This is a genomic window from Corynebacterium sp. Marseille-P4611, assembly GCF_916618765.1.
Classification (GTDB): Bacteria; Actinomycetota; Actinomycetes; order Mycobacteriales; family Mycobacteriaceae; genus Corynebacterium; species Corynebacterium marquesiae.
On the sequence record NZ_CAKAKD010000001.1, the window covers coordinates 2349049 to 2406719 of the forward strand.

The window sequence follows — 57671 nt, forward strand, 5'->3', positions numbered from 1 at the left end:
ACTGCCCGCGACTTCGTCACCGCAGCCACTGCACTACCGACACCACCGGCCGCGATGAAGTATTCCGAGGCCTTCATCAGCGTGCCTGGCTTTCCCTCGTGCAGAGCCTCGCGCGGTTCTGGCTCCATGCCTTCCTCAAGCACCTTGGTCGCTGCCAGATCGCTGGCCGCCGCGGCCATACCCAACACACGGGCCGGTCCCGCGTGCTCGACCGGAGTGGTCACCATAGCCAGGCCTGACGACGCCGCACCCGCCGAGGAAACGAAAACATACGGCAGGTGCTTTTTCATGTCATTCCACACCGGGTTCGAGGTATTGGACAGCAATACCGCGGTATAGCCCGCTAGCGGGCCGCCAAGCACGCCCGTGACCGCGCCCGCCGGCCCGGCCGACTTCTTAAGCACCGTACGCACAAACTTCGGCAGCGGCAGCTTGTGGCCAGTCGCCGCATCTACTTCCGCGGCGGCAGGCAGCGCAGCCGCGCTGGCAAAGCCCGACAAAATCCACGAGCCCATGGACATTGGCGAGGTCACCTTGAAGACGCGGAACATGTTCAATGCGCGTTCCGGGCGGCCCAAATCCAGAATCAAAAAGACCGATCCCACGGCCGCCGCGCCAAAGGCAGAAAGGCGCGTGGTACGACGCAGCGGCGCATTGCCCACGGCCTGTGCGCCAGCGGCCAAGAGCCCCGAGCCACCGCTCACGCCGCCCAAGAAGAGGTAGGCGCCGATAGGCCATTCCCACGGCGGGGCCTTGACCACTGGTCGGCCATAGTAAGACGAGAACTCGAAGTCCTGCGCCATGCGCTCCTCTTTGGAGCCGTCCTGCGCACCCGCGCCTGGACGCTTCCGCTTCTTCTTCGGCTTCGTACCGTCGAACTTCCGGTAGCGATTGCGGCGCTCCGGCTGCGGTGGACGGTATTCATCAAAGTTGTTCATTTGCGTCCCCCAATCAGGAAGGAACCGGCCACGGCCAACGCCATGCCGCCGATAGCCTTGGCTGCGGTCTTATACATCTGCGGCAAATCGGCCGTCGGCACGCGCGGATCCGGCGGCAAACCGTAGACCTCAGGTGAATCCAAAAGCAGGAAGATGGAGCCGGTTCCGCCCACACCATCGTCCTGGTTGGCACCGTAAAGGCGGGCCTCAGTAAGGCCTTGCTCGTGCAATACGCGCACGCGTTCCTTGGCTGCGGCCACCATCTCCTCGTACGGGCCGAACTGAATGGAATCAGTAGGACAGGTCTTAGAACATGCTGGCTGTTCGCCCTGCTTCAGGCGGTCGTAGCACATAGTGCACTTCTGGGCCACGCCCAAGTTCTTGATCGGCATCGCCTCGCCCGGCGTATGGTCCGGGCCCTGCGGGGCAAGCTGCTTAAGCTTTTTCAACACGTTCACGCCGGCATGGGAATTATCCACGTAGTCCACCGTGGCCGTCTTGTCATACTTCAGCGCCACACCGCCGTCATCGCGGCGCTCGATGACGCCAAACGGGCAGCCGGCCACGCAAGTGCCGCAGCCATTGCACACATCATCCTGGACCACCACAGTGCCAAACTCGGTGCGGAACAGCGCGCCCGTAGGACACACGTCCAAGCAACCCGCATGCGTGCAGTGCTTACACACATCCGAGGACATGAGCCACCGGAACGTATCCGTATCCGGCGGGGTGGTATCAACCTCTGGGTCCTGCGCCCCTACCGAAGGCATGCCCAAGGAAATGAGATTCTTTCCCTCCTCGCGGGCCTGCTCGATGCGGTCATTGTTTTGCTCCACAAAGGCCACGTGCCGCCAGGTATTTGCACCCAGTGCGCCGGTGTTGTCATAGGAATCACCCGTGACGTCATAGCCTTCTACCGGGTTGCGGTTCCACTCCTTACACGCCACCTCGCAGGCCTTACACCCGATACACACGGAAGTGTCGGTGAAAAAGGCCATGCGGCGGTACTTGTCATAGCCGTGCCGGCTCGCGTTTTCGGTCAGAAGATTTGTCATTTACTTACCTTCTTCGCTTTCCTCGCCCTTCTCGCCGTGCTCATCCGCGTTCGCGGGCTGCTGCGGCTCTGGGTTATAGGTGAAGGAATCATCCACGGTGAGCAGATCATTACCGGAATCCAGGTTCAGGTGCGCGCGCTTCTGATACTCCTTGAGCATCTCTACACGGGCTTCACCGCGCGGGCGACGCCCCGGCTGGATATCGCAAGCGCCGATCTTGGAATTCTGGATGAATACGTTCGGCTCCAACGTAAGGCCCAGCAGATCATTGGCGCCATCGCCTGCAACGGCCGTGGAATCGGACTCGCCGTAGTGATACGGCAAACCGATCTGGTGGAACTCCTCACCATTGATCTTCATCATTTGCATACGGTCAGTGACCAAGACCTGTGCCTCAATGACGCCACGCGGCGAGATGATCGTGGCCCACTTGCCGTTTTCCAAGCCACGCTTTTCTGCCAAGGCCTTATCGACCTCGCAGAAAAGGCCCGGCTGCAACTCCGCCAGGTACGGCAGGCGGCGCGACATCGCACCCGAGGTATACATCTCGGTGAGGCGATAGGTGGAAAAGACAAACGGGAACACCTCCGAACCCGGCTCACCAGGTTCTGGGCGCGACAGGTTGTCTGGGCGCTTAATGGTCAGGCGCGTCGGCGATTGCTGTTGCTTGTACAGCACGTTGTGCACCGGGGACTCGTGCGGCTCATAGTGGGTGGGCAATGGGCCGTCGGAAAGCCCGGTCGGCGCAAAGAGCCAACCGCGACCATCCGCCTGCATGATGAAGGCATCGGTGCCGTCGAGGGCATCCGGGCCCACGGCGTCGATCGGAGCCTTGTAGTTCGGGGACTTGGTAGCCGGGAAGTCCGGCACGTCATCGCCAACCCATTTACCTTGGTCAGCGTCCCACCACACATACTTCTTGCGCTCCGACCACGGAGTGCCGTCCGGCTTCGCCGAAGCACGGTTGTATAGCAGGCGGCGGTTGGCCGGCCATACCCAACCCCACTCGGGAGCTACCTCGTTTTGCTCCGACCCCGGAACCTTGCGCGCGGAATGATTAATGCCGTCCTTAAACACGCCGGTGTAGATCCAGCAACCACCGGAGGTACTGCCATCGTTCTTCATCTCCACGAAGGCAGGCAAAAGCTCGCCCTTTTTCGGGCCCTCTAGGTAGTAGCCGTTGATCTCCTTGAGGACGTCCTCAGAATTCGGCTCACCTTCCTCGGTTTCCACATAGTCCCACGTGACCTTTTGCAAAGGCAGATCTCGTGGATCGGTGGAATCGCGCAGGCGCTCCTTGATCTTTTTGCCCAGTTGGTAGAAGAACCACAGGTCACTTTTCGCATCGCCTGGCGGCGGTGCTGCCTGGAAACGCCATTGCAGCATGCGCTGCGTCTGGGTAAAGGTTCCCGCCTTTTCCACGTGGGTGGCCGCCGGCATCAAGAAGACCTCAGTGCCGATGTCTTCGGTCTTAAGCTCGCCGTTTTTAATCTCCGGCGAATCCTTCCAGAAGGAGGCGGTCTCAATCTCCTGGAAATCGCGTACGACCAGCCACTTCAGCGCCGCCAAGCCGCGGCGCTGCATACCGCCGTTGGACTGCGCCACGGCCGGGTTCTGGCCAAAGACAAAGTAGCCTTCCACCTGCTCATCCAGCATGGCCATGAGCGTTTCATAGGTCGAATGCGCACCAGAAATGCGCGGCATGAGGTCATAGCCCCATCCGTTGTCCTTGGTGGCTGCATCGCCCCAGTAGGACTTCATCAGCGAGACCGCATAGTTCTCACCGATCTGCCAAAAGCCCTTCTGCGACTCATTACGGATTCCATCAACGAACTCTGGCCAGCTTTGCTTGTCGACGCTCGGCATCGGCAAATATCCCGGCAAGGAGTGGAACAGAGTCGGGATATCGGTAGAACTCTGAATTGAGGCGTGGCCGCGCAGCGCCATAATGCCCGAACCTGGGCGACCCACATTGCCGGTGAGCAGCTGCAAGATGGCCGCGGTACGAATAAACTGCGCACCCAGAGTGTGCTGGGTAAAGCCCAACGCATAAGCAAAGCAGGTGGTGCGATCCGGCGTGGAATTCCGCGCGATCGACTCCGCTAGGTAATAGAAGTCCTCCTGCGCAATACCGCAGGTCTCCTCCACTACCTCAGGCGTATAGCGCGCGTAGTGCCGCTTGAGAATCTGGAAGACCGAATTCGGATGCTCTAGCGTCTCATCGCGTTCCACATTCCACGACGCACCCTCCGGCTTCTGCACGTATTGCCACGAATCCGTGACGTACTTACCGGTCTCTGGATCATAACCAGAGAACAGACCGTCCAGATCTTCGGTGTCCTGGTAGTCCTCCGAAATGATCATCGGCGCATTGGTATACGCCACCACGTAGTCATGGAAATACAGGTCATTGTCCAGCAGGTAGTTAATGACTGCGCCCAAAAGCACCACATCCGTACCGCCGCGAATGCCAATGTGGCGATTCGCAAAGGCAGACGTGCGCGTATAACGCGGATCCACGTGAATGATGCGGGCACCACGCTTCTTGGCTTCCACCACCCACTGGAACCCCACGGGATGGCACTCGGCCATATTAGAACCCTCAATGACGATGCAGTCCGCATTCGCCATATCCTGCAGCGGTTGGGTTGCGCCGCCGCGGCCAAACGAAGTTCCTAGACTAGGAACAGTGGCGGAGTGTCATATACGCGCCTGGTTCTCGAGCTGAATCGCACCAGCGGCGGTAAAAAGCTTCTTGATGAGGTAATTTTCCTCATTATCTAAGGTCGCACCGCCCAAACCGGCAATGCCCATCGTGCGGTTGAGCGTGCGACCTTCATCGTCCACATCCTGCCAACCGTTCCGGCGGGCTTCCAAGAAACGATCCGCAATCATCTCCATCGCGGTATCTTCATCAAGATCCTGCCACTCCGTCGAGTACGGCGCACGATACTTAATCTTGGTAAGGCGCGTAGCGGAGTTAATCAACTGCTCCGACGCAGATCCCTTCGGGCACAGGCGTCCACGAGAAATGGGCGAATCCGGATCGCCCTCCACCTGAATGACGCGGTCATCTTTGACATATACGCGCTGCGAGCAACCAACCGCGCAGTACGGGCACACCGACTGCACTACGCGGTCCGCTTCCACGGTGCGCCCATGCTTATCTTTACTCTTTTGAGACTGCGTATTGACGTCCCTTCCGAAGGGATCGCCACTGCGCAGCTGGCGCACAACCGGCCAGTTGAGAGGGCTAAAGCGAGACATGTCCTTTAATCTATATTTCACCGATTAAAAAAGCCACAAAGGCTACCCTAACTAGCTTGCACCGCCCAGAGTGCCCGCTTAATCCCCCCAACGATGTCCGCCAGCTCCATCATGGGCTTATCCGTTTTCTCCTGCTCTGTAATGAACGGGACGTGGACAAATCCTGCGCGCACCTTCGCCCCTGCGAAGTGATGCAAGAGACCATAGAGCAGCTGGTTACACACGAAAGTCCCGGCCGTATTCGACAACCGCGTCGGAATATCCTCCATTGCCGCAACCATTTCCTTTACCGGCAGCGTAGAGAAATATGCCGCCGGGCCGCCTTCCACAACCGGTACATCCACCGGCTGATAACCCGCATTATCAGGAATATCGGCATCCATAACGTTAATCGCGACCCGCTCTGGGGTGATATGGGCCCGCCCACCGGCCTGGCCCAAACATACAATTGCATCGACCGCCGAGCCCTCCGCCGCCTCAATCGCCCGACGCAGCGATTCCCCGAACTTCGTCGGGATCACCAGCTTGATGAGCTCCGCGTCTCCAATGCGATCCGGTAGTTGCTGAAGAGCTCGTTCCGTGGGGTTTATGCTCTCTCCGCCGAAGGCGTCGAATGCGGTTACGAGGATTTTCATGCTGCCAGTATTCCAGATCCCCGGGCCCTCCCCCCCCTTCGCGCTCACCGGCAGCACCTGAATGGCGCTTCCCCTAGTCTTGGTGAGCGGCAAGGATGTACGCCAGATTCTCCCCATTACGTTGTTAGCAGTTCCACCTCAGGGCGCCGAAGATTCATGGTCTGTCCACCCGATTGGGCGGGTTATGTTTATTTCCGTTCCCTCCGTCTGAAAAGACAGTGGAACTAGTCGCTGGCTTCGGTATGGCTTATTCCCGCCCCTGTCTGAAAATGATCCGGGGGGTGATGCCGCCGAAGACAGTGACATACTCGAACTGCTAATAGGAACCTGACCCAGCCCAGGTGGTATGAGGTCTCACAGTAATGTGGATGCCAGCGCAAGTATGTCCGACAACCCCAGCGATGAAGCTTAAATAGTCCAACTTCTAATTCATCGCTAGGAGGCACACACCCATGGCCTATGACTTCGTCATTGGCGTGGACGTCGGCAAATACTTCCACCACGCCTGCGTCCTCGACCCTCAAGGCAGGCAAGTCCTGTCCAAACGCATCAACCAGCATGAAAGCTCATTACGCAAGCTCTTCGGCCAATTCATCGCCGACAACGCTTCGGTCCTTGTCATTGTCGATCAGCCCAACAACATCGGCCGTTTAACCGTCACAGTCGCCCAAGACATGGGGGCAGACGTTCGCTATCTACCCGGGCTTGCGATGCGGCAGCTCTCTCGCATCCACGTCGGCAACTCCAAGACTGATGTGCGCGACGCCTACGTCATCGCCCATGCCGGTCTTAACCTTCCGGACGCCCTGCGCAGCGTCGACCGCGTTGAGGAAGTCTTTATCCAGTTGAAAGTTCTCAACGGTATCGACGAAGACCTCGCTCGGGCCTACACACGCCTGATTAACCAGATGCGATCCGCGCTCGTAGGAACCTATCCTGCCTTCGAACATGTCCTGCGCGGACAGATGATTCACCGAAAGTGGATTCTCCACCTACTTGCGAAATACGGTGGCCCCACCAAGATTCGACGCATCGGCAGAACACGCCTGGCAGCCTTTGCACGCAGCCACAAAGCGCGCAATCCTGAACCTGTCATCGATGCCATGCTTGCTGCCATCCACGCACAGACCGTGTCCATTGCTGGCGCAGAATACGCCGAACTAGGCGTAGCAATGTCCGCCAAAGATGCATTGGCCAAATTAGAGAATCGCAAGGAAATCGAAGCGCAGGTACTTAAGCTCATTCAGGATATTCCTCAAACCGAGATTCTTTTATCCATGCCCGGCATCGGCCCGCGTAGTGCGGCGCAGATCCTCATGACTGCTGGCGATATGTCCGACTTCCCCGATGCAGCGCACCTAGCGTCCTATGCAGGCCTATCACCGCGGACGAATCAGTCGGGAACGTCCATTATGTCGAGTTCGCCCAACCGGGCTGGCAACAAAAAATTAAAGAACGCCCTATGGCAATCGTCTTTTGCATCGATCAGATTCCACGAGCGTTCCCGGCAATTCTATGAACGAAAACGCAAAGAAGGCAAAAGACACAACGCCGCAGTCGTCGCACTCGCACGCCGACGCCTAAACGTTCTCTTCGCCATGATGCGAAGCGGCGAGCTCTACCGAGACATCTCTACAGTCCGGGAGGCCGCAGCAGCCTAGAACCAACAGAACCGCACCTCAAGCCGATTGAGCAGCAAGCCCAATCGGCTCCTCAAGATGCCCGAAAACAACATCCACAACGTGAAGCAGAAACCCTTCACACCCCCAACAAGCCCACCCGCGGAGTTGACAACCTATATAGGAACACCTCCCCTCACGCTCACCGGGAATGGTGGTCCAAGCACTCGGGAGCCTGCCCGTGAGCGCGAAGGACGAGGGCACCTAACCGATTTGTTGCTTGGTAGTGCAGTCGATCTTCGCGTATGAACGTCCATTCTTATCTACTGACGTCATGGCATAGTTCCCGCCATAAGCTCGGCACCCAGTGTAGTTATCGACGACCGGCTTCGGCTGAGGTGCGGGCTGCTGCTCGGGGGCTTTATAGTCAGCCACCTCGTCATGCGTTGGCTGCTCCGCTACCTCTACTTCCGGCGCGTCGTGCTCCTGCTGGCGAATCTCTTTTTGCCGCTGCTCTGCACGGCGGCGTTCTTCTTCCTGGCGCTCCTTCTCACGCTTCTCTTCCTCCCGCTCTTTCTCCTCCAATTTCTCGAGCTCTTCGCGGGTTTGTTTCTCCTTCCCCTCAAGGTCGCGTTCCTTCTTCGCGGCAATCTCCTTGGGAGCATCCGGATACGCTGCTTTCTGGAAGGTGCTTCGATCATCCTTGTGGCGAGTCAGAACCGCTAATCCGGCCTTCGCAGCTCCTGACTTGTCCAGTACATCCTCGTACCCTGCAATATCAGCTTCCCCGAAAGCTGCAAATGCTGCCGCCGCAGCTTCAGCGCCGCTAAGCGCCTCGGCCATGCCCTTATCGCTGGAAACCTTGCACTCATCCGAGACACCAAAGATCCCTTCGCCGGCCTCTTTAGGGCCGCGTTCGGAATTGTGCACTTCGTCGTAAAACTTGTCATTTCCGCCAAATACAACCGCCGTGGCCAGCCCTTCGGCCGCGATATCCGCGTTAATGAAGTCATCGTCAATAAAGACACCGGCAAGAGTGCGGCCATACTTGTCAGTCCGCTCGGAGTCATATTCCAACCGAACCTCCGTCCCCTTTGGCAGCCGTCCTTCCAAGTACTGCTTCGCTTCCTCCGCGAGGCACTCACTCGGTTCGCCGTTATGGCCGATTTCCGGCGTATCAATATTAAGTAGCCGAACGCGGGTATTTTCGCCGTCTATGTCGACGTCAATGGTGTCACCATCGATCACTCGATTGATCACCACAGTATCTTCGTCACCGCCGCCTAAAGCAACGGAAGCCACTGCGCCAACTGCGAAAATGCCAACGAGAGGTTTAACCCAGCCCATGAATGTTCCTCCTGAGAAAGATAAAGAGAGTAGCTACTTAAAGTTAGCAATGGGACACGCGTGGCAGCTCAAGCTCCCCTCCCTTCGCGCTCACCAGCACCATAAAGCCAGCGCAAATCCACCTTTCCGTGAGCGCGAAAGGTGAGGTTGCGGCCACGGCAAAGCACTCGCACTTTGTACCTACAGACGTAGAAGGAATAAGCTGAGCGATGTTGAAGTTGAACAGGACAGTATCTGGAAAATAGTCCGATCTGTCCATTTTTATTTTCAAAGGAATCTTTATGTCCCAACAAGAATCTTCGCACTCCAAGCTTCCCGGCTGGGCCACGGGATTCGGTGCTCAGGTCATCGCGGGCCTCATCATCGGCCTTATCCTGGGCTTCATTGCCTCCGGCATGGATACCGACCCAGATAACCCGGGCTGGTTAACCACCCTGCTCACGGGCGTCGGCAGCGCCTACGTCCAGCTGCTCAAGGTGATGATCCCGCCACTGATCTTCGCCGCTGTTGTTACCTCCGTCGCTAATCTGCGCAAGGTTGCCAACGCCGCGTCCCTGGCAATTTCCACGCTTGTATGGTTTGCCATCACCGCATTCTTCTCCGTCTTGACGGGCATCATCGTCGCCGTCGTGATGAAGCCGGGCATCGGCACGAGCATCGATGCTGCCACCGCGCAGGATCCTTCCCACGTCGGCTCGTGGACCGCGTTCTTTGAGCAGCTTCTGCCCCAGAACTTCATGGGCCTTACCGCCTCGCTTTCCGACGGCGAAGTATCCCTCAGCTTTGGTGCTCTCCAGCTCCTCGTTATCTCGCTGGCCATTGGTATCGCCGCCGTCAAGACCGGCAAGTCTGCTGAGCCTTTCCTGCGCTTTACCGAGTCCTTTCTGAAGGTCATTCAGGTCATCCTGTGGTGGATTATCCGCCTTGCCCCGATTGGCACCGCGGCCCTCATCGGTAAGGCCGTAGCTACCTACGGCTGGGATGCACTGGGCTCGCTGGGCAAGTTCGTCTTGGCCATGTACGTCGGCATGGGCCTGGTATTTGCCGTGGTCTACCCGGCAGTACTGAAATACAACAAGATCCCGGTCATCGGCTTCTTCAAGCGCGTGTGGCCCGTGACCTCCCTGGGCTTTGTCACCCGTTCTTCGATGGGCGTCATGCCAGCTACCGAGCGATTCAGTGAAAAGGCTATGGGCGTTCCATCCGAGTACGCTTCCTTTGCTATTCCGCTGGGCGCAACTACCAAGATGGATGGCTGCGCTTCCGTATACCCAGCCATCGCTGCCATCTTCGTCTCCCAGTTCTATGGCATCGACCTTGACTTCACCCAGTACCTGCTCATCATCTTCGTGTCCGTTATCGGTTCCGCCGCTACCGCAGGCACCACCGGCGCAACGGTAATGCTCACCCTGACGCTTTCTACGCTCGGCCTGCCACTGGCCGGTGTTGGTCTCCTGCTTGCCATCGAGCCAATCATTGACATGGGCCGTACCGCACTCAACGTCACCGGACAGGTGCTGTGCGCCACCATCGTGGCTAAGCGCGCCGGCATCCAGGACAAGGCAACCTGGGATGCTGCCGAGAACGGCGTCAAGCACATTATGGATTCTGACTCGGCCGAGACCATCGGAGTCAAGGCTTAAACCAGTCTCCTAAAAGGCAAAAGAAACGCCCGCAAGGTAATCCTTGCGGGCGTTTAGCTATGCGCTTTTACTTCTTGAGGCCGTCAACACCATCGGTGTCGATCTGCTCCTTGCGCAGCTCCTCAGTGTGAGTCTCGGTGTCGCGAACGGTGTCCTTCTTCAGGTTGATCTTCTCAACCGGAACGGTTTCCTTGTTCACGTTTACGCGCTCCTCGTGCAGGGTGACGGAAGCTTCCTCGGAGTCACCGGAGATAGCGCCGTTGTAGTTCTTGGCATCCTCAGCGTTGATCGGAGTGCGCTCGACGCGAACCTCTTCGCGCTCGACCGGAACCTCGACGCTCTCGGTGTCAGTCACAACGTACTTGCGCAGGCGAGCCTCACCGGTAGCCACGCGCTCCTTGTTGACGTTGAGCTGCTCCTCGGAACGGATGAGCTCGCCATCGTTGTTGGTGCGTGCAGCTGCAGCGTCATCAGCTACGCCAGCCTTGCGCTCGGTAGCAGCAGCGTCGGTGGTGTGGGTGTCTGCCTTCTTCTCGTCAGCATGTGCACCAGCAACGCCTGCACCAGCAGCGCCAGCACCAGCAGCGCCAGCACCTGCGGTCAGGTTGTGATCCTTGTCAGCGCCAGCCTGAACGTCGCGCTTGGAGTCAAGGTTGGAATCCTTGTAGTCGGTAACGTCGCGTGCGTTATCCAGACCGTAGTGCTTGAAGATATCGGACTGTGCCTCAGGGGTCAGCGGCTTATCAGAGTCGAAGTCCGGAGCATCCTTGATACGGTCCTTGGAGAAGCCCAGCTTCAGGTCATCGCCGGAGAAGTCGTGTCCACGCAGCGGAACCAGGCTGGAGTTCATGCCGAACAGGCCGTGGTTAACCTCAACGAAGGTAGGCTGGCCGGACTGGTCATCAACGAAAACCTCGTTAACGTCGCCCAGCTTCTCGCCGTTCTTGTCGTATGCGGTTGCGTTAAAGAGGTCCTTAATGTTCTTACCCATTGTCAGTAAATCCTTTCTGCTATTGGTATAGCTATCTTCAACCAAACAAAAGGACATTTTCTAACCCCGCCACGTGGAGTGTGGGGGTGAAAATCTCCAATTGATTGCTGTAACAACCACCATACGGAGAAATCAAAATTTTTCGACCGCTAGCGGAGATTTTTCTCGAGTTTGTTCACCAAAGCCAAGCTTCATGCAGCTCAGAACGGTTGGTAACAGTTCTATAACATTGGAAAATCTGCACCATAAGCACCCGAACTGCGAAAACCGGATGCCGATTCTCTCGCCCGCAGCGCCCTAGACGCACCCCTTCACGATCTCCAAATCGTCCACTGTTCACCACACCCCCAAAATGCGGTGACAGCTACCCCACAGGATTCTCTAAAGAGGGGGTACTTTTTCTCCGAGTATCCACAGGCGGTATACAGGCCCGTACACCCGAACGGGCCTACACACATATTGGTCTAGTGCGCTTTCGCCACAGTGGTCAGCAGAAAACTAAGAAGACTAAGTCTTAGCGGAATAGGTACGGGCGTCGATTTTCCAAGCCAGCCGGTTCCACGTGAATGAACGCACTGCAGCCTGGGTAAAGCTCGTCGAGGGCAACCTCCACTGCGTCTGCAACCTCGTGAGAGTGCATGACACTCCACTCCCCTGGCACCTCCATGGTCAGGTACACCAACCGCTGGCGGCCAGAGGCCACGGTGCGACGATCCGTGAAGTTTACCGAGTGTTCCTGCTCCAGCCGAGCTAGGAGCTGCCTAATGTTCTGACGCTCGTCGTCGGGAAGCGCCTCAGAAAGCAGGCTGCTCACCGAATCGCGCAGGAGGCTATAGCCCGTCCATAAGATATTGATGCCCACTGCAAGCGCCACTACAGGATCCAGCCACCACCAGCCAGTAAGGAATACGGCGGCGATGCCGACAAGGACGCCGACGGAAGTCCAGACGTCGGTAAGCAAATGGTGCCCATCCGCCTCCAAGGTGGCGGAACGGTAGCGCTTACCTGCATGTATGAGCGCGATGCCCACCGCGCCGTTGAGCACGGACGAAAGGGTTGACAACGCCAAGCCCCAGCCCGGCTCTTCAATCGGCTGCGGAACAAAGAAGCGTTGGATCGCCGTGTACACGATCATGCCGGCCGCAATAAAAATCATTGCGCCCTCTACCAAGGCGGAGACATACTCGGCTTTGCCGTGGCCAAACTGGTGGTTATCGTCGGCCGGCTTAGAGGCAATCCGGAGGGCATAAAAGCCGGCGACGGCCGCGACGAGATTCACGAGGGATTCGAAGGCATCAGAGAGGAAGCCCACCGAGCCGGTAAACCACGCGGCCAAGGCCTTGAGGATGATGGTAGCCACAGCGGCGGCGATGGATAGCTGCATGAAGCGCTCAAGAATGCGCTGCTCTGAGCCTATGGAGGACATAGTCACTTCTCCCTTCGGTTCGGTTGCGGACCGAAGGTCTCGTTCACGGCCGCGGGCACTGCGGGCGCTGGCTGGCCGGGCTAAACGCCAGTATGTCGACCAGTCATCTCGGAATTAACCGAGGGAACTACTCCCCTTCTGGAAATCCTAACTTTATAGGGCATGTGACACCGGCGCAAGATCGAAAAAAGCCACGGGAAACTCCCGTGGCTTAAATTCGTGAAGCTTTAGTGCTGGCCCTCTGCAAACTCTTCTACCAGCTTGGCGTTAAAGGCTGGCAGGTCATCTGGAGTGCGGGACGAGACCAAGCCCTGGTCGCAGTGGACTTCCTCATCTACCCAGGTGGCACCTGCATTGCGCAGGTCGGTCTGCAGGGACGGGAAGGACGTCAGGGTGCGGCCCTTGAGGGCTTCAGCATCAGCCAGGATCCAAGCACCGTGGCAGATGGCGCCGAGCGGCAGATCCTTGCTCATGTGGTTGCGCACGATTTCCACCGCAGCCTTATCCAAGCGGATGAGGTCAGCATTATCGGTACCGCCAGGCAGAATGATGCCATCGAAAGACTCGCTAGTGGAGTCAGCGGTAGCGGCGTCAACGGAAATCTCCGTGCCCTTCTTGCCGGTAATGGTGCCGGCCTCTGGGGCGAGGACACGCACGATAGCGCCTGCGTTCTTCACGGCCTCCAACGGGGAGGTCAGCTCAGAGTCTTCGAAGCCATCGGTAGCGATGATGGCAATGGTCTTGTTATCTAGTTCAGCCATGTTGCAACCTCCTTTGTTCGGGTGCGCCGCCCACAGTAACGCGGAAGTTTCGTCTTCGCTACCTTCTCTTGCGCGCGAGTGGGTTGCGCCTTCCCCCTCTAACAAAGGGCCACTTCAGAGCGGTGTGGAATTAGCCGCCGATCTTAAAATCGCATACATCGCCGTCCTGCATGATGTAGTCCTTGCCCTCTTGGCGGACCTTGCCATGCGCACGAGCCTCAGCCATGGAGCCGGCGTCTACCAGGTCATCGAAGGAAACGATCTCGGCCTTAATGAACTTCTTCTCAAAGTCGGTGTGGATGACTCCAGCTGCCTGCGGTGCGGCAGAGCCCTGTTTAATGGTCCACGCACGGGCCTCCTTCTCACCGGCGGTGAGGTAGGTCTGCAGACCCAAGGTGGCAAAACCTGCCTTAGCCAGGGTAGCTAAGCCCGGCTCATCTTGGCCTACGGCCTCGAGCAGTTCGCGGGCTTCGTCTTCTTCTAGCTCGAGCAGCTCGGTTTCGGTCTGCGCATCGAGGAATACAGCCTCGGCTGGGGCGACGAGCTGGCGGAGTTCTTCCTTCTTAGCGTCGTCGGTAAGCACTGCTTCATCCGAATTGAAGACATAGAGGAAGGGCTTAGCCGTCATCAGGTGCAGATCGCGCACGAGTGCGAGGTCAATCTCGCCCTCCTTCGCCGCGGCGAAGAGGGTGCGATCATCTTCCAGAATCTCCTGGGCCTTCTTGGTTGCCTCCACCTCGGCGGCCAAATCCTTGTTCTTGCGCGCATCCTTTTCCAGGCGCGGCAGGGCCTTTTCGATGGTCTGGAGGTCCGCGAGAATGAGCTCGGTATTAATAACGGAGATATCGTTGCGCGGGTCCACCTTGCCATCAACGTGAATAACATTGTCATCAGAGAAGGCGCGCACCACCTGGCAAATAGCGTCTGCCTCGCGGATATTGGCTAGGAACGCGTTGCCCATACCTTCACCCTGCGAAGCGCCGGAGACGATGCCGGCGATGTCCACGAAGGACACGGTGGCAGGAAGGATGCGCTCAGAGTTAAACATCTCCGCCAGTTGGGTCAAGCGGGAATCCGGCAGCTCCACCAGGCCCACATTGGGCTCGATGGTGGCAAACGGGTAGTTCGCCGCCAGGATCTCGGAACGGGTCAGGGCATTAAACAAAGTGGACTTGCCCACATTGGGCAGGCCGACGATTCCTAGTGTAAGACTCACGGGGCCAATCCTAACGCACCCGCCTTCTTTTAAGGCAAGATGGTGGGGTGAATTCTGATAACCAACCGCTGCCCGATGACCCCCAAGCGGGCTTGGGCGATAAGTTTGATGAAAGCTTTGACACCAGCAAGCTGGAGGATGTATCCCCACATCCACCAGGCGATCAGGTTGACCGCTCGGTCATCGCCGGCGAGGTGATTAAGTCCGCATCCCTATGGGCCGTTCGGCTGCTCATCATCTGCGTTTTCCTCTACGCCCTCTACCGTTTGCTAGGTAACTTCTGGCAGGGGCTTTTGCCGGTGCTTTTGGCCCTTATTATCTGCACCGTTCTGGCGCCGGTGGCGAAGAAACTGCGCGATATTGGCCTTCCCGCCGCGTTGGCGGCCGCCGTCACCATTTTGGTTTCTTTCACGGCTGTTGGCGGCCTCATTGCGTTTGTTGCCCCAGATTTCATGCGGCAATCCCGTTCACTGTATTTGCAGACGGTCTCCGGCATCCAAAGCCTGCAACTCTGGGCCCAGGGCCCACCGCTTAACCTCGATAGCGATGACATGAGTAGCTACATTGACGAGGCGGCGTCCTGGCTGCAGCAACGTGCCGGCGCCATCGCAGGCTCGGTCTTTACCGGCATCGGCACGGCCACATCAATCCTGGTCACCCTCTTTATTGTGCTGGTGCTGACCTTCTTCTTCCTGAAGGACGGCACTAAGTTCCTTCCCTGGCTGCGCGATGCCACGGGCAAGCGCGCCGGCTGGCACCTTACTGAGCTACTTACCCGCGCGTGGGCGACACTGGGCGGCTTCATTCGCGCGCAGGCAGTTGTCTCGCTTGTCGACGCCGTCTTTATCGGCGTCGGCCTCGCCCTTATCGGCGTTCCGCTGGCCATGGCTTTGGCGATCATCACCTTTATCGCGGGCTTCATCCCCTTCGTCGGCGCGATCGTGGCCGGCGCCCTCTCCGTCACCATCGCGTTGGTCTCCCTTGGCGTAACCAAGGCTCTGCTCGTCCTCGGCCTGGTGTTGCTGGTCCAGCAGTTGGAAGGCAATGTTCTCTCGCCTTGGCTGCAGTCCAAGGCTATGGACCTGCACCCGGTTATCGTCCTAGTTTCCGTAACGGTAGGCTCAGCTCTCTTTGGCCTGATAGGTGGCTTCCTCGCGGTTCCGACGGCCGCTATGTTTGCGGTGGCCTACCGCTACGGCCAAGACATGATGAAGCTGCAGTCGGGTGAAAAGTCCGCCGCGGATCTGGACTTTTCTACCGTTGCTGGTTATCTCATCGGCCGTTACACCGAAGACCAAGGGCGTTATAAGCGCGAAGCATGGCTCAACATGCCGGACTATGCAGCCCCAGAAGGCGCGTTTGCCGACGTCTCTGCAGACGGCGATTCCTATTCCCTCGACGCCGCCCTCAACGTGGAGTCCACTCCCAAAGAACATGAAAAGCCCGGCATGCGCGCAAACCTGCGCCGCGCCCGCGACGCCTTCGAAGGCCTTTTGAACGGAGATTCGAAAAAATAGTGGGCCGTGTCGGCAACGCGTGCCATGCTGGAAGCCATGACTTCCACTTTGCCCGTGCTGCTACTTTTTATCGGCCTCATCCTCGGCGCGGTAATGGGCTGGTTAGCCCATTCTTACTCCGCTACGCGCTCCGCGCCGAGCGCCGAGCACCGCGCGCTGCAAGACTCGCAGCGCCGCCAAGCCGAACTCCAACCGCTAGAAAAGGCCATGGACCGCTTGGGATTTCAGCTCCAAGAAATTGAGGAAGACCGCACCGCGCTGCTCGCCTCCCTCTCCAGCCAGGTGCAGGCGGTGACCCGCACCTCCTCCCGCCTGACCGAACGCACCGACAAACTAGTGACCGCTTTGCGCTCACCCAATGTGCGTGGCCGTTGGGGCGAGGTGCAACTGGAGCGCGTGGTTGAGCTCGGCGGTATGACCAAACATGTGGACTTTGATTGCCAGGTCTCCGCCCCATTGGGCGGGCGCATCGTACGCCCTGACATGCTCATCCATTTGGCCGGTGGCCGCCACATCATCGTCGATGCCAAGGTTCCTTTTACCTCTTACCTTGACGCCCTGGAAACCGATGACCCGGAAGAGCACGCCGGCTTCCTCCGCCGCCACGCGCATTTAATGCGCGGCCACGTCCAAGCACTATCGCAGAAGGACTATATCGAGGCGTTTCAACCAACGCCCGAGTTCGTTATCCTCTTCGTTCCCGCAGACCCCTTCCTTGATGCCGCATTATCGGTGGACCCGGAACTTTTTGAGTACGCCTTTGAACGCAATGTAGTGATCGCCACCCCCAGCTCGCTTTTTGCGCTCTTGCGCACGGTGGCCATGGGGTGGCACCAGGAAGATATTTCCGCCAAGGCAAAGGAGGTCCAGCGCTTGGGGCGCGAACTGTATACGCGTCTGAATACGCTTTCTGATCACTACGGAAAGGTGGGCCATAACCTGGAAAAGGCAGTCGAAGCTTATAACGCCACGCTTTCCTCGCTCGATTCCCGCGTGGGCGTCACCGCCCGCAAATTGCATGAGATGGATATCCCGGGCCGCACGGATCGCACCCCGCGGGAGCCCTTGCCTATTGATACGTGGCCTCGCGGAAATTCGGCACTATAAATCCGCCGCTTTCGTGCGTGGAAATAGCCATGGGCCGGCGGCAACCGGTAGGATCTTCCGACGTGTCACAAGCCAAGCAAAGAAAGTCCTCCGCCGCCCAAAGCTCCGGCCTCCCCAGCATCTCGCTGGGCAAGGGTCTTGGGCTGCTCGCGGCACTCTTGCTCACCGGCGCGTTTATTTCCATTCTGATGGGTTCCATCGGGTGGGCTTACCTCGCGTTCCTTGTCATCGGCTCACTGCTGGTGGCGCTCATCGTAGAAGAGCGGGGCCTTTTCCTCACCGTGGCTTTTATCCCCATTGTGTATGCCATAACGGTGGTCGTGGCCGGTTTCTTTATCACCAAGGCCAACTTGCCAGAGGGCGCATCGGCGTTTTCCAAGACGGCGATCGTCACCGCCGCTTTCCCCCTTGTCCAGAAGTTCCTGTGGCTCCTTATTGCCTTGGTGGGCGCGGCAATCATCGCCTGGCTGCGCTGGGCGCGCTTCCGCAAGACGGCCAAGCGCACCGCCGAAATGGAAACCGCTTCCCGCCGTGCCAACGCCGAACAAGACCGACGCAACCGCGAGGAACGCCTATCGGTTGCAGATTTGATGGCTCGCGATAAACCGGCAAAGAACTCCAAGCGGTCTCAAGCCGCTCCGCAGCGCGCCCGCGCCTCGCACACGCTGAAGAAGTCACGCCCCGCGCCCAAGGATCGCCTACGCGGTCGCGACCGTGAAGAGCGCCGCCGAATGCAACAAGAGGAACGCGACAATCCACTGCGCCCTGATCCAGCCCGGCGCGCTGGCGATTCCGTTCCGGCGTCTCAGCAGGAGAAGGAACAGCCCAAGCAAGGTTGGGACGATAACCTCTACGACGAGGATTAAAGCAAAAAGAAAGGCCCGTTTGCGGGCCTTTCTTCCGTTTTGACTGCCGTATGGGCAAACGCTACTTAGGTGCGTGCTGGGCGCAGGTCGCGCGGTAGGGCGAAGGTAATCGTCTCGGTAGAGGTCGTTACCTGTTCTACGTCGCTATAACCGCGCTCGTCCAGGAACTCCAGCACTTCGCGTACCAGCAACTCAGGTACCGAAGCACCGCAGGTTACGCCGACCGTCTGGACGCCTTCCAACCAAGATTCGTCGATTTCCTTGGCAAAATCCACGAGGTGGGAAGTCTTGGCGCCTGCCTCAAGCGCCACCTCAACCAAGCGCACCGAGTTAGAAGAGTTCTTAGAGCCCACCACAATCATCAGGTCGCACTGTGGGGCGATGGCCTTGACGGATTCTTGGCGGTTTTGGGTGGCGTAGCAAATATCGTCTGAAGGCGGGTTCTCCAAGTGCGGGAAGCGCTCGCGCAGCTTATTGACGATGGTGATGGTCTCATCCACCGATAGCGTGGTCTGGGACAGCCAGATAAGCTTCTCATCCTGCAGGAACTCTGGCAGCTTGGCGACGTCCCCGATGCCATCCACGAGGTGGGTGACCTCAGGTGCCTCGCCGGCAGTGCCTTCTACTTCTTCGTGGCCTTCGTGGCCAACCAGAAGGATATGGTAGCCATCGCGCTGGAAACGCTGGGCTTCCTTGTGCACCTTGGTCACCAATGGGCAGGTGGCGTCCAAAGTAAGCTGCTTGCGCTGCGTTGCTTCTGCGCGCACGGCAGGCGAAATACCGTGGGCGGAGAAGACTAGGTGGGCGCCTTCTGGTGCCTCAGAGGCCTCGTCGACGAAGATGACGCCGCGGTTTGCCAGAGATTCTACGACGTAACGGTTGTGCACGATTTGTTTGCGTACATAAATGGGCGCGCCGTACTTTTCCAGCGCCTTTTCTACGGTCTCGACCGCGCGGTCCACGCCTGCGCAGTATCCGCGCGGGGCCGCGAGGAGAACATTTTTACCATCAGTCATGGCTCCCAGAGTATCGAAACACTACGCAAAACAATAGTGGGGCCTAACGTCACCTTTCTGGCTACCCCGAGCGGGGCAATAGACCGCGCTGGCCCCTAAACTAGACGGAAGAACACGGCAGACTGAAGAAAGGGAGGCTGTGTGAATCAACCGGCAAATACTCCGGATACTCCCTGGCCCGTTGGCAAGGTCAATGACCAAGTCAAGGGCTGGATCGAGCGCCTGGGTTACCTGTGGGTAGAGGGTCAGTTGACCCAAATTAACTTCAAGCCCACCTGGAAGCTGTCCTACCTCACTCTGCGTGACGTACAGCAGGAAAAGTCCGTGCAATTGACTTGCCCATCATCGATGTTGCAGTCATTGTCAGCACCGCTGAAAGACGGCGACCGCGTCATTGTCCACGGTAAGCCCGCCTTTTACGCTGGACGCGGATCCTTTTCACTGTGGACCACCGAAATTCGTCATGTGGGCATTGGCGATCTGCTTGCTCGCATTGAAAAGCTGCGCCAACAGCTAGCTGCTGAAGGCCTTTTCGATCCCGCACGCAAGCGACCTCTCCCCTACCTGCCGCACAAAATTGGGCTGATTACCGGCCGTGGTTCTGCTGCAGAGCGGGATGTGATGGCGGTAGCCCATGACCGCTGGCCGGCGGTGCAATTCCGCGTCCTCAATACCGCGGTTCAGGGTGCGAATACCGTACCCGAGGTTATTGATGCGCTCCAGCAGCTTGATGCGGATCCTGAGGTGGACGTCATCATCATCGCCCGTGGCGGCGGCTCCGTGGAAGATCTGCTGCCCTTCTCGGAAGAAGCACTGCAGCGCGCAGTGGCGGCGGCCGGCACCCCGGTAGTCTCTGCCATTGGCCACGAGCCGGATAGCCCAGTGCTCGATAACGTCGCCGACCTGCGCGCCGCCACGCCTACCGACGCCGCAAAACGCGTCGTGCCCTCTGTGGCCGAGGAACGCGCCATCGTCGCAGAGGCTCGCTCTCGCATGGCGGCCGCGCTGCGCGGCTGGGTGGAAAGGGAACGGCGCGGCCTCGACAATATTCGTTCCCGGCCTGTCATGGCAGACCCGATGACCCCTATCCGTGCGCGCCGCGAGGAGGTGGAGCGAACCCGCGCTACCATGCGGCGAGAAATTGAAGTCATGGTGGAGCGGGAAACCCGCCACGTGGAATCGCTGCGCGCCCGCGTATCGGCGTTGGGACCGTCGGCGACTCTCGCCCGCGGATACTCCATTGTCCAGGTAGTGCCCATGGACGGTTCCGAGCCCGAGGTTGTCACCTCTTATAAGCAATCCCCGCCTGGCGCTCAACTGCGCATTCGAGTGGGCGATGGATCTATTACCGCAGTTTCTATGGCCTCCCAGGCCGCCGATTAATCACCAACCGAGGAGAAAAACATGTCCGATGACACCATTGGTACCGGCCAGCCAGGCCAGGATGCTTTTACCCCAGTAGAAGAATTGAGCTATGAGCAAGTCCGCGATGAGCTTATTGAGACCGTGAAGATTCTCGAGCTTGGGCAGATGGGCTTGGATGAGTCGCTAAAGTATTGGGAGCGCGGCGAGGCCCTTGCGCGTGCGTGCGAGGCGCACCTCGACGGCGCGGCGAAGCGTGTGGAAGACGCGCTCGATAAGGCCGAGGACGCAGACGCTGAAGGAGACGAGTAGTGCAGATCTATGGTTATCCAGGCGAGCGCGTGGATTTTGTGTCGAAATCCGCGGCCGCCGGTTCCATCATGGCGGGCGATTCCCGAGATTTCGTAGAAGAATTCTTCGGTCCTGCACACACCCGCGACGATAATGAGGTGAGCTACTTCTCCCGATCCGTGGTGCTGCGCTTTACGGACGACAAAGTACGCGAGATTGCTATTTATCCGCAGCGCTCGCAGCGTGAGCGCATCGATGTCTTTGCCGGAAAGACACGCCTCAGCGGCCTGGATGCGGAGGCTTTGGCGAAGGTTATTGCCCAGGCCGGCGACGGTCTTAGCGCTACCGCCGCGAAAGAAGGCTTGGGCGAGGTTATTTTTCGGCTATAGGTGCGGCGTCGATAAACGCAGCGGTAGCAGCCTCAAAGTCACTGTCGTCCGCAGCGCCGGAAATGATGAGGCGGGCATCGCCCAAATCCGTAACCCACAGGCGGCGCACGGAATCATCGTCGCTTTCTAGCACCCGCACTTGGTGCCCCTTGACCTCGCGGGCGGATTCAATGCCGCGGTAGTTGGAGTCGTACGCCTCGCCCGCTTTATCGGCCGCGACCTGCGTCTGCGTAGATTCCACAAACCCTTGGTCAGCGGTCACCCAGCTGACCACGGTGGCGTTCTCGCCGCCCATATCTACGCGGCGGGCAGCATTGGCCTCCCAGCCCTCTGGCATTTCGGGATTGCGAATTGCACCGACCCCTGCGCGGGCTTGGGTGTCTAGGAAGGTTTGTTCATCCACTTCCTGCACCGCGCCCTGCTGGGTTTCGGAGTTAATTGAGCACAGGCCGGTCGCTCCCACGGCGAGCAGCATCATAATCACCACGACTGCGAGGGACAGGGAGATGTCCTTCGCGCCTTCAAAAATCTTTGGTCTTTCTTCTGCAGCCACGCGCCTTAGTATCGCACGGCCTGCTTTCAAAAAGCCACACGGCCCCTTTTGCCCCGAAAGATCTGTCAATCCCCCACAAATGGGGCGCAAAATCGAACCCATTAGAGCAAAAAAGTGCGAGAATGGAAAGGTAGAGCATCAAGGGGAACACCCCTCGATGAGAAAACTATGGAAGGCAACCACTACACATGTCCGAAAATACGTCTTATCTTCCTGACCGCAACCTGGCAATGGAACTGGTTCGTGTCACCGAGGCAGCAGCGCTCGCTTCCGGCCGCTGGGTAGGCCGCGGCCAGAAGAATGAGGGCGATGGCGCGGCGGTCGACGCCATGCGCAAGCTCATCAATTCCGTAGCGATGAACGGCGTCGTTGTCATTGGTGAGGGCGAAAAGGATGAGGCCCCCATGCTCTTTAACGGCGAAGAGGTAGGCACCGGCGAGGGTGCCGCCATGGATATCGCCGTAGACCCGGTCGACGGTACCCGTTTGATGGCAGAAGGCCGTCCCAACGCTATCTCCGTCATTGCGGCTGCCGAACGCGGAACCATGTATGACCCTTCCGCAGTCTTCTACATGGAAAAAATTGCCGTTGGCCCCGAGGCAGTTGGCGCTATCGACATCAACGAGTCCGTGGAGTGGAATATCCAGTCCGTGGCAAAGGCGAAGAATATTCGCCCCTCCGATCTGACCGTGGTGGTCCTTGACCGTCCTCGTCACGAGCAGCTCATCTCTGAAATTCGCGCCGCAGGCGCCAAGGTGCGCCTCATCATGGATGGTGACGTAGCCGGCGCCATCGCCACCTGCCAGGATTCAAACTCCATCGACATGATGATGGGCATCGGCGGCACCCCAGAGGGCATCATTACCGCCTGCGCGATGCGCTGCATGGGCGGCGAGATCCAGGGCAAGCTGTGGCCGAAGGATGAAGAGGAAGCAGAAAAGGCCCGCGCCGCCGGCCATGATTTGGACCGCGTCCTCACCACTACTGATCTGGTCTCCTCTGAAAACTGCTACTTCGCCGCCACCGGCGTGACCAATGGTGACATGCTGCGCGGTGTTTCCTACCGCAATTCCGGCGCTACTACCCGCTCGTTGGTCATGCGCTCCAAGTCCGGCACCATCCGCTACATCGACTCCATCCACAAGCTGTCCAAGCTGCAGGAGTATTCCGTCGTGGACTACGACACGCCAACCAAGAAGTAGGGTTCACCCCCGAAGGCGGCCCTTCTTTTAGTTCTCCGCCATACTGGAAAGCACACACTACCCAATTAACTGAGGTGATCTTCACATGACTGAATACCGCATCGAACATGACACCATGGGCGAAGTTAAGGTTCCTGCAGATGCCCTGTGGCGTGCACAGACCCAGCGCGCAGTGGACAACTTCCCTATCTCTGGCCGCGGCCTGGAGAATGCACAGATTCGCGCCCTTGGCCTGCTCAAGGCAGCCTGCGCCCAGGTAAATAAAGATTCCGGCAAGCTGGATGCGGATAAGGCGGATGCCATCATTGCTGCCGCCACCGAAATCGCCGAGGGCAAGCATAACGACGCCTTCCCAATCGACGTATTCCAGACCGGTTCCGGTACCTCGTCCAATATGAATACCAATGAGGTTATTGCCTCCTTGGCGCATAACAATGGCGTGGAAATTCACCCAAATGACCACGTGAATATGGGCCAGTCCTCTAATGACACCTTCCCCACCGCCACGCACGTAGCTGCTACGGAAGCTGCCGTCAATGACCTCATCCCGGGCCTGAAGGTCCTCCACGAATCCTTGACCACTAAGGCCAAGGAATTCGCCGACGTGGTCAAGGCCGGCCGCACCCACCTGATGGATGCCACCCCGGTTACCCTGGGCCAGGAATTCGGCGGCTACGCCCGCCAGATCGAGCTGGGCATCGAACGCATTGAGGCCACCCTGCCGCGCTTGGGTGAGCTGGCCATCGGCGGCACCGCCACAGGTACCGGCCTGAATACCTCCGCTGACTTCGGCGCGAAGGTCACCGAGGAGCTAAAGAAGCTCACCGGCGTGAAGGAACTGAAGGAAGCAGAAAACCACTTCGAGGCACAGGCTGCCCGCGATGGCTTGGTGGAATTCTCCGGCGCCATGCGCTCGATTGCTGTATCCCTCAATAAGATTGCCAATGACTTGCGCATGATGGGTTCCGGCCCGCTGACTGGTCTGGCCGAGATTCACCTGAAGGATCTGCAGCCGGGTTCCTCCATCATGCCGGGTAAGGTCAACCCGGTTATCCCAGAGGCCGTCACCATGGTGGCGGGCCAGGTGGTTGGCAACGACGCAGCCGTAGCCTTCGGCGGTGCTCAGGGCCACTTCGAGCTCAACGTCTTCATCCCGATGATGGCGCGCAACGTACTCGAGTCCGCTCGCCTGCTGGCTAATGCTTCCCGCGTCTTCGCCGATAAGTGCATCGATCACATCGAGGCCAACGAGGAGCGCATGAAGCACTTTGCGGAGTCGTCCACTTCCATCGTGACCCCGCTCAACTCCGCCATTGGCTACGAAAACGCAGCTAAGGCAGCAAAGCACGCCCTGCACGAGAAGATCACCGTCCGCCAGGCCGTTATTGACTTGGGCTTCGTCGACGGCGAAAACCTCACCGAGGAAGAGCTGGATAAGCGCCTCAACGTGCTGAGCATGACCAACCGCGACCGCGATAACTTCTAAGTAATCGCCGCACCGCTTCCCCGCCCGGGCAGGACTCGGGCGGGGTTTTGCATGTCTGGGGTAAGGGGGGCGTCGGCAAGCGCTATGGCATAGCACACATTAGAGGAAACGCACCTCTAAAATCACCACTTTTGCACTTGGTGCAAGTTTGCACCGAGTGTAAAGTTGCCTGGCGTGCAAGAAGAATTATCACTACGCGAGCAGAAGCGCCTCGAGACTCGCCTGCGCATTGAGGATGCCGCCACGAAGCTGGTGGATGAACAATCCTTTAGCGCGGTCACGATTGAGAGGATCTGCGAAGTAGCCGGTATTTCTCGGCGCACTTTCTTCAATTATTTCGATTCCAAAGAATCCGCCGTACTGGGCGCCCCGAGCACCGAGTTTACGGAGGAGATGCGGGAATTCTTCCTCACTGAGCCAACAACCAGCATGGTAGGACTCGTCCTCCAGTTGGTCAGGCAGCATATGGAAGGCCACCACATCAACCCGACCATCCGGGACCGCCGCAAGCGCATCTCTAATGATCCTGATGCGGCCGCGGCGGCAATCAGCCGGAAGCGGGCAAAATCCATTGAGCTTATCGATCTCATTGAAGAACGCCTCACCACAGAACCGGAACTTCGCGTCCTCGATAACTGCTCCGCAAGTACCGAGGCGATGCTCATCGCCGGCCTCGTCCGCGAGGCACTGTGGCTCGCGATGGCATCCCCCGATGCAGATTGCAGCGAAGAGCTCGACGCGCGACTCGATACTTCCCTCACGCTAATAACAGATTTTATGAAAGGAATGCGATGGTAGATACGGCCGCAAAGGCCCCTTCGCAGGGTCAGTCCCGAGCCGATAACCTCGGGCTCATTTTCTCGGCTTTGATGCTCACCATGCTGATGAGCTCTTTGGGCCAAATGATCTTCTCTTCTGCTCTTCCAACCATCGTTGGTGAGCTGGGCGGCGTCGACCACATGAGCTGGGTCATCTCCGCCTTCCTTGTCACCATGACCATCGCCATGCCCATTTCCGGCAAGCTGGGTGACATGCTGGGCCGCAAGTGGCTCTACATCGGCGGTATCGCCATCTTCGTCGTAGGCTCTACCCTCGGCGGCTTTGCTAACTCCATGACGCTGCTGATCATCGCCCGCGCTGTGCAGGGCTTTGGCGCAGGTTTTATGATGATTTCCTCCCAGTCCATCATCGCCGAGGTCACCTCCTCCCGTGAGCGCGGCAAGTTCATGGGCATCATGGGCGGCGTCTTCGGCCTGTCCTCGGTTCTCGGCCCCGTCCTCGGCGGCTGGTTCACCGACGGCCCGGGCTGGCGCTGGGGCATGTGGATGAACATCCCGCTGGGTATCCTCGCCATCATCGTGTGCACCCTCGTGCTGCACCTGCGCGTGGGTGATGCCGATATGAAGCGCTTTGACTGGCTTGGTGCTACCTTCATCGCCATCACCACCGCCTCCCTTATCCTCATGACCACCTGGGGCGGCACCGAGTACGAGTGGGGCTCTTCCATGATCCTCACCTTGGGTGCCATCACCATCATCGGCGCCATCATCACCGTCTTTGTGGAGCTGCGCGCCAAGGAACCGCTCATCCCGGTTCGCCTATTCAAGAACCGCAACATGGCCCTGACCACCCTCTCCGGCGTGGTACTTGGCCTGGCAATGTTCGGTGTTCTGGGCTACATGCCAACCTACCTGCAGATGGTGCACACCCTGACCCCAACCAAGGCGGGTCTCATGATGATTCCGATGATGGTGGGCCTTATCGGTACCTCCACTGGCGTGGGCTTTATCATCGCCCGCACCGGTCACTACAAGGTCTACCCCATCATCGGCCTGGCGATTACCGCCGGCGCCCTGTTCTGGATGTCCCACCTCTCCGTGGAGACTTCTCTAACGCAGCTGGGCTGCGAATTCCTGGTCTTCGGCATCGGTCTGGGCATGGTTATCCAGGTCCTCGTGCTCATCGTCCAGAACTCCTTCCCCCTGTCCCAGGTGGGTACGGCTACCGCGGCGAATAACTTCTTCCGCCAGATCGGTTCCGCACTGGGTGCGTCCCTGGTTGGCTCCATGTTCATCCACAATATGAAGGATGAGATGGCCACCCGCATGCCTGAAGCTTTCCAGCAGATGGGACCGGAGGGTGCCGCCTACGCGGAGAAGTTTGGCGATGCCAATGGCGGTGCCAATAGCCTCACCCCGGATTTGGTTGCGTCCTTCCCCAAGCCCATCGAGGAAGCAATCCTCAACTCCTATAATGATGGCCTGACCCCGGTCATCGCCCTGATGGTTCCGCTGGTTATCGTCGCCCTCATCCTCCTCCTGCCACTGCGCGAGGAGCGTTTGAAGGAAACGATTGACTAGTGTCACTTTCACCTGCAGAAGTACAGGCCACAAGCCGAGAGCTGCACGCCTTGCGCGATGCACTCCCGCTTGCCGACGCCCCCATTGAATCCGCCCTCGGCTATGCCCCCGGCGGCCTTCACGCGGCGTTGGAAATCCAGTCCGGTCCCATCGAGGCGTGGCGCAAGCCCGCGCGCACTGTACCCCGATCCCGCGCTTTAGCCGCTTGAGCGAGGAAATGCGCTCACAAGCTCAGCGTTGGTTTGGCACCTGGGACGTTCCTGCAGTGTAGCGTTTCCCTCGTTCTAAGGCCTCAGCAAAAAGCCCCTGCCATCGTTACCACGAGTGTGGTTCGAGCAGGGGCTTGTATGCGCTGGGGAAGCTACCGCTTCTTTTCCTCCGGCTTGGGCAAAAGCAGCTCATATACGTCGGTATCGCGCCACTGGCCCGCAAGCTCGCCGTAGGTCATCTTCGCCATATGCGAGTAGGTGCCTACTTTCACGAAGCCACGCGACTTGTGCAGCCCCGCAGAACCTGCATTTTCAGGGAAAATCCATGAGTGGATGGCCCACTTGTGCAGGTCCTGGCACACCTCGATCAGGCGGTCTAGAAGTGCGCCGCCAATGCCGCGTCCTTGTGCCTCGGCTCCTAGGTAGATGGAGTCCTCCACCACTCCGTGGAAGACGGTGCGGGTAGATACCGGTGCCGCGGAAACCCACCCTAAGACCTTAGAATCATCATCTGCTTCAACGGCCACATGCACCGAAGGCATGATCTTGCCAGCCTTGAATTCTTCAAAGGTCAGGGATCGGGTCTCATAGGTAGCGTGCCCAGTATTGAGCCCCTGTTCATAGATCTCTCGCATCTGCGGGTAGTCCGCCGCGGTAAAGGGGCGGATGCGGAAATCTTTCTTCTTGTCGTCCGAAGACGTCTGCTTAGCGTTCTCGCTCATATACAACATTATTACTGGGCTAGGCCCAGCTTCGCCACGCTGTACACATAAAGATCGCCAAACGCGAACGAAATCGAACTAGTTGCCGCCTTCCAACAGGTCAGTGACGAGCTCCGCAATGGCAGAGCGCTCAGAACGCTGCAGCGTAATATGCGCAAAAAGCTCATGTCCCTTGAGCTTTTCAATCACTGCTTGGACTCCGTCGTGCCGGCCCACACGAAGGTTATCGCGCTGCGCCACATCGTGAGTAAGAACTACTCGCGAGCCCTTCCCCAACCGAGAAAGCACGGTAAGCAAGACGTTTCGCTCCAAGGACTGCGCCTCATCCACGATGACAAAAGCATCATGCAGCGAACGACCGCGAATATGCGTCAGGGGCAAGACCTCGATGAGGCCGCGCTCGTGCACTTCTTCCATGACGTTGTCAGACACCAAGCCCTCCAAGGTGTCATAGACCGCCTGCGCCCACGGGTTCATCTTGTCCGATTCAGTGCCCGGTAAGTATCCCAGCGACTGCCCGCCAACCGCATACATCGGGCGAAAGACCACAATGCGCCGGTGCTCCCCGCGCTCGAGCACCGCCTCCAAACCGGCGCAAAGCGCAAGTGCCGACTTGCCGGTGCCGGCGCGGCCACCGATAGAGACAATTCCTACGTTTGGGTCCATCAGCAAATCCAAAGCGATACGCTGCTCCGCGGAGCGTCCCTGAAGGCCAAAGGCATTGATATCACCACGTACGAGCTCGACCACGCCATCAGCGCTCATGCGACCCAGCGCGGATTGCGCACCCGCCGCCAAGGTCAAGCCGCAGTGCACCGGCAGATCCTCCACGGCGGTACCCTTGTCAGTTTCGACGCCGTCTAGCATGACTTCCCCATCACGATAGAGGGCATCGATGACATCCGAGCTGGTTTGCACCGTCGCCAGTCCGGTATAGCCGGTCAAGACTACGTCCTGGGCGTGATACTCATCCGCTTGCACGCCTACCGCACCGGCCTTTACACGCAGCGGCACGTCCTTCGTGACCAGCACGGTGTCCTTCCCTTCGTGCGCAAGGTTGAGAGCGCACGCCAAGATGCGGTGGTCGCCTTCTGGCCCGCGGAACGCGGTAGGCAGCAAGGATTGGTCTTGATGGTTCAATTCCACGCGCAGGGTGCCGCCATCCACGTTGACGGGAACCGGCTGGTCTAAGGCCTCATAGGTAGCGCGCAGCTCCTCCAAAAAGCGAAGAGCTTGGCGGGCGAACCAGCCAAGCTCCGGGTGATGACGTTTTCCTTCTAGTTCAGAAATAACTACAACGGGAAGGACCACATCGTGTTCTGCAAATTTGCGCAGGGCCCAAGGGTCAGACAGCAAGACCGAAGTATCCACTACATAGGTCTTGGTAGCGACGGTGTTAGCAGTAGCGGCAAGCGGAGTAGAAAGTACAGAGGGACGAGACATGATGGCAGGGTTCTCCCTTAGTGTGCGGTAGATCAGACTTCTTCCGAATCACCCCGAATCCCCGGGGTTGCCACCCAAAGTAGGCACCGAAGGTTGAAATTACATGGGTGCAAGATGAACATTAAGAAAACGAAAAATCCCTCCGCAGCACATGCTGCAGAGGGAGGAGCTCTAAAGGAGCTTTTTACTTCTCTACGGAAGAGGTGAACTTGCCGCTCTCGTCCTGGATCCAGGAGATTACGCCATCGTCGAACTGCTGGGTCCAGCCCTTGCCCTGAGCAGCCTTTTCCTCAGCAGCCTTAGGCAGGCCTACATCAGAGTCCAGGCCGCCCTGCTCCTTCCAGGTTTCAGCAATCTTGCCGACGATAGGCTGAGCGCCCTCATCGTCGTCGAAGGTCAGCAGGTTGCCGTTATCGAAGTTAGCGAGGAACTCATCATCGTCACCCTGCTCGATGCTCTTTACGTCGCCCCACTCAGCCTTCTTCTCTTCAATAGCGGAAGCGAAATCAGCCGGAACGTCTACGTCACCGTTAGCGGTAGCGATGGACTTGGTAGCGCCGTCCTTGTCGTCGGCGTCATCCTTGTCGTCGGCGTCGTCGGAAGCGTCCGCATCGTCGGCGTCATCCTTGTCGTCCGCGTCATCATTGGAAGTAGCCTCAGCAGCAGCGGAGCCAGCAGCGTCGGTAGCGTCTGCTGCTACGGAGCCGGCGGAATCCTTAGCATCGTTAGCTGCGTCCTCGGCATCGGAGCACGCTACGAGAGCAACGGACAGGGTTGCGGCTGCAAAACCACCTGCGATGCGACGGGTCATCTTCTGCATTACTGCATCATCCTTTCATCAAGAAAGTAAGTTAATTCTAAATTTATTGTTAAATCGCCCTTCATGACGAACGACGCCCACCGTAACGACGACTCCCAGCTGGTGCCACCCACCCGGACAGGAAGTAGACAGCAAACAGTAAAGGGCTACCTACGTTTGCGCTGCTTAGGGGCCTTCTTTTTCTTTTGTAACGAATTGTTAACGTTTCTCCGCGCCTGCTTCGCCTTCGCCTTTTCCCTGGCGCTGCGCCTCGGCTTCTCTTGGCGGGAGGAACGCGCCGTGCGGCCCTTAGCGACGCCCACGAAGTCCTGAATTGCCTCCCCATCATCGTCCTTGCGCCACACCAATGCAATCTCCGTCACCGGCACGGACTCGTCCTTAAGGCTCAACGGCACCACCTGCTTTTTGCTCAGGACCTTCAACAGGGGCCGCGGCGCAATCGCGATACCCACATTGGCCGCCACTACCTGCAGGGCGTCGCGGACGGCGGGGACATCGACGAGCCCGGAATCGGCGAGGCGGTAGTTGAGGTGTTCATCGGCGACGTCGGCAAGCGCAAGCTCCTCGCCCACCTCCGCATAGACTGAGTCTTTGGGAACGGCAATGCCAGGAGCCTCTTTATAAAGTCGCACCACATGAAAGGTTTCATCCACCCGCGCATCCGGCAAGCGCGCAAGGGCTAGGTCCACCTCGCCGGCTACCAGCGGGGCTAGCGCATCGTCCGCATCAACGGTGTACAAGCCACCATGAGCAGTATTTTCCTCGAATCGGCGGAACCACTTTCCAGGTTCTGTACCGGTGGCAAAAGCTAAGCGCAGCATAGAGGACAGTCTACTGAAAGTGCTACGGTAAAAGCGTGACTGAAGAACAAAAGCAACCATCCGGCACCGCCATGCGTGCCCAAACCGCGGCGAAGAAGCTAGGCATCTACCTGCCCGCCGCGCCGGACGAGTTCCAAAATAGTGCCATTAGCCACGAAGAGCTGCGCGAATTGCAGCATAACCCGCCCGAGTGGCTGCAAACCTTGCGCCGCGAAGGGCCTCATCCCCGCCCTGAGGTTGCCCATAAGCTAGGCATCTCGGTTACCGCGCTCAAGAAGAACGATATGGATAAGCCGCTGACCACGGCGGAAATCAATCAGCTCCTCCAAGAGCAGCCGGAATGGCTCCAGCAGGCCCGCGCCACCATGGCGCAGGCCCGTGGCCATGAGGTGAAGGACTAGACCAGCTTCCAGTCCTCGAGGCCCTCATACAGCGGGTAGTGCTCGGCAATCTTGTCCACACGAGCGCGCAGGGCCTCCACATCGGCATTCTTGCCCTGCACCAAAGCGGTACCGATAATATCTGCAACCTCGGTGAAGGTCTCGGCATCGAGACCGCGGGTTGCCAGCGCAGAAGTACCAATGCGCAGGCCAGAGGTGACCATCGGCGGACGCGGGTCATTCGGTACGGCATTGCGGTTAACAGTGATGCCTACTTCATGCAGCAGATCCTCTGCTTGCTGTCCATCCAATTCGGAATTGCGCAGGTCCGCCAAGACCAAGTGCACATCGGTGCCGCCGGTGAGCACGTCCACGCCAGCTGCCTTGGCATCTTCGGCGGTTAGGCGCTCTGCCAGAATGCGAGCCCCCTCCAAGGTGCGTTCCTGGCGCTCCTTGAATTCCTCTGTAGCGGCAATCTTCATGGCGATGGCCTTGGCTGCGACCACGTGCATCAGCGGTCCGCCCTGCTGCCCTGGGAAGACATTAGAATTGATCTTCTTGGCGTAATCCTGCTTGGCCAAAATCATGCCGGAGCGCGGGCCCCCCAGGGTCTTATGCACGGTGGTGGACACGATATCCGCGTGAGGCACTGGGCTCGGGTGCAGGCCGGCCGCCACGAGACCAGCAAAGTGGGCCATATCTACCCACAGGTAAGCGCCGACCTCATCAGCAATTTCACGGAAGGCCGCGAAATCCATGGTGCGCGGGTAGGCAGACCAGCCTCCGATAATGACCTTCGGCTTTTCCTTCAGCGCCTGCTCGCGCAGCTTATCCATGTCCACACGCATGGTCTCTGGATCCACCTCGTAGGCAGCGACATCATAAAGCTTGCCAGAGAAGTTCAACTTCATGCCGTGGGTAAGGTGGCCGCCGTGAGCCAGGGACAGGCCCAAAATCTTGTCGCCCGGCTCAGCGATGGTGGAAAGCACCGCTGCGTTCGCCTGCGCACCGGAGTGCGGCTGAACGTTGGCGAATTCCGCACCAAAGAGCTCCTTAGCGCGGCTGCGAGCTAGGTCTTCCACGACGTCGACATGCTCGCAGCCACCGTAGTAGCGGCGCCCCGGGTAGCCCTCGGCGTACTTGTTGGTAAGCACGGAGCCCTGTGCCTGGAGCACGGCGCGAGGCACAAAGTTCTCAGAGGCGATCATTTCCAGGGTTTCGCGCTGGCGGGAAATCTCTCCCTGAATTGCGCCGAATACGTCCGGATCGAGGTCGCGGAGGTCAGAGGTAAAAGAAGCCATAAAGGTGTGGTCCCCTTCTCAAAATCAAGCGGTATGGGATGCTGCATATCTTATCGTGCCATGCTCCCTAAGGGGGCATACTTTTACCCACAGATTATGCAAGTGCAACAATGGAGCCATGGCGCGCACATTGGATTCGAGTCCCTACCTAGATTTTGATCGCGAGACCTGGCGTGAACTGCGTAAATCCATGCCTCAGGTGCTCACGGAAACCGAGGTGGAAAAGCTTCGCGGCCTAGGAGATCGCATCGACTTGGATGAGGTGGCTGATGTCTACCTCCCCCTCTCCCGCCTTATCCATATGCAGGTCATGGCGCGCCAGCAGCTCACCACGGCTACCGAGTCCTTCTTAGGCAACCCTCCGACGCACGTTCCCTTTGTCATCGGTGTGGCCGGCTCCGTGGCAGTAGGAAAATCCACCACTGCCCGCCTCCTTCAGGTGCTCCTGCAACGCTGGGACTCCCACCCCAAGGTCGCGCTCGTTACTACCGACGGCTTCCTCTTCCCCACCGAAACCCTCAAGAAACGCGGCCTCATGCAACGCAAGGGATTTCCAGAATCCTACGACCGGCGCGCACTCCTTCGCTTTGTCACGGACGTAAAATCAGGAAAGCCTCTGGTCAAGGCGCCGCTTTATTCCCATATCTCTTATGACATTGTGGACGGGGAATACCAAGAAGTAAACCAGCCCGACATCCTTATTCTGGAAGGGCTCAACGTCCTGCAGACGAGCCCCACGCTGACCGTGGCGGACCTCTTTGATTTCTCGGTATATGTTGATGCCCGCACCGACGATATCGAGCAGTGGTATATCGACCGCTTCCTTACTCTGCGCCACACCGCTTTCCGCGAGCCCAACGCCCACTTCTCTGCCTTTGCAGACATGAACGATGAGGAAGCCCGCGCTCAAGCTCGCGAAATTTGGCAGTCCATTAACCTGCCGAATTTGGTGGAAAATATCCTGCCGACCCGTGTGCGAGCCTCCCTTGTGCTGAAAAAGGGCTCGCATCACCTGGTAGAACAGGTGCGGATGCGCAAGCTCTAGAGCCTATTTGCCAAAGCGGCGCGAACGTTGGGAGTAATCCCGCAAGGCACGCAGGAAGTCCACCTTGCGGAATGCTGGCCAGTAAGTATCCGTGAACCAGATCTCGGAGTACGCGGCCTGCCACAGGAGGAAGCCCGACAGGCGTTGTTCACCAGAGGTGCGGATGACCAAATCCGGGTCCGGAAGTCCCTTGGTGTATAGGTGTTCCCCAATGGAATCTGCGGTGACGCGGTCCGCCATCTCCGCTGCGGTAGTTCCTTTCTCTGCTTCCGCACGCACCAAGTTCTGCACGGCGTCCACAATTTCTTGGCGTCCGCCATAGCCTACCGCCACATTGACGATGACCCCGGTATTGTCCTTGGTTTCTGCCGCTGCCGTCACCATGCGCTGGCGGATATCATCTGGGAGTAGGTCGAGGTGGCCAACCAAGCGCACCTGACAGCCGACGTCGCTATGGGATAGGTGCGTGACAACGTCCGAGATGATGTCAAAGAGCAGCTCTACTTCCTGCTCGCTGCGCTTCAGGTTCTCTGTGGACAGCAAATAAATGGTGACCACCTCGATATCAGTATCGCGGCACCACGAGATCATCTCTCCGATCTTCTTCGCGCCTTGGCGGTGACCATGGCTGATATCGGTAAACCCAGCCTCACGCGCCCACCGACGATTGCCGTCGGCCATAATGGCTATGTGCTTAGGCTGCGGCTTTCCCTTGATCAGGCGCGCCAGACGGGCTTCATAAGCTGGGTAGGCCAGCTGCTTGAGAGAACTCACGCTCATTAGTCTATCCGCCTAGAAAATGGACTTCTTGCGGTTATCGTAAATGCCGGCTTCCTTCATCGCCTCATCCACGGCTTCCTCATCGAATGGATCGATTCCGTGATCCTCCGCAAACATCATGCGGCGGCGAAAGCGTGAGTAACGGCGATGGAAATTCCAGCCCGCAAACAACACCGCAACTCCCATAAGCGCCAGGATCAGCAGGCCAATGGGCGAAGCTTTGCCAAATTCAGGGCCCATTGGGCCACCTTCGGCGCCCTCAGTTCCTTGGGCGAGTACAAATACGTCATGTGCGGCCAGAACGAAAGAGCCATACATACTCATGTCTTAGGCCTCCTCTTTCTCTTCGATGCCGGCAAAAAGGTCATTTTCTGGCAGGGAGGTAGAAACACGGGTCTTCGCCAGCTCGAACTCCTCGGTGGGCCAAAGGCGCTGCTGTACCTCCACCGACGTCGCCAAGAAGGCACCCGCCGGATCGATCTGCGTGGCGTGCGCCCGCAAGGCCTCCTCGCGATTGCTGAAGTAATCCGCGCATTCCACCTGGGTGGTTACACGCGCCATGATATCGCCAAAAGCGGTGTCCCAACGCGCCAACATTGGCCCATAAGGACTGGTATTACCTTCTTCTAGGAGCAGATCATGGAACATCTTCATGCGCTGATAAACAAAGCCGTGCGAATAGTACAGCTTCAGCGGCTCCCACGGCTTACCCAGCTCTGGGTGGTACTCGGCATCGCCTGCCTTCTCCCACGCGATCATGGAAGCCCGGTGCACCATCAAATGGTCTGGGTGCGGATAACCACCATTTTCGTCATAGGTGACAATGACGTGTGGGCGAAATTCACGGATAACCTGGACGTATTCCTGCGCGACGGTGTCATCTCCCAGCAACGCGAAACAGCCTTCCGGCAGCAATTCCTCCATAGTCTTGCCTTCAACTGGGTCGGGCAATCCGGAATCAACGTGGCCCAGCCAGCGATGTTGTACGCCCAGTGCCCGCGCAGCGTTAGCCATTTCTTCCCGGCGGACCTCGCCCATCTTTTCCTTGATTCCCGGGCGGTCCATGGCGGGGTTAATCACATCGCCGCGCTCACCACCGGTACAGGTCAGTACCAGGACCTCATTGCCTTCTGCGGCATAGCGCGCGGTGGTTGCAGCACCCTTGGAAGATTCATCGTCTGGGTGCGCGTGGATAGCTAGTAGGCGAAAATCGCTCACTGAAAATCCATCCCCTTATTAATCTAGGTTCTTTGAACAGATGATTATCCTAGTAGATAATTGGAAAACCGTGGTCCTCGACTAGAGTGGAAGCCATGACTTCCGCCGGAAACTCTCGCTCAGCCGCCCGCTACGGCTCCCGCGGCTCCTCTGAAAAGAACTCTGGTAGCTGGACTAATAAGGCGCTGGTGCTCATCTTTGTCGCCATTTTTATCGCGCTTATTTTCTTCGGATTCCGGTATTTCCAGGAAAAGGAGCGGGTGAACGCACAGGTGTCCATCGTGACCCAGGAGGTTTTGAGCGATGATTCCACCCGCGTTTGGGTCGATGTCACCCGCAATCACACCGATGAAGATGCCTACTGCATTGTCCAAGCCTATGACTATTCCAAGTCCGAAGTAGGCCGCCGTGAATTCTCTGTTCCCGCGGGCGGAAACGAAACCCAGCGCATCGCTGTCGACGTGCCAACCAACGCTCGTGCCGTAGCTGGCGGGGCCTATGGTTGTTCCGGCAATATCCCCGAATACTTGGATATGGATAACCCTGACTACGCGGAAAGCCGCTAGCCGCGTGTGCTAGGATTTGTAGCGCCTAGAACTGGGTATATGCCCGGTTCCACTTTTACCTATAGCCCCAGGGATTAGCAGGGGCTTTGACCACAATTCCTATCTACGGAAGGTTGCAGAATGGCTGAGCAGCAAAAGCAGTACATCACCCCAGAAACCAAGGCGAAGCTCGAGGCCGAGCTGCAGGAGCTCATCGACCACCGCCCAGTAGTCGCGGCTGAAATCAACGAGCGCCGTGAGGAAGGCGACCTCAAAGAGAACGCCGGTTACGACGCCGCACGTGAGATGCAGGACCAGGAAGAGGCCCGCATTAAGCAGATTTCTGAGGTTCTTGCGAATGCCACCACCGAGCGCGGTGCTGTTCAGGAGGGCGTTGCCCACACCGGTTCCGTAGTTCACGTTTACTACAACGGTGACAAGGACGATAAGGAGACCTTCCTCATCGGTACCCGCGCCGCTGCTTCCGATAACAAGGACCTAGAAACCTATTCCGAGCAGTCCCCGCTGGGCGCTGCCATCCTTGGCGCACAAGAGGGCGAGACCCGCGAGTACACCGCTCCGAATGGCAAGACCATTTCGGTCACCATCGAGTCCGCAGCGCCGTATGATTCTGCTAAGGCCGCTACTCCACGCGAGTCCTAAACTTTTAACCACTTACCACTCTGGAGAAAGAGCACATCCCCATGAAGAAGTTCTCCCGTTTCGCTGCCGCTGGCTTGGTCTTCACTGCTGGCCTCTCCCTCGCTGCTTGCCACCCACCGAACCAGCAGGATTCTGATTCCAAGGTAGAAAATGCCTCCACCTTCACCGGTGAGGCCCCGATGCAGAAAGATGCTGAGACCAGCTCTTCCGCACCCGAGACCGTTGTTGAAGAGGAAGCACCTGTAGTCGAGTCCGGTGTTCCAGAAGAACCAGCGCAGCCGCACTTGAACGGTACCGCCACCGAACTGCCACAGCAGTAATAAGGCTTGAAGGGCCGAGGGATATCCTCGGCCCTTTTTCATGCTATTTTTCTGGGTTCACTTCCCGCACCCAATCCCCGATGACACCGGGCACGACAGCGGGCGGCTCCCCCAAGAGGTCGCGCTTATTCGGGTCTCTTTCGACCTGCGTGGTGACGGACTTTACGCGCTTTTTCTCACTGTCTTTGCCTCCGCGCATCCCCATCATTGGACCATAGGCTCGCGCCCCTCCGGTTGAGCGGCCTGCATTGCCACCGCGCGCTGCCGCGGCACTTTCACTGCCGCCTACGCCGGGCCGCATGCCCGCACCAGCACCGTTTCCTGCACCACTGCCAAGACCAGCGCGCATGCTCGAACCGCCGCCGAGTGCATTGCTATGGCCAGCGCGCATGCCTGCACCGACACCAGCGTAGGGCGCTCCGGCTCCGCGTCCAAGGTGCAGGCCCGACTGCGCTCCTCTTCCGGCGCGCGCCACATCGGCGCTGCCACTTACATTTCCTGCAGCGGATCCAATTCCGCCTCGTAGCGACTGACCGATGCGTACGCCGCGGCCCGCATCCCCGGGCCGTCCGGCTGCCATCATCGGCGCCATCCCAGAATTGGCGGATTGCGCTGTAGCTACCGGCGCCATCGCACCGCTGTTATTAAGCGCGCCTCCATGTGCTCCTGCGGCGACCGGATGCGCTATACCACTAGGAACCTGCCCCATCGCCCCGTTCGGCGAAGCGACACTCGGCACGGACGCCCCTTGGGTGGACACTTCATTCCCACCGATGGCTACTTGGTCTCCCAGACCAAGCCTTTCCAGCGCATTCCTGCCGCTAGTATGCATCTGCTGGTGAAAATCATTAATTTCCTGTGGGCTCATCCCCACCGCTTCCAGCCCGTTTACATTGCCATTGACGACGTCAAAGTTCCCCGGCCCCAAATCACCTCGCGCAATCGCTTCCGCAATCTTCTTTGGCCACACCACGGCATCGGTGGTGTAGCGCTGCCCATCACCATCAACTCCAGCGAGGCCGGAGTCGACACCGCCGCCTCCCGACGCCGGCGATTGTTCCATCAGAGCGTGCTGGTACGGCATTGCTTCTACCGCGAAGCGCTGCAGGTCAGGTTGCAATGCGGCCAATGCGGCCTTTTCCGCAATTTCGCGCTCGACCGGTTCTGGAATGGCCATCACTTCCATCGCCATGGCCATCGCAGTCGGCTGCATGCCCATCAGCTTGGCGTGGAATCCAGTCAGTTTCTCCCCCATGACCTTGGCATTTGCTACAAAGTGGCTTCCCGACGCCGCCACTTCCCTAATCTTGGCCGCCGCCCTCGACGTGGCTTCGCTGTCGTTCTCGCCTTCCAAAGACCCAGCTGCTTCTTGCAACCCGCTAACGATATCGTCGACTTCCGACGCCAACGCGCTCCACCGTGCATTCGCCTCCGACACATTCCAAATCTGCGTCGACATCAGGTCCGTAGCCAGCTTCACAATGTCCGTACCGACATTCACCACCGGCATGGAAAACCCAAATGGGCTGTACCCCGGCTCCGGCTGGTTCATAATCGGCATCGCCTCAATACCGATATCCCCACCTGCATCCGCGATCTCCATTCCCCGACTATTCGCGTCCTCTTGCGCCTGAAACCCTCGGGCCTCCCGCCCCAAAGAATCAGAAAGCCACTCCAGCTGTTTTACAAAGCTCGAAATGGAGTTTCGGGCTGATCCCGGATCCAAACTCAAAACTCGCTCGTGAACTGCGCCAACATGATCAATGCCAGTCACCGGAGAGAAGCTACCTGTAAGCGGGCTTACGGCAGCCATATTGTTCCGGGCAATGTTCTGGTTCATGCGCTCAATTTGGTTTATATTTCTTCCTACATTAGCAACGTTAATTTTCATTTAATCCCCCGATAATCATTTAAATTAGGTCTTTGGTCAATCTGCTCGCCTTTTCGCAGGCACTACTTTTGGTGTCACCAAAGCTATTCGCCGAGACTGTTACCACACCTCGCACAGTTGAAATCGTTGCGGTGCAAGCCATTTCCGGGAAAATCTCCCCTCGCTGAATTAGAACTCCTTCTAATTCGCTGTCGGTGGATTTGACCACCAAGTCTGGCCTTACATTTGAACTGTCAAATGGCTTGAATGTCGAACTAATAGAAAGAATTGTCTCTTCGGAAACACTTTTGTAGCTACACCCCTTTTGACCTGACTCTATAATGTCTGGGTTACCATAACGCTCCAGTCCAAGATCTTGCAGTTGGTCTTCCGAAATCTCTGTACAAGGATCGAATACTTGGAACCCTGGCTGAGCCGGATCGAATTCCCCCAGTGGCGGTAGGACGCCGGAAGTGTCTCCCGACCCCGTGGCGCCGGCCTCCCCCGGTTGGCCGGCGCCGTCCGCATTCTTCCCACCATTAGTGTGTGCCGTTTCCCCCTGATTGCCTTCCGCGTCATCCCCCGGGTCCCCGTTGGCTCCCCCTGCACCGTCGGTCGAACTAATGCCGCCAGACTCGTCCACCTTGGTGGGTTCCTCCGACGCGCTCCTCGTACCGATGTCTGCAACGCAGCTGCTCAGCATAACGGTGCTGCTGACCATCAACATTGCTACGGTGACCTGACGCTTCACAACAATCCTTCGCGCACTCACTTCCTGACGAGAGGAACAGGAAAAGTGAAACAGAGAACTTTTCACTTCATATTTCCCGTTCCGGTACACAGCATGCATGAGGCACCCAGATTTTTCTACGCAACCGCAAAGGTTAACGGCAATTTAACAAAATTATTTGTCCCATATGCCACACCCATCACATCCAAAAGGCGAAATTTCCTGCTCATGAGCAGTATCATCTCTTGGAGTGGTTTGGTAGACCAAATGAAGGTTAAACCCTCACTTTATCCCCCAGCACTACCCCAGAAATTACACGTTTGTAAGCGAATTTTCGGCAACAAAAAGGCCCGCACCGAAGTGCGGGCCAGTACAAAAGAGTCAGTTAGTCTCGCTGGAAATAGCTCAGCAAACGGAGAATTTCAGTGTAGAGCCAGACCAGGGTCACAGCGAGGCCCAGAGCAACGCCCCACGCGTTCTTAGCGGGAGCACCAGCGCGGATCATGCGGTCAGCCTGATCAAAGTCGGTCAGGAAGGACAGGGCACCAAGAACGATGCAGACCAGCGAGAAGATGATGGCAATCGGACCACCATCGCGCAACGGGTTGAAATCAAAGAAAATCGCGCCCAAGAAGTTAACAAGCGCCATGACAGCGATGCCAGCGATCAAGCCGAAAAGGATCTTGGTGAACTTCGGGGTCACCTTCACTGCGCCAGTCTTATACACAATCAGCATGCCGATAAAGACACCGATGGTGCCGACAATCGCTTGACCAATGATGGCCATGCCGCCCTCGCCCTGGAAATTGACATTGGCGAACATCAGGGAGAAGCCGCCGACAAATAGGCCTTCAAATACGGCATAAATCAGGGTGACTGCAGCAGAACCCCACTTCTTACCAAAAGAGGCAACGAGCACGGTAATGAAGCCACCGATACCACCGACCAGAGTCAAGGCCATGGCGATACCTGGGCTCACTAGCATTCCCAAGGCGAAGTTGATGGCTGCGGCGACAATGATGACGCCGAGGGTAATGCCTGTCTTGGTCACTACATCATCCACGGTCATGGGACGAGTAGATGCGTCCGCATAACCAGGATTTTGGCGGCTACTATTTTCGGTCAGAGAACTCATTACCGGATTGCTTGAACGCACGGTTGTCCTTTCTAAGAGAGGTGCAAATTAGCTATCTCACCCCATTCAACGAAACACCATCCCATAAAGTTCCACATTCTTACCATTTAGCTAGAAGTTTTGTGTGAAGCTTCCGCATAGATGCTGTGGAGAGATGCTGACGCAAAAAGTCTCGAGACGCTTCCAAGAAAGACGTCTCGAGACTCCTCATGGTGCCCCCAGTGGTGTCTGGTTCCATGACATCGTTCCGCTCTGTCTCACGACATCATTCCGCCCCACAAGGCCCTGATGTGCCACAACATCGTTCCACTGTTCCCGCACAACCACCCCAACAGGGAAAATGAGGCCACACGCACCAACCCAGGATGTAGCGAGACATACTTCCGCTCAAAATAGAGCATGGGCAAGAAACACACTTCCAACAAAGTCATCGTCGAAACCATCCTCGCAACCGGCATGAGCCATAAAGATGCCGCCGCACTCTTTAGCGTCAGCACCCGCTGGATCCGCGAACTTATCCACCGCTATCGCAAAGGCGGCTACCAAGCACTCGAACCACGCTCCCGGCGCCCACACTCCAACCCCAGACAAGTGCCAGAGAGCACGGTCAAAGCAATCCTCGATATCCGACAACACCTGGAAAACACCGGCCAAGACAACGGCGCCCACACCATCCGCTGGCACCTTCAACAACAAAAAATAACCCCACTACCAGCAGCATCGACTATCCACCGCATACTCAAACGCCACGGCTGGGTCATCGAACAACCTCACAAAAGGCCACGCAGTTCCTGGAAACGATTCCAAGCAGACCAACCGAACGAAACCTGGCAACTCGACTACAGCCACTGGTACCTCAACAACAACCAACGCGTAGCCATCCTGACCATCATCGACGACCACTCACGCTATGTCATCGCTTGCAAAGCCGTCGAGCACGAAACCGGCACCAACGTCATCGACACCTTCATATCCGCAGGAAACAAACATGGATTTCCCAAATCCACCCTCACCGACAACGGCAGCGTGTTCACCACAAAGCTCTACAGAAAAGCCGACACTCGCAACGGCTTCGAACAGCTACTGCTCCAAATGGGCATCCACCAAAAGAATGGAACGGGCCTGGCCCCCGGAAAGTAGACACGTCGGGGGTTAGCTATGCTGCTTGGGTCAGTGTAGCTGAATTAAGCGCTTCGAAGTCATCGGGGGCTAGAAGGTTGCACCAGGAGTGCCGTCTGCGCGTGTTGTAGCGCATGCACCATCGGAAGACTTCCTGGCGGCAGCTGATTGGACTTTCAAAGAGTTTCCTATCACGCAGTACTTCACGCTTTAAGGTGGCGTTAAAGGATTCTGCTAGGGCATTATCGGCACTCGTTCCCACTGCTCCCATGGATTGGCGCACACCAAGCTGAGCGCAGTGGTCCCTAAATGCCTGTGAGGTGTACACACTGCCGTGATCGGAATGGAAAATTGCCCCTTTAAGGCTTCCGCGGACCTTTCTGGCATGAGACAAAGCTTCGATAACCAGCGATACCCGCATGTGATCGGCTAGTGCATGACCGACAAGTTTGCGAGAGTAGACGTCGATGACCGTGGCAAGGTACATGTTTTTGCCACCCTTACACGGCAGGTACGTAATGTCGCCAACATAGACGTGGTTTGGCCTGTCAGCGGTGAATTTGCGGCCCACTAAATCTGGCATGACGCGGTGACCAGGCTTACGCCTGGTAGTGACACATCGGCGGCGCTTGGTAAAGCCTTTAAGCCCCATGGATTTCATGATGCGTGCGACCTTCTTGTGATTGATCGGGCCGAAATCCGTATCACTGTTGAGGCTCGCAGCGATGCGTTTAGCACCATAAAGCCCGTGCTCATCATCAAAAGTGGTCTTGATTTTTGCACCAATAAGGGCATCGGAACACATCTTTAACCTGCGTTTTTCGCGGGTTTGCACCCATTTGTAGAACGAGGAGCGATTGAGCTTTAACACGTGGCACATCCGCTTAACCGAGTATTCGGTTCGGTGGTCATAGACAAACTGGAAGCGGATTACCAGCGTGTCTCTTCGGCAAAATATTTCGCGGCCTTGCGCAGGATGTCGCGTTCTTCACGCAGCTTTGCGTTTTCGTTTGTCTCACTGGCGGATCCGCTCAGAATCAGTCGTCGCCTGAGCTTTATCACGCATGTTTTTCGAGTGGGCACGTTTGCCGGTGCCGTACTGCTTAAGCCAGGAATAAAGTGAAGAACGATTGATTCCTAGCTCTGCTGAAGCCGTGTGAAGTGAGAGGTCCTCATTGTTTTCGTAGAGGGCCACAGCATCACGTTTGAACTGTTCGGAGTACCTAGGCATGGTGGTAGATTACCTTTCTTCCCAACCCAACCGGGCTGGATATCAGGTGTCTACCTAAGAGAGTGTCTGATGGTTTGTGTGTGGGTACCTAACCCGCATGAGGAGATGGACCAGAATGACTACTGTGGCACGACGAGATCCGGCTGATAAGGCCAAGATTGATGCGATTGAAAAGAAGCTGCTTGCTAACCCTGAAATCGCGAAGCTGATTGATGACCTAGGCACATCCACAACGGATGCCAATGACCTGGTTCGCGGCATGTTGCAAGCCTCGATTACCAGGGGACTCAACGCTGAAATGGATGCCCACCTGGGCTACGAGTCTGGCGACAGGAGCGCTAAAGCTGCTGCTGGAACAGACAATCACCGCAACGGGTCATATCCAAAGACCGTGGATTCTAACTACGGGCCAGTCACCGTTGATGTCCCACGCGATCGGGCTGGAACATTCTTGCCGACTATGGTTCCTAAAGGTTCTAGGCGCTTGACTGATGTCGATGACATGATAGTCAGCTTGTACGCCGGTGGGATGACAATTAGGGACATCCAGCACCATATGGCAACGGCGATGCGTGTTGATATTTCCCATGAGACGATTTCCGCGGTTACCGATGCCGTCCTCGATGAGGTCATGGTCTGGCAAAACCGCCAGCTAGACGAGTTCTACCCGGTCATTTTCCTGGATGCGCTGCGCATTAAAGTCCGCGATGGCGGCCGAGTGGTCAATAAGTCCGCGTACATGGCTATCGGCGTGGATCTCGACGGTATCAAGCACATTTTGGGATTGTGGATTGCCAAAGAAGAAGGCGCTTCATTTTGGGCGCAGGTATGTGCCAATCTTTCCAATCGTGGGGTCAAGGACGTCTTTATCGTCTGCTGTGACGGGCTTAAAGGTCTGCCTGAAGCAGTTGAGGCAACGTGGCCGAACTCTATGGTGCAAACCTGTATCGTGCACCTGATTCGTGCCGCTAACCGGTGGGTAGCCTACGGGGATCGCCGGGGCGTATCAGCCGCGTTGAAAAAGATTTACACCGCCACGGATGAAACCACAGCTAAGGCTGCCTTAGACGAATTTGAAGCCTCTGAATTGGGAGAAAAGTATCCACGCTCAGTCAAGGTCTGGCGAGATGCTTGGGCGCGTTTCGTACCGTTTCTGCAGTTCCCACCAGCGGCCAGAAAAGTAATCTATACGACGAACTCGATTGAATCATTCAACAATGAACTGCGTAAAGCTACCCGCAACAGGGTACAGTTCACCAACGATGAATCAGCGCTCAAGACGCTGTGGCTGATGATCTGCAATATCGAAGACAAACGAGCTGCAAAGAGAGCGAAGCAGGGCAAACGAGTCTCAGCGACAGCCGGCAGACTCATGGAAGGAGCCCGAGTTTCCGGCTGGAAACAAGCCATCAACCAAATGGCCGTGGCCTACCCCGACCGCTTCGACAAATACCTATAAACCTAACCCCACACACAAACAACTTGACGCTGATAATGGGAATACAGGATCGGAACCACGTGGAATGACCCACTTCTTGACTGGCCATGATCTCCTCATGTGCCTTCAGCGTGATCTGTCTTCCATGTTAGTTCCGACCCTGTACCGCAATCTGGTGAATCCGCCCATGACCTTATAGGAGCGTGACGTCTCCACCGTGACCACCCCGGCAGGTGTCTAGTGTAGTCGTCCCATCAGCGTCTTGTCTGCCCGGAAACCCCGGATCGCGGGTCACCCGCACGTTTGCTCACAGACAGGACCTGATCCCCAATGTCTACCACTTTCGACTGCCCCACCGGCCCCGTTGCCGGAATCGACACCCACACCGATACCCACACTGTTGCCGTTATTTCGGACACCGGCCGGCACATCGCCACCGACACCTTCCCCGCCACCAACCCTGGCTACGTGGCGATTTCAGAGTTCATGGCAACCTACGGTGTCACCACCGTCGGTGTGGAAGGAACCAGCTCCTATGGAGCAGGCCTGACACGCCACCTTCGCACCCAGAAATACTCAGTCGTAGAAGTCTTACGCCCTACCCGGGCCGTTCGACGCCGGGCCGGCCAATCAGACCCCGTTGATGCTGTCGCTCCCCCCCGCCAGGTGCTCACCGGGGAAGCCTTAAGCATCCCGAAAGACACTTCCGGGCCAGTGGAATCCCTCCGTGGGTTGCAGATCACCCGCCGTCAGCTCGTGATGACAGCAGCGAAACTGATGACAACGATCAAATCGTTGCTGGTCACAGCACCCGATGAGATTCGACGCCGCTATAGTGCGATGTCCACATTGGTCATGGTGGAGGCCTTGTCCCGGTGCCGACCATCAGCTGACCTGGCCGACCCCAGAAATGGGGTGCTCCTCGCGTTGAAGACATTAGCCACCACCTATCGTGATTTACAGAAACAGGGTACGCAGCTGGAAAAACACATCAGTATCCTGGTTGAGATGATCAATCCGCATGTGACCTCGATATTTGGGTGTGGTTCCGTGGTGGCTGCTGATCTGATTGTCAGTGTGGGGGATAATCCAGGCCGGATTCACTCCGAGGCAGCATTAGCTCATCTGTGCGGGGCCGCACCGATTCCGGCTAGTTCTGGACGGACTCATCGGCACCGTCTCAACCGGGGTGGTGATCGTCGGGCGAATTCTGCGTTGCATCGGATCGCGTTGGTGCGGATGCATCATGACCAACGCACCAGGGACTACGTAGCCAAACGCACCAAGGAAGGATTGTCGAAAAAGGAGATCTTACGGTGTCTGAAACGCGCCATTGTCAGGGAGGTCTACCGGGTGTTGTGCTTGGGTCAGGCCGTTCTTCCAACGGGCCAGGTAGAGGTTGATGAACTCAAAGCTCGACGGATCGAGAGGCAGTTATCGCAAGCCCAGGTTGCTGAAAAACTCGGGTGTGCCCCGGCGAGAATCAGTGATATCGAAACCGGCAAGCGCCCTTTGCCGGAGTTGAGGTTGGCTTATGAAGAACTTCTCAAATCAGCTTGACACAACATAGGAGCATCACGCTCCTACCTAACGGGGGCCAGGTCCAACTCCATACCATCCCCAAACCCAAGGAAAAGTCGAGCGCTTCCACCAAACACTCCAAAAAGCCCTGCACACAAGGCCATTTGCCCACAACATCGCCGAGCTAAACCAACAACTCGATGACATCATCGACTACTACAACAACCACCGACCCCACCGAGCACTCAACAGACAAACGCCAGTTCAGGCCTACAACCGACTGCCCAAAGCCCAGCCACTCGATATCCCCATCGGCACCGACAACCGCCTACGCCGAGACAAAGTCGACAACGACGGAAAAGTAACCCTCCGCTGGGCCGGCATGATGCGCAAACTCGGGCCTGGCCCCCGGAAAGTAGACACGTCGGGGGTTAGCTATGCTGCTTGGGTCAGTGTAGCTGAATTAAGCGCTTCGAAGTCATCGGGGGCTAGAAGGTTGCACCAGGAGTGCCGTCTGCGCGTGTTGTAGCGCATGCACCATCGGAAGACTTCCTGGCGGCAGCTGATTGGACTTTCAAAGAGTTTCCTATCACGCAGTACTTCACGCTTTAAGGTGGCGTTAAAGGATTCTGCTAGGGCATTATCGGCACTCGTTCTGAAGCGTCCTGGGTTTAGTTCCTACCTCAGCTAAGGAAGGATTGAACTATGCCTAGAAAGTATTCCGTCGAGTTCAAGGAGAAGGCGGTCCATCAGATCATCGAAATGGTCCGCCTGGAGTCTTGCTCACTGCAACGCGCCTACACGGAGGTCGGTGAGCTGCTTGGAGTATCTCACCACACGTTGCGGGCCTGGTACCGTGACAGCGCCTCAGTACGCGATAATTCTGACGCTTCAGGCGGCGAAACAATGGAAGAAGAACTCAGGCGTCTGCGCCGCGAAAACCGCGAACTGAAACGAGCAAACGGGATTCTTAAAACTGCTTCGGCTTTTTTCGCAGCGGAACTCGACCGACCCACGACCAAATGATCTCCTACATCGACGCGTACAAAGATCAATTTGGGGTCGAGGCCATCTGCCGAGTCCTTAAACAAGCAGATCGTGGATTCATTACTTCACGCGGCTACCGCAAAGCCACCACACGTGTTCCCAGCGCAAGAGCCTTAAGCGATAGCCTTCTCATCCCAGAGATACAGCGTGTGCATGCGGAGAATTTCTCGGTCTACGGCATCCGCAAAATGTGGCACGCGATGAACCGCGAAGGCTTTCATATTGGTCGCGACAAGACCGCACGTCTGATGAAACTTGCAGGTGTTTCTGGCCTCAGACGTGGGCGAACCCCAATAACAACGGTAAGCCCGAAGACACCGGATCATCGCCCGGACCTAGTGCGCCGAAACTTCCGTGCGCAGGCACCAGGCAGGCTTTGGGTTGCCGACATTACCTACGTTCGCACCCTGTCAGGATTCGCCTACACCGCGTTTGTCGTGGATGTCTTCAGCCGAAAAATTGTTGGTGTTGCTACACGCTCGACAATGCGCACCGATGCGCTGCCCATGGAGGCATTGGAACATGCGTTAACGACTGCAGGACGAATCCATGGAAACCAACTAATTCACCACAGCGATCGGGGCAGCCAGTACGTGTCACTGAAGTATTCCACCGCGCTAGCTGAGTCAGGAATCCGCCCGAGTGTGGGAACAATCGGCGATTCTTACGACAATGCACTAGCCGAAACAGTCAACGGTCTCTACAAGGCGGAACTGATTCATGCCCAGGGCCCGTGGACGTCGGTCGGAGAAGTCGAACTGGCCACCTTGCGGTGGGTGCATTGGTGGAACACTAAGCGACTTCACGAAGCATTGGACTACGCCACCCCACAGGAAGTAGAAACCGAGTACTATCTCACCCAGCCCATCAACACAGGGCCGTAAAAGAAGCGGAACTAAACCCAGGACGCTTCATTCCCACTGCTCCCATGGATTGGCGCACACCAAGCTGAGCGCAGTGGTCCCTAAATGCCTGTGAGGTGTACACACTGCCGTGATCGGAATGGAAAATTGCCCCTTTAAGGCTTCCGCGGACCTTTCTGGCATGAGACAAAGCTTCGATAACCAGCGATACCCGCATGTGATCGGCTAGTGCATGACCGACAAGTTTGCGAGAGTAGACGTCGATGACCGTGGCAAGGTACATGTTTTTGCCACCCTTACACGGCAGGTACGTAATGTCGCCAACATAGACGTGGTTTGGCCTGTCAGCGGTGAATTTGCGGCCCACTAAATCTGGCATGACGCGGTGACCAGGCTTACGCCTGGTAGTGACACATCGGCGGCGCTTGGTAAAGCCTTTAAGCCCCATGGATTTCATGATGCGTGCGACCTTCTTGTGATTGATCGGGCCGAAATCCGTATCACTGTTGAGGCTCGCAGCGATGCGTTTAGCACCATAAAGCCCGTGCTCATCATCAAAAGTGGTCTTGATTTTTGCACCAATAAGGGCATCGGAACACATCTTTAACCTGCGTTTTTCGCGGGTTTGCACCCATTTGTAGAACGAGGAGCGATTGAGCTTTAACACGTGGCACATCCGCTTAACCGAGTATTCGGTTCGGTGGTCATAGACAAACTGGAAGCGGATTACCAGCGTGTCTCTTCGGCAAAATATTTCGCGGCCTTGCGCAGGATGTCGCGTTCTTCACGCAGCTTTGCGTTTTCGTTTGTCTCACTGGCGGATCCGCTCAGAATCAGTCGTCGCCTGAGCTTTATCACGCATGTTTTTCGAGTGGGCACGTTTGCCGGTGCCGTACTGCTTAAGCCAGGAATAAAGTGAAGAACGATTGATTCCTAGCTCTGCTGAAGCCGTGTGAAGTGAGAGGTCCTCATTGTTTTCGTAGAGGGCCACAGCATCACGTTTGAACTGTTCGGAGTACCTAGGCATGGTGGTAGATTACCTTTCTTCCCAACCCAACCGGGCTGGATATCAGGTGTCTACCTAACGGGGGCCAGGTCCCTCTACGTCGGAAGAAAACACCGCACCAAAGAAATCATGCTCATCTGCATCAACAACGACATCACCGCCGTTAACCCCCACACAGGCGAAATCTGGGGCCGATACCACCTAGACAAAACCAAAAAATACCACCGCAACCAAGGGTTAAGTAGCAAAAAGTGTGTCTGAGTTACAGCGATCTTGCTGCTCAGGCTGGGTAAATCGGGCGGATATAAGGTCTTTATGCTTATATCCGCCCGTTTCGTGTTCAATCCATCGGAATGGCACCCGCATGTGCTAGCCGGGGGTTGGTGTGCTTTCCGGGTGAGTAAAAACAGACCACGATGCCCGGTATGTGCTGGGCAAATGAAGAAAAACGGAACCACATCCAAAGGCACAACCAGGTGGCGGTGCAAAGACCCGAACTGCGGCAGCTCCACGACACGAACTCGCACCGATCTCACGCAGGCCCGCAACTTTAAAGCCTTCGTCTCTTATGTCACCTCCACAGCGACGTTGTCTGAACTCGCCGGGCAACAAAGGGTGAGTCGTTGGACACTTGATCGCCGATTCGAACCGTTTTGGCTCATCGACGTCCCCAACGACGGTGCCCCGCAGCGCGTCTACGATCAGATCTTCATCGACGGCACCTACACCGCGGCTGGCTGCCTACTTGTGGCAGCCAGCCGCGACCACGTCATTGCGTGGCACTGGACCAAACACGAAACAGCCCACGCATACACGCAGCTACTTCGCAAAATCGCCGAGCCACTCTGCGTCGTCCTCGACGGCGGACAAGGCGCACTCACCGCGATTAAAGCCTGCTGGCCAAACGTGATGATTCAGCGTTGTCTCGTCCACGCACAACGCGTCATCCGCCGCTACACCACCTCACGGCCGCGCACCGACGCTGGCAAAACCATCTACGCACTGGCGCTGAAACTAACCCGTGTCACCACGCGGTTGCGTCCCCTAACGTGGTGTATCTGTAGCCCGCGGTAAGTCTTGTGCCGGTGTGCATGAAGGCGACCATCGCGGGTACCTTTCGAATCAACTCTTACCTATCCTCGAAAGGAAGTACCCTGCGATGGCCGCTGACCCTCATCATATCGATCCGACCGCGTATCTCGAAGAGCTACTGACTCAAGCGTCCCCAGATTTGATGCGCCAAATGCTCACTGACTTCATCAACCAGATTCTTTCCGCCCAAGCAGACACCGTCTGCGGGGCTGATTACGCCACCGTGTCAGCCGAGCGCACCAACACACGTAATGGCTACCGTCATCGCCAACTTGATACCCGAGTCGGCAGCATTGATGTGGCAATCCCGAAGCTACGCACCGGCGCATTTTTCCCTGACTGGCTGCTAGAGCGCCGCAGCCGCACCGAGCGTGCCCTGACCACAGTCATCGCCACCTGTTACCTGAAAGGAGTCTCCACTCGCAGGATGAACGACCTGGTGGCCACCCTTGGGATCAACAACTTGTCGAAGTCTCAGGTCAGCCAGATGGCCAAAGAACTCGATGACATGGTCGATGACTTCCGCACCCGCCGGCTTGACCAAGGCCCCTACCACTTTGTCTCCTGCGACGCGCTGACAATGAAGGTGCGGGAAGGAGGACGTGTCGTAAAGACCAGCGTGTTGCTGGCCACAGGTGTCAACGCTGACGGCTACCGAGAGCTTTTGGGCATGCAGGTTGCCACCGCGGAATCTACCGCGTCGTGGACCGGGTTCTTTCGGGACCTCATCGCCCGTGGCCTGACCGGGGTATTCCTCGTTACTAGTGATGCCCATCTTGGTATTCAAGCAGCCGTGGGTGACTGCCTGCCGCAGGCTAGTTGGCAGCGGTGTCGAACGCACTTCGCGAAGAACCTCTCGGCCCAGGTTCCCAAAACCCAATGGCCGACTCTGTCAGCGATGTTTCACACAATCTTTCAGCAACCCGATGCCGCTAGTGTGTGGGCCCAAGCTCGTGAGGTTATTGAATTCTGCCAGCAGAAATTCCCTCACGTTGCCACCTACCTCGAGGAGTGTCTCGACGAGCTGTTGGCGTTTACCGCTGCGCCGAGAGCGGTGTGGACCAAAATCTGGTCGAATAACCCCACTGAACGGCTCAATAGGGAGATCCGCCGGCGTACCGATGTCGTAGGAATCTTCCCAAACCGAGACGCTGTTGTGCGCCTTGTTGGGGCGGTTTTGGCCGAACAGCACGATGACTGGATCCAACAGAAGCGTTATATGTCACTGACCAGCCTGGCACAGACCAAAGAGATCATCGCCGCTGGGGTCATCGACGAGGACCGCGACAACAACCAGGAGATCGCCGCGTGAATCCCCTCACCCCTTATCCCCGAGATGGCCCCTAACCCACCGCCATGAAACTAACCCCAGATTCGAAAACAGATACACCACTACCCAGGACTTGACCCACCACGCTCGACCAGGCACGGGAGTGGACGCTACGCCTGCACGACTTCGGTCAGGTATTCAAAGCATTCCTCAACGAGAAAACACCCGTGCCAAAAGAACGCCGAACACCCAATAATGGGGTTGCCCGCAAATCGTGGACACGTAGTGGGGCTACCTAGTGCTTAGGCAGCTATTTCTTTTCTACTGGTGGTTAGACCAATGTGGTTTTCGAAGTCGACGGGGCTGACCATCCCTAGTGCAGAGTGCCGGCGCCGACGGTTGTAAACGACTTCCATCCAGTAGGCAACGGCCTTGCGCGCGGCATCACGGGTTGGCCAACGCTTGCGGTCGTAGAACTCGGTTTTAAGCGTCGACCAGAACGACTCAGCCATCGCGTTATCAAAGCACACACCAGTACGCCCCACAGACTGAGCAATGCCCAGGTTATGGCAGACTTCCCAGAGCTTCTCGCTGGTAAATTGCGTTCCGCGGTCAGCGTGGAACACCAGCCCATTAGGAACGTCCCCGCGCAGTGTATGTGCCATCCGCAGGGCCCGTTCGACCAGGCATGTATCTTGAACGCTATCCATTGCCCATCCCAGCACCCTGCGGGAATGGCCGTCGCGGACCGCACACAAGTACAACCATCCCTCGCTGGTGCGTAGGTAGGTAATATCCGACATCCACACTCGGTTGAGCTCACCAGTATCAAACATGCGCTTGACCAGGTCAGGAAGAGCTGACTTACGCTTGGATTGAATCGTTGTCACCGGGACAAAGGCACGCGGTGAAATCCCTTCAATGCCCATCATGCGCATCCGCTTAGCCACAGTCTTGCGATTCAGGGTGATCTGGTAGCGCTCGGTAAGTTCTGCGGTGATCCGCGGAGCACCATAAACCTCATCGGAGTCTTTCCAAATCTGATGAATCTTTCGGTCAACGCCATCGTAAAATGCAGCACGATCATTTTCGCCAGATAGTCGCTTCTGCTGCGTATCAGCCCATTTGTAGTATCCAGACCGAGACACTTTTAATAGCCGTGCCATGCGTTTGATGCTGTAGTTTGCCTTCTCCTGCTGCATCAATTCGAACTTTTCTGCTCGCGTTGCTTCGCGGCGAAGAAGGCTGTCGCTTTTGACAAGAACTCATTATCCATCTTGGCTTCCGCCAACTCACGGCGCAGACGAGCATTCTCAGCACGAAGATCAGCCTCACTCATCCCATCCGAGGCCCCTCGGCGTTCACGCTCGAGTTTGACCCACCGGCCTAAAAGCCCGGCGGAGACGCCAATCTCCTTAGCCACATGAGCGATCGGGCGCTCTGACTCGATTACAAGGTTCGCGGCTTCACGCCGGTACTCCGGCGTGTACTTCTTGCGCTGTTGACTCACAATGAACATCCTCTCCTACGGACACAAGATCCGCACAAATAGGGTGTCCACTAAACGAGGGTAACCTCAATAACCAGTGGGAATGGACTCATCTACGGGTACGCAAAGCCTACAACTCACTGCTGCACCTCTCGCGCAACAATTGGCTGTTTACCTACCTTAAGCCACCACCGAATGCGCTTGATCCTAACCGCTGGGCTTCAACGACAAACAGTCTTGAAGGCGGCATAAACGCCCAGCTCAAACGCATCGCCGATGCGCACCGAGGCAGGTCTGGGGAACGTCAACGAAAAATGCTTGAGTGGTACCTCCACACCAAAAAGCAACTGCCTGACGATCCGCTAAATATCGCCAGGCAGTGCAATTATGGCCAAGATCAACTCGCCAAAGTCAACGATCTTGCCGAAGAAGACCACAACAAAGCCGACCAAGAAACAGGCCGACCAGCCTTCTACGACAACGCTATCCCAACCGAGTACGAACACTCGATAGGAATCAGAAAAGGCCCCATGAAGTAACTAACCGTGTACCCGCCCCGCAACACGCCGAACGGACACACATTCTGCTACTTAACCCGCAACCAACTCGGCGAAATCTAGAAAACGAACCCCCAAAACGAAGAAAGTCTCGAAACATCGAAATAGGAACGATGTCTCGAGACTTCACAATGGTGCCCCCAGTGGGACTCGAACCCACACTGAATCGATTTTAAGTCGACTGCCTCTGCCGATTGGGCTATGGGGGCAAGGGCAAGGAATATTTTAGGACACCTCACCCTGCGGGAGTTAACGAGGGGTACCCTCCGCAGCCAGACCAGCGATAATGCCATCGAGAATGTCCTTTTCACTGATGAAAAAGCTGCGCGCATCGCAATTTCGCTCGATGAGCTGCATGATGCCTTCGACGGCTACGGCCCCACCGCCGATGACATCGGCACGGCCGGGGTGAATGACGGGGTTGAGGGCGCGGACGTCGGAAGGCAGGCTAATAAGCTGCTGCAAAAGCACGCGCAGGGCATCGAAGCGGAGCTCAGACCCGTGAATGGCATCGGCGTCGTAGCGCTCAAGTCCCTGAGCCAATGCAGAAAGAGTGGTAAAAGTGCCTGCGCAGCCGACGATGGTACGGGCCTTAGAAATAGGTACTATCTTCTCTACTTCCGCCGTGCGCTCGCCGACGTACTCGGAAGCGATCTCAATCTCCGACTCGGTAGGCGGATCGGAACGCATAATGCGCTCGGTTAGCCTGACGCACCCCATGCGGGCCGAGTGAGTGCCCAAGATATCGCCATCTGCGGTGCCTACGACGAACTCGGTCGAACCGCCGCCCAAATCGATAACACAGAATGGCCCCCGGTCTGGCTCCACATCGGCCACGGCGCCATTAAAGGACAACAGAGCCTCTTCCTCGCCCGAGACGACCTCGGCCTGTGCGCCAGGCTGAATTTGGCCGAGCAGCTCAGCAGTCATGTCGAAGAATTCCTGTTGGTTCTTGGCATCGCGAGTAGCGGAGGTAGCAACCATCCGCACGCGGGTGACCTTCTCAAACTTCATCTGGCGTACGTAGCCTTCCAAGGCCACGCGGGCGCGGTCTAGAGCTGCAGGGGCAATTTCGCCAGTGGCATCGACTCCCTCTCCCAGGCGGATGATTTCCATGGTGCGGGTAATATCGCGGACCTTGCCGTCATCCTGAATTTCAGAGATGAGCAAGCGAATCGAATTGGTACCGCAATCAATCGCAGCAACGCGAGTCATAGCAGCCCTCCTATTCCGCGTTAGAGAAATCGAACTGGGCCAAGTCAATCCCCAGATCCTCTACGCTGGGCCAATCCCGCGGGATAGCAGAGCCTCGAAGCTTGCCGTGGTCGGCGGCCATCGCCACCGCCTCAGTTCCCAAACGGAAATGCTGTGGGCCTTCAGCAAGCGCGTACGCGATGAGCACATGCAGACACTTCACCCGGTCGGGCATGCCGCCACCGGAGAAATCGGTGCCAAGGTCTTCGATGTCATTGCGCTTGGCCAAAAAGTATTCGTGGGCACGTTGATAGTCGGCAGCCAATTCCTCGTCCTCACCCAAGCGGGTTTCCATCCACTTCATAACATGAGCAACCTCCAAGCGTGAGGCTTCGGCCGTAAGCCGTGGGTCAGTGAGGTAGTAGAGGGTGGGGAATGGGGTGCCGTCGGCAAGCTTGGGCGCCGTCTTAATTACCGCGGGCTGTCCATCCGGCGTGCGATAAGAAACCTCTAGGACCCCGCGTGGAGTGCGGCCCAATTGCTCAGTTACTACAGCGATATCTGCATCAGTGACGGTCATGCGGACAATTATCGCACATCTGGATTCTCTTCCGGCGCCGGCTCAATCGGAAGATGATTTACCTGCTCGGACGGAGCTTCTTCCTCAGGCGGCTCGGCTACAGAATCCCACAGAACTTCGTACCATTCGCGGGAATCTTCTTCCTTCTGACCATCTGTAGTCAGCTGGTCATCCGGCTTAATCTGCGGGTCAATGATGCGGTAGGCGGTCTCACCCTCATCGACAACCCCGAATCGGCGCCGCGCCTCCTGCTTGATGTACTCATCGGACTTATATTTATCAATCTTCTCCAGCAAGGCAGCTTTCTCATCCTGCTTGGCGGCGATTGACTCATTGAGGCGAGCAATTTCGGATCGGCCGTGGTAGTAATTGCGCAGCGGAATGGCGATAGCAAACAAAACAACGAGCACTATAGCTACGATTACGCCTACTCCGGCAATACTCATCCGGTCCGGCTTCTGTTTCTGCTTCAGCTGTGCACGCTGAGCTTTACGGATATCCGCAGCACGCGAGGCTACCGGAACCCTAGTACGGCTCCGGTTTCGCTGCGTCTTCTTTTCGCGTGCCATAGGCCTCTAATCCTAGCGCCGTCACTTCTGTAACAGGGACGTGGCACGCGCAATTTGGATACACTAAAAGAAATTCTCCCGCCCAGGGAGGAACTTTCATGTCCCTCAAACGCCTCCTGCCCGTTCTCACCGCAACCTTATTCCTCGCCAGCTGCAACCCCTCCGCCCAAGACGGCGAATACCCCGTCTACGGTGACGGCTACGACCTAAACGCTAAAGACGGCATGGCCGACTACCTCAAGGAGTATAAGATCCTGCCGGATGATTACATCAACCATGATGCTGACCAGCTCGAGGGAGACGATCAGCCCGAAAGCTTTGAAACCAACGCAGACTCTGTCAAGAAGGCCGGCGAAGCTGCCTGCAAGAATGATGAATTGCTCGATATCTCGAAGGAATATTTCCGAGGAAACACCGACAAATTTGGGGGAAGCAGTTATGTCATCGGTCGACGGCTCTGATGACAAATATCGTGATGTTTTTGAAGCGCTAGACATCCCTGATGACGCACCGGACTCTGACAAAATCATGGCTGCAGCGATGACCTCACTCGGCGCCGTGATGTCTTGCGGTGATGAATTCAGCGATGAGGAACTGGAAAAGGTCGCTGAGACGATCCATTCCAGCTAGAGCTTCGAACCATATTCCCTGCCTAAGGAATAGTAATGCCACTCAAGCGTCTCCTCCTCCTAGCCGCCGTAGGCGCCCTACTTGCTGGGTGCAGCTCGAGCGACCACAAAGAAGAAGTCGCCACCGAAGCGGAGTCCCCCACTAGCAAAAGCACTACCAGCAGCGAAGCTCCTACCACTACCACCAGCAGAAACCACGACCTCAATACCAAAAGCGGCTTCATTTACCACATAAAAGAACACGGCACGATCCCGGACTTTTACCTGGACGTGTTCGGCGCGGGCGCTTCCGATACCGATGACGGCCCCACCAGCTACGAGGTCAACGCCACGACCCTGAAGAAGGCTGGAGCTGTTGCCTGCGAGAATGATCAGATTCTAGACGATGCTAAGTATTTGCTAGCCCATGGCGACAGCGGATTTGAGGAGCTCGTTCCCGATTTAGAAGAGTTTGACAGGAAATACGCTCCCGTCTACGAAAAGCTTGAAATGTCAGCGGCCTCTCCCCTCCCTGACAAGCTATTTACCATGTACATGGCTGGAGTGGGTTCCCTCGCCACCTGCGGTGACAAATATGATGATAAGGAACTCGAGGCAGTGGCTGACAAAATTTTCAGCTACTAGACCCCTCCTAAATTTCGCACAATTTTTCGCTTCAAGCCTTGCGCAAGCCAGCAAGGCGGCTTATACTGAGGGCAGAAATTCGATTGGGTGTGCGATTTATTCCAGAGGGGGAACTTTCCGTGACAGCCAGCGACGCACCACCAAAGAAAGCTTATTTTTCTACCAATAACCTCGACGATACGGTGTGCGTTTTGGGCATGCTCCAACGCATTCAATCCTGGCAGCTATACCAATCCGTACTTCCGCGATTAGAAGACGATGTCGAATGCACTACCGCTGCTTTAGCTAAGCGGGTCGGCTTGAGCTACTGGCGCGTTTTATCCGCACTGCGCTCTCACCTGCGCATGCTTGAGTTGCCGTTAACCACGGCAGTACAGACCGAACATTGGATTC

At 57.2% G+C, this 57671-nt stretch carries 53 protein-coding genes, 1 tRNA gene and 7 pseudogenes (2 of these 61 only partly in view); 30 read left to right on the plus strand and 31 right to left on the minus strand.

Annotation, left to right across the window (positions count from 1 at the left end):
- The 4 genes in view from nrfD to pcp are tightly spaced (at most 47 nt apart) and all read right to left on the minus strand, a layout consistent with a single transcriptional unit that may run on beyond the window.
- Positions 1-938 carry the 5' portion of an NrfD/PsrC family molybdoenzyme membrane anchor subunit gene (nrfD, locus tag LG376_RS11215; RefSeq protein ID WP_225747172.1) on the minus strand. The gene continues 178 nt to the left of window position 1, outside the view, so only the first 938 of its 1116 coding nucleotides appear in the window; it begins with the start codon at positions 936-938; its stop codon lies beyond the left edge, outside the window.
- A complete protein-coding gene (locus LG376_RS11220) occupies positions 935-1993 on the minus strand; it encodes a 4Fe-4S dicluster domain-containing protein (RefSeq protein ID WP_225747173.1) in 1059 nt (352 codons plus the stop codon). Before LG376_RS11220 ends, nrfD begins: the two co-directional genes overlap by 4 nt.
- Entirely contained in the window at positions 1994-5260 is a 3267-nt protein-coding gene (gene fdnG, locus LG376_RS11225) for a formate dehydrogenase-N subunit alpha (protein WP_225747174.1), read from the minus strand. It lies immediately after the preceding gene.
- A 47-nt stretch (positions 5261-5307) separates the two neighbouring features.
- The gene (gene pcp, locus LG376_RS11230; protein WP_225747175.1) at positions 5308-5895 is read right to left on the minus strand and encodes a pyroglutamyl-peptidase I; all 588 of its coding nucleotides are present in this window, start codon (positions 5893-5895) and stop codon (positions 5308-5310) included.
- A gap of 452 nt (positions 5896-6347) precedes the next feature.
- Between pcp and LG376_RS11235 the strand changes: the two genes are divergently transcribed.
- Positions 6348-7556 (plus strand): IS110 family transposase, encoded by a 1209-nt coding sequence (locus tag LG376_RS11235; protein ID WP_225746082.1) that lies wholly within the window; start codon positions 6348-6350, stop codon positions 7554-7556.
- Between the two features lie 222 nt (positions 7557-7778).
- On the opposite strand, the gene LG376_RS11240 is transcribed toward LG376_RS11235, so the two are convergent.
- A complete protein-coding gene (locus LG376_RS11240; RefSeq protein WP_225747176.1) occupies positions 7779-8861 on the minus strand; it encodes a thermonuclease family protein in 1083 nt (360 codons plus the stop codon).
- Positions 8862-9142: 281 nt separating this feature from the next.
- On the opposite strand from LG376_RS11240, the gene LG376_RS11245 reads away from it, so the two are divergent.
- On the plus strand, positions 9143-10504 hold the full coding sequence (locus LG376_RS11245) for a dicarboxylate/amino acid:cation symporter (RefSeq protein ID WP_198492810.1): 1362 nt from the start codon (positions 9143-9145) through the stop codon (positions 10502-10504).
- Between the two features lie 67 nt (positions 10505-10571).
- Here LG376_RS11245 and LG376_RS11250 read toward each other — a convergent pair whose 3' ends face one another.
- The 4 genes from LG376_RS11250 to ychF form a co-directional block, all read right to left on the minus strand.
- The gene (locus tag LG376_RS11250; protein ID WP_049378474.1) at positions 10572-11495 is read right to left on the minus strand and encodes a PRC and DUF2382 domain-containing protein; all 924 of its coding nucleotides are present in this window, start codon (positions 11493-11495) and stop codon (positions 10572-10574) included.
- Between the two features lie 514 nt (positions 11496-12009).
- The gene (locus LG376_RS11255) at positions 12010-12921 is read right to left on the minus strand and encodes a cation diffusion facilitator family transporter (RefSeq protein ID WP_225747177.1); all 912 of its coding nucleotides are present in this window, start codon (positions 12919-12921) and stop codon (positions 12010-12012) included.
- 227 nt (positions 12922-13148) lie between these two features.
- The gene (locus LG376_RS11260; RefSeq protein ID WP_225747178.1) at positions 13149-13682 is read right to left on the minus strand and encodes a type 1 glutamine amidotransferase domain-containing protein; all 534 of its coding nucleotides are present in this window, start codon (positions 13680-13682) and stop codon (positions 13149-13151) included.
- Positions 13683-13812: 130 nt separating this feature from the next.
- Positions 13813-14898, minus strand: coding sequence for a redox-regulated ATPase YchF (ychF, locus tag LG376_RS11265; protein ID WP_225747179.1), 1086 nt, complete (start codon positions 14896-14898; stop codon positions 13813-13815).
- A 47-nt stretch (positions 14899-14945) separates the two neighbouring features.
- On the opposite strand from ychF, the gene LG376_RS11270 reads away from it, so the two are divergent.
- From LG376_RS11270 to LG376_RS11280, 3 genes are all read left to right on the plus strand, one after another.
- Entirely contained in the window at positions 14946-16415 is a 1470-nt protein-coding gene (locus LG376_RS11270) for an AI-2E family transporter (protein WP_225747180.1), read from the plus strand.
- Between the two features lie 36 nt (positions 16416-16451).
- Complete coding sequence (locus tag LG376_RS11275) at positions 16452-17522, plus strand: DNA recombination protein RmuC (RefSeq protein WP_225747181.1); 1071 nt, start codon at positions 16452-16454, stop codon at positions 17520-17522.
- A gap of 62 nt (positions 17523-17584) precedes the next feature.
- Entirely contained in the window at positions 17585-18388 is an 804-nt protein-coding gene (locus tag LG376_RS11280) for a DUF4282 domain-containing protein (RefSeq protein WP_225747182.1), read from the plus strand.
- A gap of 65 nt (positions 18389-18453) precedes the next feature.
- Here LG376_RS11280 and LG376_RS11285 read toward each other — a convergent pair whose 3' ends face one another.
- Complete coding sequence (locus LG376_RS11285; RefSeq protein WP_225747183.1) at positions 18454-19404, minus strand: 4-hydroxy-3-methylbut-2-enyl diphosphate reductase; 951 nt, start codon at positions 19402-19404, stop codon at positions 18454-18456.
- A gap of 141 nt (positions 19405-19545) precedes the next feature.
- On the opposite strand from LG376_RS11285, the gene xseA reads away from it, so the two are divergent.
- The 3 genes from xseA to LG376_RS11300 are packed head-to-tail and all read left to right on the plus strand — an operon-like array spanning position 19546 to position 21446.
- Positions 19546-20787 (plus strand): exodeoxyribonuclease VII large subunit, encoded by a 1242-nt coding sequence (gene xseA / locus LG376_RS11290; protein WP_225747184.1) that lies wholly within the window; start codon positions 19546-19548, stop codon positions 20785-20787.
- A gap of 21 nt (positions 20788-20808) precedes the next feature.
- Entirely contained in the window at positions 20809-21078 is a 270-nt protein-coding gene (locus tag LG376_RS11295) for an exodeoxyribonuclease VII small subunit (protein WP_225747185.1), read from the plus strand.
- Positions 21078-21446 (plus strand): hypothetical protein, encoded by a 369-nt coding sequence (locus tag LG376_RS11300; RefSeq protein WP_225747186.1) that lies wholly within the window; start codon positions 21078-21080, stop codon positions 21444-21446. Before LG376_RS11295 ends, LG376_RS11300 begins: the two co-directional genes overlap by 1 nt.
- Here LG376_RS11300 and LG376_RS11305 read toward each other — a convergent pair.
- Positions 21430-21999: a DUF4245 domain-containing protein gene (locus LG376_RS11305; RefSeq protein WP_225747187.1), complete on the minus strand. Its 570-nt coding sequence runs from the start codon at positions 21997-21999 to the stop codon at positions 21430-21432. The two genes, LG376_RS11300 and LG376_RS11305, sit on opposite strands and share 17 nt — an antisense overlap.
- 188 nt (positions 22000-22187) lie before the next feature.
- On the opposite strand from LG376_RS11305, the gene glpX reads away from it, so the two are divergent.
- The 5 genes from glpX to LG376_RS11330 all read left to right on the plus strand — a co-directional run bounded on the left by glpX (position 22188) and on the right by LG376_RS11330 (position 27256).
- Complete coding sequence (gene glpX / locus LG376_RS11310; protein ID WP_225747188.1) at positions 22188-23201, plus strand: class II fructose-bisphosphatase; 1014 nt, start codon at positions 22188-22190, stop codon at positions 23199-23201.
- Positions 23202-23286: 85 nt separating this feature from the next.
- Positions 23287-24687, plus strand: a complete 1401-nt coding sequence (locus tag LG376_RS11315; protein WP_225747189.1) for a class II fumarate hydratase — start codon at positions 23287-23289, stop codon at positions 24685-24687.
- Positions 24688-24861: 174 nt separating this feature from the next.
- Positions 24862-25485 carry a TetR/AcrR family transcriptional regulator gene (locus LG376_RS11320; RefSeq protein WP_225747190.1) on the plus strand — a complete coding sequence of 208 codons (624 nt, stop codon included), beginning with the start codon at positions 24862-24864 and terminating at the stop codon, positions 25483-25485.
- On the plus strand, positions 25479-27047 hold the full coding sequence (locus LG376_RS11325; RefSeq protein WP_225747191.1) for an MDR family MFS transporter: 1569 nt from the start codon (positions 25479-25481) through the stop codon (positions 27045-27047). Before LG376_RS11320 ends, LG376_RS11325 begins: the two co-directional genes overlap by 7 nt.
- Positions 27047-27256: a hypothetical protein gene (locus tag LG376_RS11330; RefSeq protein WP_225747192.1), complete on the plus strand. Its 210-nt coding sequence runs from the start codon at positions 27047-27049 to the stop codon at positions 27254-27256. The genes LG376_RS11325 and LG376_RS11330 overlap by 1 nt, the downstream gene beginning before the upstream one ends.
- Positions 27257-27408: 152 nt before the next feature.
- On the opposite strand, the gene LG376_RS11335 is transcribed toward LG376_RS11330, so the two are convergent.
- The 4 genes from LG376_RS11335 to LG376_RS11350 form a co-directional block, all read right to left on the minus strand.
- Positions 27409-27978, minus strand: coding sequence for a GNAT family N-acetyltransferase (locus LG376_RS11335; RefSeq protein WP_049378460.1), 570 nt, complete (start codon positions 27976-27978; stop codon positions 27409-27411).
- A 78-nt stretch (positions 27979-28056) separates the two neighbouring features.
- Positions 28057-29421, minus strand: coding sequence for a PhoH family protein (locus LG376_RS11340; RefSeq protein WP_225747193.1), 1365 nt, complete (start codon positions 29419-29421; stop codon positions 28057-28059).
- A gap of 184 nt (positions 29422-29605) precedes the next feature.
- On the minus strand, positions 29606-30241 hold the full coding sequence (locus LG376_RS11345) for an LGFP repeat-containing protein (protein WP_225747194.1): 636 nt from the start codon (positions 30239-30241) through the stop codon (positions 29606-29608).
- Positions 30242-30387: 146 nt separating this feature from the next.
- Positions 30388-31062 (minus strand): LysR family transcriptional regulator substrate-binding protein, encoded by a 675-nt coding sequence (locus LG376_RS11350; protein ID WP_049378457.1) that lies wholly within the window; start codon positions 31060-31062, stop codon positions 30388-30390.
- 71 nt (positions 31063-31133) lie between these two features.
- Between LG376_RS11350 and LG376_RS11355 the strand changes: the two genes are divergently transcribed.
- Positions 31134-31463, plus strand: a complete 330-nt coding sequence (locus tag LG376_RS11355) for a DUF5997 family protein (RefSeq protein WP_023021891.1) — start codon at positions 31134-31136, stop codon at positions 31461-31463.
- Here LG376_RS11355 and glyA read toward each other — a convergent pair.
- Positions 31460-32743, minus strand: a complete 1284-nt coding sequence (gene glyA, locus LG376_RS11360) for a serine hydroxymethyltransferase (RefSeq protein ID WP_225747195.1) — start codon at positions 32741-32743, stop codon at positions 31460-31462. The two genes, LG376_RS11355 and glyA, sit on opposite strands and share 4 nt — an antisense overlap.
- Positions 32744-32861: 118 nt before the next feature.
- Between glyA and coaA the strand changes: the two genes are divergently transcribed.
- Entirely contained in the window at positions 32862-33788 is a 927-nt protein-coding gene (gene coaA, locus LG376_RS11365; RefSeq protein WP_049378455.1) for a type I pantothenate kinase, read from the plus strand.
- A 3-nt stretch (positions 33789-33791) separates the two neighbouring features.
- Here coaA and LG376_RS11370 read toward each other — a convergent pair whose 3' ends face one another.
- Genes LG376_RS11370 through mca form a run of 3 tightly spaced genes read right to left on the minus strand, consistent with a single transcriptional unit; the run spans position 33792 to position 35786 of the window.
- Positions 33792-34568 (minus strand): isoprenyl transferase, encoded by a 777-nt coding sequence (locus tag LG376_RS11370; protein WP_049378454.1) that lies wholly within the window; start codon positions 34566-34568, stop codon positions 33792-33794.
- Positions 34569-34580: 12 nt separating this feature from the next.
- Positions 34581-34892, minus strand: coding sequence for a hypothetical protein (locus tag LG376_RS11375; RefSeq protein WP_204609642.1), 312 nt, complete (start codon positions 34890-34892; stop codon positions 34581-34583).
- 3 nt (positions 34893-34895) lie between these two features.
- The gene (mca, locus tag LG376_RS11380; RefSeq protein WP_225747196.1) at positions 34896-35786 is read right to left on the minus strand and encodes a mycothiol conjugate amidase Mca; all 891 of its coding nucleotides are present in this window, start codon (positions 35784-35786) and stop codon (positions 34896-34898) included.
- A gap of 95 nt (positions 35787-35881) precedes the next feature.
- Here mca and LG376_RS11385 point away from each other — a divergent pair, with 95 nt between their 5' ends.
- From LG376_RS11385 to LG376_RS11395, 3 genes are all read left to right on the plus strand, one after another.
- Positions 35882-36352, plus strand: coding sequence for a DUF4307 domain-containing protein (locus LG376_RS11385; RefSeq protein ID WP_049378451.1), 471 nt, complete (start codon positions 35882-35884; stop codon positions 36350-36352).
- A 120-nt stretch (positions 36353-36472) separates the two neighbouring features.
- Positions 36473-36994, plus strand: coding sequence for a transcription elongation factor GreA (gene greA, locus LG376_RS11390; protein ID WP_023021898.1), 522 nt, complete (start codon positions 36473-36475; stop codon positions 36992-36994).
- A 41-nt stretch (positions 36995-37035) separates the two neighbouring features.
- Positions 37036-37314 carry a hypothetical protein gene (locus LG376_RS11395; RefSeq protein ID WP_005323615.1) on the plus strand — a complete coding sequence of 93 codons (279 nt, stop codon included), beginning with the start codon at positions 37036-37038 and terminating at the stop codon, positions 37312-37314.
- Between the two features lie 43 nt (positions 37315-37357).
- On the opposite strand, the gene LG376_RS11400 is transcribed toward LG376_RS11395, so the two are convergent.
- From LG376_RS11400 to LG376_RS11410, 3 genes are all read right to left on the minus strand, one after another.
- The gene (locus LG376_RS11400; RefSeq protein ID WP_225747197.1) at positions 37358-39205 is read right to left on the minus strand and encodes a hypothetical protein; all 1848 of its coding nucleotides are present in this window, start codon (positions 39203-39205) and stop codon (positions 37358-37360) included.
- 19 nt (positions 39206-39224) lie between these two features.
- Positions 39225-39827 (minus strand): DUF3558 family protein, encoded by a 603-nt coding sequence (locus LG376_RS12705; protein ID WP_225747396.1) that lies wholly within the window; start codon positions 39825-39827, stop codon positions 39225-39227.
- A gap of 472 nt (positions 39828-40299) precedes the next feature.
- Complete coding sequence (locus LG376_RS11410; RefSeq protein WP_049378448.1) at positions 40300-41070, minus strand: Bax inhibitor-1/YccA family protein; 771 nt, start codon at positions 41068-41070, stop codon at positions 40300-40302.
- A 378-nt stretch (positions 41071-41448) separates the two neighbouring features.
- Between LG376_RS11410 and LG376_RS11415 the strand changes: the two are divergent.
- Positions 41449-42180: pseudogene (locus tag LG376_RS11415) on the plus strand (DDE-type integrase/transposase/recombinase); the annotation flags it as partial.
- Positions 42181-42205: 25 nt separating this feature from the next.
- Here the strand turns inward: LG376_RS11415 and LG376_RS11420 are convergent.
- Positions 42206-43399, minus strand: a pseudogene (locus LG376_RS11420) (IS3 family transposase).
- Between the two features lie 115 nt (positions 43400-43514).
- Between LG376_RS11420 and LG376_RS11425 the strand changes: the two are divergent.
- The 3 genes and pseudogenes from LG376_RS11425 to LG376_RS11435 form a co-directional block, all read left to right on the plus strand.
- The gene (locus LG376_RS11425; RefSeq protein WP_005326230.1) at positions 43515-44858 is read left to right on the plus strand and encodes an IS256 family transposase; all 1344 of its coding nucleotides are present in this window, start codon (positions 43515-43517) and stop codon (positions 44856-44858) included.
- Positions 44859-45167: 309 nt separating this feature from the next.
- Positions 45168-46397, plus strand: a complete 1230-nt coding sequence (locus LG376_RS11430; protein ID WP_225747198.1) for an IS110 family transposase — start codon at positions 45168-45170, stop codon at positions 46395-46397.
- Positions 46398-46446: 49 nt separating this feature from the next.
- Positions 46447-46770 (plus strand): annotated as a pseudogene (locus LG376_RS11435) (integrase core domain-containing protein); the annotation flags it as partial.
- Positions 46771-46793: 23 nt separating this feature from the next.
- Here LG376_RS11435 and LG376_RS11440 read toward each other — a convergent pair.
- Positions 46794-47024 (minus strand): annotated as a pseudogene (locus tag LG376_RS11440) (integrase core domain-containing protein); the annotation flags it as partial.
- Between the two features lie 39 nt (positions 47025-47063).
- On the opposite strand from LG376_RS11440, the gene LG376_RS11445 reads away from it, so the two are divergent.
- A protein-coding gene (locus LG376_RS11445) for an IS3 family transposase (protein WP_225747199.1) occupies positions 47064-48289 on the plus strand; the annotation gives its coding sequence in 2 pieces (ribosomal slippage) (positions 47064-47343 and positions 47343-48289; 1227 coding nt in all).
- Here the strand turns inward: LG376_RS11445 and LG376_RS11450 are convergent.
- Together LG376_RS11450 and LG376_RS12710 are read right to left on the minus strand one after the other, a co-directional pair.
- Positions 48282-49072: pseudogene (locus LG376_RS11450) on the minus strand (IS3 family transposase); the annotation flags it as partial. The gene LG376_RS11445 and the pseudogene LG376_RS11450 overlap by 8 nt on opposite strands.
- 7 nt (positions 49073-49079) lie before the next feature.
- Positions 49080-49295 (minus strand): transposase, encoded by a 216-nt coding sequence (locus LG376_RS12710; protein WP_370633390.1) that lies wholly within the window; start codon positions 49293-49295, stop codon positions 49080-49082.
- Positions 49296-49712: 417 nt separating this feature from the next.
- Here LG376_RS12710 and LG376_RS11455 point away from each other — a divergent pair.
- A pseudogene (locus LG376_RS11455) lies at positions 49713-50333 on the plus strand (transposase); the annotation flags it as partial.
- 100 nt (positions 50334-50433) lie between these two features.
- Positions 50434-51678 carry an IS256 family transposase gene (locus LG376_RS11460; RefSeq protein ID WP_049377104.1) on the plus strand — a complete coding sequence of 415 codons (1245 nt, stop codon included), beginning with the start codon at positions 50434-50436 and terminating at the stop codon, positions 51676-51678.
- 260 nt (positions 51679-51938) lie between these two features.
- Here the strand turns inward: LG376_RS11460 and LG376_RS11465 are convergent.
- Positions 51939-53155 (minus strand): IS3 family transposase gene (locus tag LG376_RS11465; protein ID WP_101679514.1). Its coding sequence is split into 2 segments (ribosomal slippage): positions 51939-52894 and positions 52894-53155, totalling 1218 coding nucleotides; the frame shifts between segments, so codons are not numbered across the junction.
- Between the two features lie 56 nt (positions 53156-53211).
- On the opposite strand from LG376_RS11465, the pseudogene LG376_RS11470 reads away from it, so the two are divergent.
- Positions 53212-53664, plus strand: a pseudogene (locus tag LG376_RS11470) (IS256 family transposase); the annotation flags it as partial.
- 150 nt (positions 53665-53814) lie between these two features.
- Here the strand turns inward: LG376_RS11470 and LG376_RS11475 are convergent.
- From LG376_RS11475 to LG376_RS11490, 4 genes are all read right to left on the minus strand, one after another.
- Positions 53815-53891: transfer RNA gene (locus LG376_RS11475), tRNA-Leu, on the minus strand.
- Positions 53892-53931: 40 nt separating this feature from the next.
- On the minus strand, positions 53932-54897 hold the full coding sequence (locus LG376_RS11480) for a Ppx/GppA phosphatase family protein (protein WP_225747200.1): 966 nt from the start codon (positions 54895-54897) through the stop codon (positions 53932-53934).
- A gap of 10 nt (positions 54898-54907) precedes the next feature.
- Complete coding sequence (locus LG376_RS11485; RefSeq protein WP_225747201.1) at positions 54908-55456, minus strand: DUF501 domain-containing protein; 549 nt, start codon at positions 55454-55456, stop codon at positions 54908-54910.
- Positions 55457-55464: 8 nt separating this feature from the next.
- On the minus strand, positions 55465-56025 hold the full coding sequence (locus LG376_RS11490; protein WP_198492792.1) for a septum formation initiator family protein: 561 nt from the start codon (positions 56023-56025) through the stop codon (positions 55465-55467).
- A gap of 98 nt (positions 56026-56123) precedes the next feature.
- Here LG376_RS11490 and LG376_RS11495 point away from each other — a divergent pair, with 98 nt between their 5' ends.
- The 4 genes from LG376_RS11495 to LG376_RS11510 all read left to right on the plus strand — a co-directional run.
- Positions 56124-56486, plus strand: coding sequence for a hypothetical protein (locus LG376_RS11495; protein ID WP_225747202.1), 363 nt, complete (start codon positions 56124-56126; stop codon positions 56484-56486).
- A complete protein-coding gene (locus tag LG376_RS11500) occupies positions 56464-56655 on the plus strand; it encodes a hypothetical protein (protein WP_225747203.1) in 192 nt (63 codons plus the stop codon). Before LG376_RS11495 ends, LG376_RS11500 begins: the two co-directional genes overlap by 23 nt.
- A 35-nt stretch (positions 56656-56690) precedes the next feature.
- On the plus strand, positions 56691-57278 hold the full coding sequence (locus LG376_RS11505) for a hypothetical protein (protein ID WP_049379131.1): 588 nt from the start codon (positions 56691-56693) through the stop codon (positions 57276-57278).
- A gap of 119 nt (positions 57279-57397) precedes the next feature.
- On the plus strand, positions 57398-57671 hold the start of the coding sequence (locus LG376_RS11510) for an HNH endonuclease signature motif containing protein (RefSeq protein WP_225747204.1). Its footprint extends 902 nt past the window's final position; 274 of the gene's 1176 nt are visible here — the first part of the coding sequence; it begins with the start codon at positions 57398-57400; the stop codon falls past the right edge of the window.

What these genes read in the sequence shown, in the direction of transcription:
- LG376_RS11480 (WP_225747200.1), bottom strand. Translation starts at nt 54,897, where the DNA reads ATGACTCGCGTTGCTGCGATTGATTGCGGTACCAATTCGATTCGCTTG.
- LG376_RS11220 (WP_225747173.1), bottom strand. Translation starts at nt 1,993, where the DNA reads ATGACAAATCTTCTGACCGAAAACGCGAGCCGGCACGGCTATGACAAG.
- greA (WP_023021898.1), top strand. Translation starts at nt 36,473, where the DNA reads ATGGCTGAGCAGCAAAAGCAGTACATCACCCCAGAAACCAAGGCGAAG.
- LG376_RS11430 (WP_225747198.1), top strand. Translation starts at nt 45,168, where the DNA reads ATGTCTACCACTTTCGACTGCCCCACCGGCCCCGTTGCCGGAATCGAC.
- LG376_RS11240 (WP_225747176.1), bottom strand. Translation starts at nt 8,861, where the DNA reads ATGGGCTGGGTTAAACCTCTCGTTGGCATTTTCGCAGTTGGCGCAGTG.
- LG376_RS11485 (WP_225747201.1), bottom strand. Translation starts at nt 55,456, where the DNA reads ATGACCGTCACTGATGCAGATATCGCTGTAGTAACTGAGCAATTGGGC.
- LG376_RS11490 (WP_198492792.1), bottom strand. Translation starts at nt 56,025, where the DNA reads ATGGCACGCGAAAAGAAGACGCAGCGAAACCGGAGCCGTACTAGGGTT.
- LG376_RS11385 (WP_049378451.1), top strand. Translation starts at nt 35,882, where the DNA reads ATGACTTCCGCCGGAAACTCTCGCTCAGCCGCCCGCTACGGCTCCCGC.
- LG376_RS11250 (WP_049378474.1), bottom strand. Translation starts at nt 11,495, where the DNA reads ATGGGTAAGAACATTAAGGACCTCTTTAACGCAACCGCATACGACAAG.
- LG376_RS11285 (WP_225747183.1), bottom strand. Translation starts at nt 19,404, where the DNA reads ATGACTGATGGTAAAAATGTTCTCCTCGCGGCCCCGCGCGGATACTGC.
- LG376_RS11460 (WP_049377104.1), top strand. Translation starts at nt 50,434, where the DNA reads ATGGCCGCTGACCCTCATCATATCGATCCGACCGCGTATCTCGAAGAG.
- LG376_RS11245 (WP_198492810.1), top strand. Translation starts at nt 9,143, where the DNA reads ATGTCCCAACAAGAATCTTCGCACTCCAAGCTTCCCGGCTGGGCCACG.
- LG376_RS11295 (WP_225747185.1), top strand. Translation starts at nt 20,809, where the DNA reads ATGTCCGATGACACCATTGGTACCGGCCAGCCAGGCCAGGATGCTTTT.
- LG376_RS11260 (WP_225747178.1), bottom strand. Translation starts at nt 13,682, where the DNA reads ATGGCTGAACTAGATAACAAGACCATTGCCATCATCGCTACCGATGGC.
- LG376_RS11275 (WP_225747181.1), top strand. Translation starts at nt 16,452, where the DNA reads ATGACTTCCACTTTGCCCGTGCTGCTACTTTTTATCGGCCTCATCCTC.
- glyA (WP_225747195.1), bottom strand. Translation starts at nt 32,743, where the DNA reads ATGGCTTCTTTTACCTCTGACCTCCGCGACCTCGATCCGGACGTATTC.
- LG376_RS11315 (WP_225747189.1), top strand. Translation starts at nt 23,287, where the DNA reads ATGACTGAATACCGCATCGAACATGACACCATGGGCGAAGTTAAGGTT.
- LG376_RS11345 (WP_225747194.1), bottom strand. Translation starts at nt 30,241, where the DNA reads ATGCAGAAGATGACCCGTCGCATCGCAGGTGGTTTTGCAGCCGCAACC.
- LG376_RS11355 (WP_023021891.1), top strand. Translation starts at nt 31,134, where the DNA reads ATGCGTGCCCAAACCGCGGCGAAGAAGCTAGGCATCTACCTGCCCGCC.
- LG376_RS11255 (WP_225747177.1), bottom strand. Translation starts at nt 12,921, where the DNA reads ATGTCCTCCATAGGCTCAGAGCAGCGCATTCTTGAGCGCTTCATGCAG.
- LG376_RS11325 (WP_225747191.1), top strand. Translation starts at nt 25,479, where the DNA reads ATGGTAGATACGGCCGCAAAGGCCCCTTCGCAGGGTCAGTCCCGAGCC.
- LG376_RS11495 (WP_225747202.1), top strand. Translation starts at nt 56,124, where the DNA reads ATGTCCCTCAAACGCCTCCTGCCCGTTCTCACCGCAACCTTATTCCTC.
- LG376_RS11340 (WP_225747193.1), bottom strand. Translation starts at nt 29,421, where the DNA reads ATGTCTCGTCCCTCTGTACTTTCTACTCCGCTTGCCGCTACTGCTAAC.
- LG376_RS12710 (WP_370633390.1), bottom strand. Translation starts at nt 49,295, where the DNA reads ATGCCTAGGTACTCCGAACAGTTCAAACGTGATGCTGTGGCCCTCTAC.
- LG376_RS11375 (WP_204609642.1), bottom strand. Translation starts at nt 34,892, where the DNA reads ATGAGTATGTATGGCTCTTTCGTTCTGGCCGCACATGACGTATTTGTA.
- LG376_RS11500 (WP_225747203.1), top strand. Translation starts at nt 56,464, where the DNA reads ATGTCATCGGTCGACGGCTCTGATGACAAATATCGTGATGTTTTTGAA.
- LG376_RS11235 (WP_225746082.1), top strand. Translation starts at nt 6,348, where the DNA reads ATGGCCTATGACTTCGTCATTGGCGTGGACGTCGGCAAATACTTCCAC.
- LG376_RS11370 (WP_049378454.1), bottom strand. Translation starts at nt 34,568, where the DNA reads ATGAGCGTGAGTTCTCTCAAGCAGCTGGCCTACCCAGCTTATGAAGCC.
- LG376_RS11350 (WP_049378457.1), bottom strand. Translation starts at nt 31,062, where the DNA reads ATGCTGCGCTTAGCTTTTGCCACCGGTACAGAACCTGGAAAGTGGTTC.
- LG376_RS11425 (WP_005326230.1), top strand. Translation starts at nt 43,515, where the DNA reads ATGACTACTGTGGCACGACGAGATCCGGCTGATAAGGCCAAGATTGAT.
- pcp (WP_225747175.1), bottom strand. Translation starts at nt 5,895, where the DNA reads ATGAAAATCCTCGTAACCGCATTCGACGCCTTCGGCGGAGAGAGCATA.
- LG376_RS11505 (WP_049379131.1), top strand. Translation starts at nt 56,691, where the DNA reads ATGCCACTCAAGCGTCTCCTCCTCCTAGCCGCCGTAGGCGCCCTACTT.
- LG376_RS11395 (WP_005323615.1), top strand. Translation starts at nt 37,036, where the DNA reads ATGAAGAAGTTCTCCCGTTTCGCTGCCGCTGGCTTGGTCTTCACTGCT.
- LG376_RS11400 (WP_225747197.1), bottom strand. Translation starts at nt 39,205, where the DNA reads ATGAAAATTAACGTTGCTAATGTAGGAAGAAATATAAACCAAATTGAG.
- LG376_RS11335 (WP_049378460.1), bottom strand. Translation starts at nt 27,978, where the DNA reads ATGAGCGAGAACGCTAAGCAGACGTCTTCGGACGACAAGAAGAAAGAT.
- glpX (WP_225747188.1), top strand. Translation starts at nt 22,188, where the DNA reads ATGTCCGAAAATACGTCTTATCTTCCTGACCGCAACCTGGCAATGGAA.
- coaA (WP_049378455.1), top strand. Translation starts at nt 32,862, where the DNA reads ATGGCGCGCACATTGGATTCGAGTCCCTACCTAGATTTTGATCGCGAG.